General features: G+C 41.8%; 55 protein-coding genes and 1 tRNA gene (2 of these 56 running past the window's edge). 47 read left to right on the top strand and 9 right to left on the bottom strand.

Features of this window, described 5'->3' with window-relative positions:
• The 10 genes from nth to sepF all read left to right on the top strand — a co-directional run.
• On the top strand, window positions 1–611 hold the 3' portion of the coding sequence (gene nth, locus C8D73_RS02180; RefSeq protein ID WP_113077168.1) for an endonuclease III. The gene continues 22 nt to the left of window position 1, outside the view; the window shows 611 of its 633 coding nt (coding positions 23–633); its start codon lies beyond the left edge, outside the window; its stop codon occupies window positions 609–611.
• A gap of 65 nt (window positions 612–676) precedes the next feature.
• Window positions 677–1900 (top strand): RecQ family ATP-dependent DNA helicase, encoded by a 1224-nt coding sequence (locus C8D73_RS02175; protein WP_021717568.1) that lies wholly within the window; start codon window positions 677–679, stop codon window positions 1898–1900.
• Window positions 1901–2002: 102 nt separating this feature from the next.
• On the top strand, window positions 2003–3610 hold the full coding sequence (locus C8D73_RS02170) for an MBL fold metallo-hydrolase RNA specificity domain-containing protein (RefSeq protein ID WP_113077167.1): 1608 nt from the start codon (window positions 2003–2005) through the stop codon (window positions 3608–3610).
• A gap of 29 nt (window positions 3611–3639) precedes the next feature.
• Entirely contained in the window at window positions 3640–4137 is a 498-nt protein-coding gene (locus C8D73_RS02165; protein ID WP_113077166.1) for a C40 family peptidase, read from the top strand.
• Window positions 4138–4593: 456 nt separating this feature from the next.
• A complete protein-coding gene (locus C8D73_RS02160) occupies window positions 4594–5460 on the top strand; it encodes an isocitrate lyase/PEP mutase family protein (RefSeq protein WP_021717571.1) in 867 nt (288 codons plus the stop codon).
• Window positions 5461–5480: 20 nt separating this feature from the next.
• Window positions 5481–6506: a TRAP transporter substrate-binding protein gene (locus C8D73_RS02155; RefSeq protein WP_021717572.1), complete on the top strand. Its 1026-nt coding sequence runs from the start codon at window positions 5481–5483 to the stop codon at window positions 6504–6506.
• Between the two features lie 72 nt (window positions 6507–6578).
• Complete coding sequence (locus C8D73_RS02150) at window positions 6579–7103, top strand: TRAP transporter small permease subunit (RefSeq protein ID WP_021717573.1); 525 nt, start codon at window positions 6579–6581, stop codon at window positions 7101–7103.
• A 1-nt stretch (window position 7104) separates the two neighbouring features.
• A complete protein-coding gene (locus C8D73_RS02145; protein WP_021717574.1) occupies window positions 7105–8382 on the top strand; it encodes a TRAP transporter large permease in 1278 nt (425 codons plus the stop codon).
• Window positions 8383–8574: 192 nt separating this feature from the next.
• A complete protein-coding gene (gene typA / locus C8D73_RS02140; RefSeq protein WP_021717575.1) occupies window positions 8575–10392 on the top strand; it encodes a translational GTPase TypA in 1818 nt (605 codons plus the stop codon).
• A 105-nt stretch (window positions 10393–10497) separates the two neighbouring features.
• Window positions 10498–10860 (top strand): cell division protein SepF, encoded by a 363-nt coding sequence (sepF, locus tag C8D73_RS02135; protein ID WP_021717576.1) that lies wholly within the window; start codon window positions 10498–10500, stop codon window positions 10858–10860.
• A gap of 60 nt (window positions 10861–10920) precedes the next feature.
• On the opposite strand, the gene C8D73_RS02130 is transcribed toward sepF, so the two are convergent.
• The 3 genes from C8D73_RS02130 to C8D73_RS02120 all read right to left on the bottom strand — a co-directional run bounded on the left by C8D73_RS02130 (window position 10921) and on the right by C8D73_RS02120 (window position 13808).
• Complete coding sequence (locus C8D73_RS02130) at window positions 10921–12726, bottom strand: diguanylate cyclase domain-containing protein (protein WP_170123152.1); 1806 nt, start codon at window positions 12724–12726, stop codon at window positions 10921–10923.
• A gap of 180 nt (window positions 12727–12906) precedes the next feature.
• On the bottom strand, window positions 12907–13170 hold the full coding sequence (rpsT, locus tag C8D73_RS02125) for a 30S ribosomal protein S20 (RefSeq protein WP_021717578.1): 264 nt from the start codon (window positions 13168–13170) through the stop codon (window positions 12907–12909).
• A gap of 98 nt (window positions 13171–13268) precedes the next feature.
• Window positions 13269–13808, bottom strand: a complete 540-nt coding sequence (locus tag C8D73_RS02120; protein ID WP_021717579.1) for a nitroreductase family protein — start codon at window positions 13806–13808, stop codon at window positions 13269–13271.
• Window positions 13809–14093: 285 nt separating this feature from the next.
• Here C8D73_RS02120 and lepA point away from each other — a divergent pair, with 285 nt between their 5' ends.
• The 9 genes from lepA (at window position 14094) to mtaB (ending at window position 25023) form a co-directional block, all read left to right on the top strand.
• Complete coding sequence (lepA, locus tag C8D73_RS02115; RefSeq protein ID WP_021717580.1) at window positions 14094–15890, top strand: translation elongation factor 4; 1797 nt, start codon at window positions 14094–14096, stop codon at window positions 15888–15890.
• Between the two features lies 1 nt (window position 15891).
• Window positions 15892–17046, top strand: a complete 1155-nt coding sequence (hemW, locus tag C8D73_RS02110) for a radical SAM family heme chaperone HemW (protein ID WP_113077164.1) — start codon at window positions 15892–15894, stop codon at window positions 17044–17046.
• A gap of 100 nt (window positions 17047–17146) precedes the next feature.
• Complete coding sequence (hrcA, locus tag C8D73_RS02105; RefSeq protein ID WP_046430085.1) at window positions 17147–18166, top strand: heat-inducible transcriptional repressor HrcA; 1020 nt, start codon at window positions 17147–17149, stop codon at window positions 18164–18166.
• 23 nt (window positions 18167–18189) lie between these two features.
• The gene (gene grpE / locus C8D73_RS02100) at window positions 18190–18792 is read left to right on the top strand and encodes a nucleotide exchange factor GrpE (RefSeq protein ID WP_021717583.1); all 603 of its coding nucleotides are present in this window, start codon (window positions 18190–18192) and stop codon (window positions 18790–18792) included.
• Between the two features lie 48 nt (window positions 18793–18840).
• The gene (gene dnaK / locus C8D73_RS02095) at window positions 18841–20673 is read left to right on the top strand and encodes a molecular chaperone DnaK (protein ID WP_021717584.1); all 1833 of its coding nucleotides are present in this window, start codon (window positions 18841–18843) and stop codon (window positions 20671–20673) included.
• A 22-nt stretch (window positions 20674–20695) separates the two neighbouring features.
• A complete protein-coding gene (gene dnaJ, locus C8D73_RS02090; protein WP_021717585.1) occupies window positions 20696–21844 on the top strand; it encodes a molecular chaperone DnaJ in 1149 nt (382 codons plus the stop codon).
• A gap of 186 nt (window positions 21845–22030) precedes the next feature.
• Window positions 22031–22972, top strand: coding sequence for a 50S ribosomal protein L11 methyltransferase (gene prmA / locus C8D73_RS02085; protein ID WP_021717586.1), 942 nt, complete (start codon window positions 22031–22033; stop codon window positions 22970–22972).
• A gap of 2 nt (window positions 22973–22974) precedes the next feature.
• Window positions 22975–23709 carry a 16S rRNA (uracil(1498)-N(3))-methyltransferase gene (locus C8D73_RS02080; protein WP_021717587.1) on the top strand — a complete coding sequence of 245 codons (735 nt, stop codon included), beginning with the start codon at window positions 22975–22977 and terminating at the stop codon, window positions 23707–23709.
• A 3-nt stretch (window positions 23710–23712) separates the two neighbouring features.
• Complete coding sequence (gene mtaB / locus C8D73_RS02075) at window positions 23713–25023, top strand: tRNA (N(6)-L-threonylcarbamoyladenosine(37)-C(2))-methylthiotransferase MtaB (protein WP_170123151.1); 1311 nt, start codon at window positions 23713–23715, stop codon at window positions 25021–25023.
• A 33-nt stretch (window positions 25024–25056) separates the two neighbouring features.
• Here mtaB and C8D73_RS02070 read toward each other — a convergent pair whose 3' ends face one another.
• A complete protein-coding gene (locus C8D73_RS02070; RefSeq protein ID WP_249033569.1) occupies window positions 25057–26058 on the bottom strand; it encodes a DUF362 domain-containing protein in 1002 nt (333 codons plus the stop codon).
• 211 nt (window positions 26059–26269) lie between these two features.
• Here C8D73_RS02070 and C8D73_RS02065 point away from each other — a divergent pair, with 211 nt between their 5' ends.
• The 10 genes from C8D73_RS02065 to C8D73_RS02020 all read left to right on the top strand — a co-directional run bounded on the left by C8D73_RS02065 (window position 26270) and on the right by C8D73_RS02020 (window position 34857).
• A complete protein-coding gene (locus C8D73_RS02065) occupies window positions 26270–26605 on the top strand; it encodes a histidine triad nucleotide-binding protein (RefSeq protein ID WP_021717590.1) in 336 nt (111 codons plus the stop codon).
• Window positions 26606–26750: 145 nt separating this feature from the next.
• Window positions 26751–26927, top strand: a complete 177-nt coding sequence (rpsU, locus tag C8D73_RS02060) for a 30S ribosomal protein S21 (RefSeq protein WP_021717591.1) — start codon at window positions 26751–26753, stop codon at window positions 26925–26927.
• Window positions 26928–26941: 14 nt separating this feature from the next.
• On the top strand, window positions 26942–27391 hold the full coding sequence (locus tag C8D73_RS02055; RefSeq protein ID WP_021717592.1) for a GatB/YqeY domain-containing protein: 450 nt from the start codon (window positions 26942–26944) through the stop codon (window positions 27389–27391).
• Window positions 27392–27490: 99 nt separating this feature from the next.
• Window positions 27491–28255 (top strand): CoA transferase subunit A, encoded by a 765-nt coding sequence (locus C8D73_RS02050; protein ID WP_211305764.1) that lies wholly within the window; start codon window positions 27491–27493, stop codon window positions 28253–28255.
• Window positions 28252–28926 (top strand): 3-oxoacid CoA-transferase subunit B, encoded by a 675-nt coding sequence (locus C8D73_RS02045; RefSeq protein WP_197714917.1) that lies wholly within the window; start codon window positions 28252–28254, stop codon window positions 28924–28926. The genes C8D73_RS02050 and C8D73_RS02045 overlap by 4 nt, the downstream gene beginning before the upstream one ends.
• Window positions 28927–28928: 2 nt before the next feature.
• Complete coding sequence (locus C8D73_RS02040; protein ID WP_113077161.1) at window positions 28929–30116, top strand: thiolase family protein; 1188 nt, start codon at window positions 28929–28931, stop codon at window positions 30114–30116.
• A 35-nt stretch (window positions 30117–30151) separates the two neighbouring features.
• Entirely contained in the window at window positions 30152–31471 is a 1320-nt protein-coding gene (locus tag C8D73_RS02035; RefSeq protein ID WP_113077160.1) for a short-chain fatty acid transporter, read from the top strand.
• A gap of 246 nt (window positions 31472–31717) precedes the next feature.
• Window positions 31718–33238 (top strand): PucR family transcriptional regulator ligand-binding domain-containing protein, encoded by a 1521-nt coding sequence (locus C8D73_RS02030; RefSeq protein ID WP_113077159.1) that lies wholly within the window; start codon window positions 31718–31720, stop codon window positions 33236–33238.
• Between the two features lie 145 nt (window positions 33239–33383).
• Window positions 33384–34046: a transcriptional regulator CcpN gene (ccpN, locus tag C8D73_RS02025; RefSeq protein ID WP_021717598.1), complete on the top strand. Its 663-nt coding sequence runs from the start codon at window positions 33384–33386 to the stop codon at window positions 34044–34046.
• Window positions 34039–34857 (top strand): pyruvate, phosphate dikinase/phosphoenolpyruvate synthase regulator, encoded by an 819-nt coding sequence (locus tag C8D73_RS02020; RefSeq protein ID WP_170123164.1) that lies wholly within the window; start codon window positions 34039–34041, stop codon window positions 34855–34857. The genes ccpN and C8D73_RS02020 overlap by 8 nt, the downstream gene beginning before the upstream one ends.
• A gap of 45 nt (window positions 34858–34902) precedes the next feature.
• On the opposite strand, the gene C8D73_RS02015 is transcribed toward C8D73_RS02020, so the two are convergent.
• Window positions 34903–35364 carry a hypothetical protein gene (locus C8D73_RS02015; protein ID WP_021717600.1) on the bottom strand — a complete coding sequence of 154 codons (462 nt, stop codon included), beginning with the start codon at window positions 35362–35364 and terminating at the stop codon, window positions 34903–34905.
• A gap of 80 nt (window positions 35365–35444) precedes the next feature.
• Between C8D73_RS02015 and C8D73_RS02010 the strand changes: the two genes are divergently transcribed.
• The 4 genes from C8D73_RS02010 to C8D73_RS01995 all read left to right on the top strand — a co-directional run bounded on the left by C8D73_RS02010 (window position 35445) and on the right by C8D73_RS01995 (window position 40092).
• On the top strand, window positions 35445–36431 hold the full coding sequence (locus C8D73_RS02010; RefSeq protein ID WP_113077157.1) for a deoxyguanosinetriphosphate triphosphohydrolase: 987 nt from the start codon (window positions 35445–35447) through the stop codon (window positions 36429–36431).
• A gap of 104 nt (window positions 36432–36535) precedes the next feature.
• Window positions 36536–38317 (top strand): DNA primase, encoded by a 1782-nt coding sequence (gene dnaG / locus C8D73_RS02005; protein ID WP_021717602.1) that lies wholly within the window; start codon window positions 36536–36538, stop codon window positions 38315–38317.
• A gap of 41 nt (window positions 38318–38358) precedes the next feature.
• A complete protein-coding gene (gene rpoD, locus C8D73_RS11320; protein WP_113077155.1) occupies window positions 38359–39942 on the top strand; it encodes an RNA polymerase sigma factor RpoD in 1584 nt (527 codons plus the stop codon).
• 75 nt (window positions 39943–40017) lie between these two features.
• Window positions 40018–40092, top strand: a tRNA-Ile gene (locus C8D73_RS01995).
• 82 nt (window positions 40093–40174) lie between these two features.
• Here C8D73_RS01995 and C8D73_RS01990 read toward each other — a convergent pair.
• A complete protein-coding gene (locus C8D73_RS01990; RefSeq protein ID WP_113077366.1) occupies window positions 40175–41026 on the bottom strand; it encodes a pirin family protein in 852 nt (283 codons plus the stop codon).
• Window positions 41027–41387: 361 nt separating this feature from the next.
• Between C8D73_RS01990 and trhA the strand changes: the two genes are divergently transcribed.
• Window positions 41388–42026, top strand: a complete 639-nt coding sequence (trhA, locus tag C8D73_RS01985; protein ID WP_021717605.1) for a PAQR family membrane homeostasis protein TrhA — start codon at window positions 41388–41390, stop codon at window positions 42024–42026.
• Between the two features lie 762 nt (window positions 42027–42788).
• Here trhA and ilvD read toward each other — a convergent pair.
• Window positions 42789–44465, bottom strand: a complete 1677-nt coding sequence (ilvD, locus tag C8D73_RS01975) for a dihydroxy-acid dehydratase (protein WP_113077154.1) — start codon at window positions 44463–44465, stop codon at window positions 42789–42791.
• 246 nt (window positions 44466–44711) lie between these two features.
• On the opposite strand from ilvD, the gene C8D73_RS01970 reads away from it, so the two are divergent.
• The 13 genes from C8D73_RS01970 (at window position 44712) to secF (ending at window position 55890) form a co-directional block, all read left to right on the top strand.
• Window positions 44712–45656: a nitronate monooxygenase gene (locus C8D73_RS01970; protein ID WP_021717607.1), complete on the top strand. Its 945-nt coding sequence runs from the start codon at window positions 44712–44714 to the stop codon at window positions 45654–45656.
• 174 nt (window positions 45657–45830) lie between these two features.
• Complete coding sequence (locus C8D73_RS01965; RefSeq protein ID WP_021717608.1) at window positions 45831–46571, top strand: YebC/PmpR family DNA-binding transcriptional regulator; 741 nt, start codon at window positions 45831–45833, stop codon at window positions 46569–46571.
• A 68-nt stretch (window positions 46572–46639) separates the two neighbouring features.
• A complete protein-coding gene (gene ruvC / locus C8D73_RS01960; RefSeq protein ID WP_113077153.1) occupies window positions 46640–47134 on the top strand; it encodes a crossover junction endodeoxyribonuclease RuvC in 495 nt (164 codons plus the stop codon).
• Complete coding sequence (ruvA, locus tag C8D73_RS01955; RefSeq protein ID WP_113077152.1) at window positions 47135–47743, top strand: Holliday junction branch migration protein RuvA; 609 nt, start codon at window positions 47135–47137, stop codon at window positions 47741–47743.
• On the top strand, window positions 47743–48750 hold the full coding sequence (ruvB, locus tag C8D73_RS01950) for a Holliday junction branch migration DNA helicase RuvB (protein WP_021717611.1): 1008 nt from the start codon (window positions 47743–47745) through the stop codon (window positions 48748–48750). The genes ruvA and ruvB overlap by 1 nt, the downstream gene beginning before the upstream one ends.
• A gap of 4 nt (window positions 48751–48754) precedes the next feature.
• Window positions 48755–49303, top strand: a complete 549-nt coding sequence (locus C8D73_RS01945; protein ID WP_113077151.1) for an epoxyqueuosine reductase QueH — start codon at window positions 48755–48757, stop codon at window positions 49301–49303.
• 22 nt (window positions 49304–49325) lie between these two features.
• Entirely contained in the window at window positions 49326–50636 is a 1311-nt protein-coding gene (locus C8D73_RS01940) for a SpoIID/LytB domain-containing protein (protein WP_046430066.1), read from the top strand.
• A 14-nt stretch (window positions 50637–50650) separates the two neighbouring features.
• Window positions 50651–51679 carry a tRNA preQ1(34) S-adenosylmethionine ribosyltransferase-isomerase QueA gene (queA, locus tag C8D73_RS01935; RefSeq protein WP_113077150.1) on the top strand — a complete coding sequence of 343 codons (1029 nt, stop codon included), beginning with the start codon at window positions 50651–50653 and terminating at the stop codon, window positions 51677–51679.
• 15 nt (window positions 51680–51694) lie between these two features.
• Entirely contained in the window at window positions 51695–52807 is a 1113-nt protein-coding gene (gene tgt / locus C8D73_RS01930; RefSeq protein WP_021717615.1) for a tRNA guanosine(34) transglycosylase Tgt, read from the top strand.
• A gap of 68 nt (window positions 52808–52875) precedes the next feature.
• Window positions 52876–53178 (top strand): preprotein translocase subunit YajC, encoded by a 303-nt coding sequence (gene yajC / locus C8D73_RS01925; protein ID WP_021717616.1) that lies wholly within the window; start codon window positions 52876–52878, stop codon window positions 53176–53178.
• Window positions 53178–53738 carry a 5-formyltetrahydrofolate cyclo-ligase gene (locus tag C8D73_RS01920; RefSeq protein ID WP_113077149.1) on the top strand — a complete coding sequence of 187 codons (561 nt, stop codon included), beginning with the start codon at window positions 53178–53180 and terminating at the stop codon, window positions 53736–53738. Before yajC ends, C8D73_RS01920 begins: the two co-directional genes overlap by 1 nt.
• 47 nt (window positions 53739–53785) lie before the next feature.
• Complete coding sequence (secD, locus tag C8D73_RS01915) at window positions 53786–55015, top strand: protein translocase subunit SecD (RefSeq protein WP_113077148.1); 1230 nt, start codon at window positions 53786–53788, stop codon at window positions 55013–55015.
• Entirely contained in the window at window positions 55015–55890 is an 876-nt protein-coding gene (gene secF / locus C8D73_RS01910; protein WP_021717619.1) for a protein translocase subunit SecF, read from the top strand. Before secD ends, secF begins: the two co-directional genes overlap by 1 nt.
• Window positions 55891–56030: 140 nt before the next feature.
• Here secF and C8D73_RS01905 read toward each other — a convergent pair whose 3' ends face one another.
• Complete coding sequence (locus C8D73_RS01905; protein WP_113077147.1) at window positions 56031–57398, bottom strand: sodium-dependent transporter; 1368 nt, start codon at window positions 57396–57398, stop codon at window positions 56031–56033.
• 142 nt (window positions 57399–57540) lie between these two features.
• A protein-coding gene (locus C8D73_RS01900; RefSeq protein WP_113077146.1) for an acyltransferase crosses the window boundary here: on the bottom strand, window positions 57541–57671 show its 3' end. 1009 nt of this gene lie beyond the right edge of the window; 131 of the gene's 1140 nt are visible here — the last part of the coding sequence; the start codon falls outside the window, past its right edge — the gene reads right to left on this strand; its stop codon occupies window positions 57541–57543.

Below are 57671 nucleotides of genomic sequence, written 5' to 3'. Positions count from 1 at the left end.
CAATTTTAGCGCTGCTGGAAGAAACTTATATGGGTACGGAAACAGCGCTGAACTATTCGACGCCTTTTGAATTGTTAGTAGCGGTAATTATGTCAGCGCAATGTACGGACGAACGTGTCAATAAGATTACAGCACGTATTTTCCCGAAATATAATACTCCTGAAAAAATGGGCGCACTTTCTCAGGAACAGCTGGAAGAAGAGATTCGTGACTGTGGACTGTTCCGATCGAAGGCTAAAAATCTGCTGGCAACCTGTAAAATGCTGACGGAAGAATATAACAGCGTTATTCCTGACACTGTCGAGGAGCTGATGAAGCTGCCGGGTGTGGGTAAAAAAACGGCTAATGTTGTCGCCAGTATTGTTTATAAGGTTCCGGCGATTGCGGTTGATACCCATGTTTTCAGAGTTTCGCACCGGTTGGGTTTAGCTAAGGGCGATGATCCGCTGGCAGTGGAGAAAGAGCTGCAGAAAGCCATTCCGAAGAATAAGTGGAGCGATGCTCATCATTGGTTGATCTGGCATGGCCGTAAGATTTGCAAGGCAAGGAAACCTTTATGCAGTGAATGCGTATTGGTAGAATTGTGTCCATACAAGGAAAAGAATTTATAAAATAAAATTGCAGACAAGCCTGTAGTGCGACTGGCACACAGGCTTGTTGTGTTTAAGGAGCAGCCGTGCAGACAAAAGAAATGATTTTGCAAAAATATTTTGGTTACAGTGAGTTCAGAAGCGGGCAGTCAGAGCTGATAGAGCAAATTTTGAACGGACGTCCTGTTGTAGCTGTTATGCCGACCGGAGCTGGAAAAAGCTTATGTTATCAGTTACCGGCGTTGATGCTGGAGGGATTGACACTGGTTGTTTCACCGTTGATTTCCTTGATGAAGGATCAGGTACGCAGTTTAGCGGAACATGGTGTAGAAGCGGCTTATTTGAGTAGCGGGATGAGTAAGCAGGAGTACGGTGCCGCCGTTTATGCTGCCCGTAATAATAAATGTAAATTGCTGTACGTTTCACCTGAACGCCTGCAGAATGAGCAGTTTAAGGCTTTTGCAAGTGAGCTGCAAATAGCGTTGGTCGTTGTTGATGAAGCACACTGCGTAGTACGATGGGGTGAATCCTTCCGACCGGCTTATCTGGCAATAAAGCCGTTTTTAGACGGCCTGCCGAAGGCTCCTGTTGTTGCGGCTTTTACAGCTACTGCCACGCCGGTTGTAAGACGTGAGATAAGTAAATGCCTGGGATTAGAGCAGCCGTTAGAACTTGTGACCGGTTTTGACAGAAGCAATCTTACATTTATTGTGGAAAAACCAATGGTGAAAAGACGTTTTTTGCGTAGCTGGCTGCCGGAGCAAAACGGTTGCGGTATTATTTATTGTGCAACGCAGAAGCAGACGGAAGAAGTATGTAATGACCTCAATGCCTGGGGCTATCCAGCAGGACGTTATCATGCTGGTTTAACAATGGAAGAACGGCAGCGGAACCAGAACGCTTTCATTAAAAATGAATTGCAGGTGATGGTGGCGACTAATGCGTTTGGGATGGGTATAGATAAACCTGATGTAAGGTTTGTCTTGCATTATACTTTGCCGCTTGATGTAGAAGGCTATTATCAGGAAGCAGGAAGGGCTGGACGTGACGGCTTGCCGGCAAAATGCGTACTGCTTTTTGAACGGCGTGACATAATGCAGCAGCGGCAGCTGCTGGAATATAGCTGTGAGCAGAGAGAAAGCAGTGCGGAAGACAAAAAGCTGTGGCTGACAAATGCTTACCAAAGGCTGCGTGATATAGAAAGCTATTGTTTTACCAGAGGTTGCCTGCGTAAATATCTGCTGACATATTTTGGACAGGAAACAAATGACAGATGTGGGAATTGCAGTAATTGCAGCGGCAGTAATTGAAGGTGCTTTGTGACAAGGCAGTGAACTTATTCGTTAATGGGCAGGGAATATTTTTTGAATGCAGAATATATTAATTAAGAATTTAAGCAGGGAGGGACCGTTATGAAAATCACCTTTTTAGGTGCCACAAGAATGGTTACAGGCTCTTGTTATTTACTTGAAATAGGCAGTAAAAAAATGCTGTTGGACTGCGGTATGTTTCAAGGTTCTAAAATGATTACTGCTTTTAATGAAAAGGATTTTGTTTTTGCGCCTAATGATATTGACACAGTTGTACTGACCCATGCTCATATCGACCACAGCGGGTTGATACCAAAGCTGATAAAACAAGGATATAAGGGTTCTGTACATTGTACGAAAACCACTTTAGAGCTGTGCACGATTCTGTTGCCTGACAGTGCTCATATTCAGGAATCTGATGCAGAGTTTGCCAACCGGAAAGGTTTGCGTGCAGGTAAATCTGTAGTAGAACCTTTGTATACTGTTGATGATGCGTATAAAGCTTTGCAGCATTTTCATACGCACGAGTTTGGTGAAATGCTTGAGGTTCTTCCGGGGGTGCAGGTTAAATTTAAAGTTGCCGGGCATATTTTAGGTTCGGCGATTGTTGAAGTTTTTGTTAATGAAGATGGCAAAACAACTAAGCTCGTTTTTACCGGAGATATTGGACAGCCTAATCAGCCGATTATCGAGGATCCGGAAGAAATTTCCGGAGCAGACTTTATAATCACCGAATCTACTTATGGCAATCGTGTGCATAAAGCCTATGACAAAGAAGCGGAGCTGTCTGAGATCATTAATGACACTGTGGCTAAAGGTGGTAATGTAGTTATTCCTGCCTTTGCTGTAGGACGTACACAGGTACTTCTTTATTATTTCCAGAAGCTTCTGCAGGAAGGTCGTATCCCGCAGGTACCAATCATTATCGACAGTCCGATGGCGAGCAAAGCTACTGCTATCACGCTTACTAATCCTCAGGAATATGACGAAGAAGCGCGGGCTTTGTATGAAATGCACGGTAACAGGCTTTTAGCGATTCCAAATCTGCGTTTCACGGCAACTGCGCAGGAATCACGGATGATTAACGAGATGCCAGGGCCTAAAATTATCGTTTCTGCCAGTGGTATGGCAGACGCAGGACGTATACTGCATCATTTGAAGCATAATCTCTGGCAGGAAAACTGCTCTGTCATTATTGCCGGTTATCAGGCTGAGGGAACAATGGGACGTCGGTTGATAGAAGGTTCCAAGCAGGTTAAGATTATGGGCGAAGATATTAAGGTAAATGCCAAGATCTACAATATGAAAGGGTTTTCGGCACATGCGGACAAGGAACAGCTGCTTGAATGGTACGGTAAGATGAAACAGCCGCCGAAAGCATTTTTCGTTACACATGGTGAGTTTGATGCTGCCAGCAATTTCGCTGATGAGCTGCAGCGCCGTTTGGGTACAGCTGCTTATATCCCGCAATATGGGGATAGTGTCACGATAAATGGTACTGAATGGAATGTTACGACGTCGAATATCGTGACGACAGTTCCGGAAGTGGCGGCACTTAGAGAGTATTTGCGGCAGTTTGAGAGTTCTTATTTGCAGTATCGTACTAAAATTGAGCAGATCGTTGCTCGTGACGGTGATAAAGCAGCTGGTATACGCAAAAAGATGGAAAAAATCAGAAAATATGTGGATGACATGCTGTCATCGCTGTAGGGTTTTCAGTAAAGGAGTTTTTGAAAAATATGAATTATGTTAGTTTGTGTAAAAGATTGGCTGTTTGTACTGCTTTAGGTATAGCGTTATCCTTGCCGGTTGGAGCAGTTTGGAATACAATGCAGCCTCAGTTGGCTTATGCTGAAGAATACAGCAGCCTGCGTGGAAATATTATTGAAAATGCGTATCTTTTAGTTGGAACCCCTTTTAAAATGGGCGGCAGTTTTCCGTCAGAAGGATTTGATGGTTCCGGTTATGTGCAGTATGTTTTTGGTGAAAGTGGTATCGCATTGCCGCGAACTGTTGATGAGCAATATGATGTAGGCAGGAGAATCGGAAAAGATGATCTGCTTCCGGGAGATCTGGTATTTTATAGCACTGATGGCCCAGGAGCGACCTTCTGCGGTATTTACAGCGGAGATGGTAAATTCATTTATGCCGGTACTAAAAATGGCGTAATTGAAGGTGAAGCGTTTGGTCCTTATTGGGATGAACGTTTTTATGGGGCCAGAAGGATCATTGATTGAGATGGTAGTTTTTATTTAGAATGATCAATAAAAAATACAGCCGCTTTTTGAAAGCGGCTGTATTTTTTTGTATTATGCCAAAGTGGTATAAAAACAATACATTTGTACAAGAAAAAACAGAAAGATAAAATAATTTTAAAAATATATTGACATAGTGTTAAGGTGTTGTTATACTTATTTCAATGTTTCGACAAATCATCAGGTTACAGGTTATGACTGGGAATGGACAGTGGAAGGCTTTCAGAAAGCCGGCGGTAGATGCGAGCCGGTAAGCGTGGAAATAAGTCCTCTCACCCAGGAACTCTTTTTCTGAGGGCGAATGTAGGGAAAAGCGCAGGGCTGCGTTAAAGGCCTCAGAGTATAATTTAGGGTGGTACCGCGTACTTAACGCCCCTATCGGCTATGCCGGTAGGGGCTTTTTTGTTGAATTTGTTGGGCAGCAAGGGAGGGGAATTTATGAACAAGCAGCGTAAAATGTTGCGTGAACGTCTGCTGAGGTCAGAGATTTTGGTTTTGCCGGGTGTTTATGATGCTTTGACGGCAAAAATTGCAGCAGAAGTAGGGTTTGATGCACTGGTTATGGGAGGTTATAGTATCGCTGCCTCTAGATTAGGGCAGCCGGATGTAGGTTACCTTTCGATGACTGAAATGGTGCAGGCTGTGAAATGTATTGTGGATGCCACAGAATTACCGGTATTTGCCGATGGTGATACTGGTTACGGAAATGCGTTAAGCGTACGGAGGACGATGCAGGAATATGAAAAAGCCGGAGCAGCTGCAGTGCTTTTTGAAGATCAGGTATGGCCTAAACGTTGTGGACATATGGTCGGTAAGCAGGTCATAGATGCATCTGAGCATGCGAAAAAACTGCGGGCAGCTGCTGATGCCAGAACTGACGAGGATTTTTTACTGATTGCCAGAACTGATGCGAGGGCTGTGAATGGACTGGAGGATGCTGTTGAACGCGGCAAATTGTATTTAGATAACGGCGCTGAAGCTTTGTTTATAGAAGCGCCGCAGGATATAAGAGAATTAGAAGCTGTTACGAAAGCTTTTCCAGATACCATACTGATAGCTAATATGATCGAAGGCGGCAGGACACCGAACCTGACTGCAAAAGATTTGGAAAATATAGGATTTAAAATAGTGTTCTGGCCCTGCAGTGCCTTATACGTCATTACGCAGGCTTTTAAAGAAGCAATGACAGTGCTGCATCAAACGGGGACGACTAAGGCCTATGAAGATAAAATGATGCATTTTACTGATTTTAACAGGTTTATCGGTCTTGATGATTATATGAAGCTGGAGAAACTCTATAAATAAAAAATTATGAGGTGAGAGTAATGAAAATGTCCCAAATGTTTAAAACTACTTTGGCTGCCGCTATGATTATGGCATTGGCAGTAACGGCCGGCTGCGGTGGGGGCGGAGATAAAAAATCTGCCGGCAGCGAAAAGGTGACTTTGAAACTGGCTCACAATTTGCCAACGGCGCATCCGCTGGCCCAGGGAATGGAGGCTTTTAATAAAAAGCTTACTGAAAAATCCAACGGCACTATTACACTGAACATCTATCCTTCCGGACAGCTGTTCAACGATAAAAGTATGAATGACGCAATTATGTCTGGTGGCATTGATATGGGGCTTAATTCCACAGCAATGTGGTCAACTGTTATTCCGGCAATGGAAGTTTTTGACGTACCGTTTCTGTTCCCAAGTTATGAAAAAGTCGATCATGCCATCGACGGAGGCTTGGGTGATAAATTAGCAGGCGAATTGAAGAAGAAGGGTGTGCGTCCTGTGATCTGGGCTGATTATGGCTTTGTGCAGTTCGCTAACAGCAAAAAGGAAATTACTAAACCTGAGGATTTTGCAGGACTGAAGCTGCGTGGTTATGGTGAGCTGCCTTCAGAAACGATTAAAGCACTTGGTGCTTCTCCTGTAACTATGGGATCAGGTGAAGTTTATATGGCCATTCAGCGCGGTGTTGTTGATGGACAAACTTCTGGAACTACAGCTATGTATGACCGTAAAATGTTTGAAGTTACCAAATATCTGACTATTACTAATCATGCTTATCCTGAGTTTATTCTGGCGATGAATGAAAAATCTTTTCAAAAACTGACTCCGGAACAGCAAAAAATAGTAACCGACGCTGCAAATGAAGTGCGTGACGAACTGCGTAAAAATGCTAAAGCAGAGGATATGGCTGCTTTAGAGAAATTAAAAGAAAAAGGTATGCAGGTTTACGTTGTTCCTGAGGCTGAGCTGCCGGCATGGCAGTCTGCTACTAAACCAGTTTGGGATATTTTTGTTAAACATACTGGGGATCTTGGTAAGGAATTGATCGAAATATGCAGTAAACAATAGATAAATTCTTAATTGACCGCTGCCATAAGCGGCAGCGGTTTTTATTTTGGAAAAGAATGAGAGGAAAAAGACTTGAAAAGCGCGCTCGAGGTCTATGAAAAATTTTTGAACGCTATTACTAAAGCAGTTGGCGTCATTGCCGGCATTCTATTGCTGCTGCCGGCGTTGATGGTCTTTTATGAAGTTGTGATGCGAGGTTTGTTCAATGCGCCGACAGAATGGTCAATAGAACTTTCTGTATATTGTGTTTTAGTAGCAGGTTTTTTAGGGATGTCCGTTACTTATGCTGCTGGCAAGCACATCCATGTCGATATTGTTTTAAGCCATTTATCAGCACGTACCCGTTGTTATATCGAACTTTTTACAACTATTGTTGGTATTTTTTTCTGTGCCGTATTTGTAATGCAGTCTTTGGATATGGCATTGCTTTCATATGAGATGGATAATACTTCACCAAGTACTCTGCGAACTCCTATGTGGATTCCTCAGATGTCGCTGCCGATCGGTATGGGGCTGTTGCTACTACAGTTTGTACGTACCCTGCTTATAGATATTCAAAAAATCAGCAGCGGTGAATTCAGTAAGGAGGCGGAATAAGATGCTTGTTATTTTTACCGTTATCTTACTGGGACTTTTGGTTTTGGGACTGCCGGTAGCCTTCTCACTGGGAACGGCGGGACTTTTCGGTATGTTTGCTTTTATGGGCGGAGGATCTTCTTTGGCCCAGATACCGATTTTGGCTTACAAATCTTTGGATGATTTCGTGTTAACGGCTGTCCCGTTATATATTTTAATGAGCCAGATTCTTTTAACAGGCAAAGTAGGCAACGATTTATTTGAGCTGGGCAATAAATGGCTGCGTCATTTGCCTGGGGGGTTAGGTGTAGCTACAGTTTTTGCCTGTGCAATTTTTGCTGCGATTACAGGCTCGTCTGTTGCCTGCGCCGTTACTATTGGTGCTATTGCCATTCCTGAGATGCTGTCCCGTGGTTATGAAAGAACGTTAGTTCTAGGAGCTGTTGCAGCAGGTGGTACCTTAGGCATTCTGATCCCGCCATCGATACCAATGATTTTGTATGGCGCTATTACTGGTGAATCGGTAGGTCAGTTGTTTATGTCCGGCGTTGTACCGGGGGTTATTTTGACACTGCTGTTTATTGCTGTGGTTGTTTACAGCTCAAGAAAGCTGCCTTTGCAGGAAGCGGCCAGCTGGGAGGAACGTTTTCAGGCGCTAAGAAGTTCTTTTTGGGGACTGCTGCTGCCGGTGCTTGTCGTTGGTGGTATTTATACGGGAGCGTTTACTCCTACTGAAGCTGCTGCTATAGGTACGGTTTACAGTTTGTTTATTACTTTTGTTATTTACCGTACGCTTGGTCTGAAGGATATGCCGGAAATTTTGCTGGATACAGTCAAAACGACTTCGATGATTTTCGCGATTATGATCGGCGCAACTTTATTTGGTTTCGTTTTAACTATTCTGCAGGTTCCGCAGGCTTTGACGAGCCTGGTTGCCGAAATGGAAACCAGCCGGTGGATAGTCTTTATCGCAATTAATATTCTGCTGTTGGTTTTGGGATGTATTTTGGAATCTATCTCCATTATTTTTATCACTTTGCCGATTTTGTATCCTATTATCATGAAATTGGGCTTCGATCCGATCTGGTTCAATGTTGTGATGTTGATCAATCTGGAGCTGGCTCTTATCACGCCGCCGGTTGGAATGAATCTGTTTGTTTTGCAGGGCATCAGCCCAGATAGTAAAATGACACAGATCATCAAAGGTGTTATTCCTTTTGGCATTATTATGGCGCTGGAAATTTTGCTGCTGTGTTTCTTCCCGGAGATAGCTACATGGCTCCCCGGTATAGTAAAATAGCGGTTTTTGTTGACATAGTAAGTTAAAAAGAATATAATTAATTAGTCATAGTGAAGGATGCTTATTGACAAGCATCCTTCATTAATTTTAGAGTAGTTTTATTTGACCGCAGGCTTTTGTTGTATATGGCATAGCTCGGTTTGGATTTACAGGCGGTATGCCGTCTGCTCAAAAGAGAGGAAGATAGGATTTATGTTAAGAAATGATTTACGCAATATTGCCATTATTGCCCACGTTGACCATGGCAAGACTACCCTCGTAGACGCAATGCTCAAACAAAGCGGTATTTTCCGTGCTAACGAGCATGTCGAAGAACGTGTAATGGATTCCAACGCTTTGGAACGTGAACGCGGTATTACTATTTTAGCTAAAAATACAGCTGTTATGCACAAAGATACTAAAATCAATATTCTTGATACCCCCGGCCATGCTGATTTCGGCGGTGAAGTTGAACGCGTGCTTACTATGGTCGATGGCGTATTATTGCTGGTTGATGCTTATGAAGGGCCTATGCCGCAGACTAAGTATGTTTTGCGCAAAGCGCTGGAACAGCATCTGAAACCAATTGTAGTTATCAATAAAATTGACCGTCCTGACCAACGTGTTGAAGAGGTTATTGATGAAGTTTTAGACCTTTTCATTGAGCTTGGTGCTGATGATGATCAACTGGAATTCCCGGTAGTATTGACTTCTGCCCGTAATGGTATTGCTAAATTAACTATGGAAGAAGAAAGCGACAATTTAGAAGCTTTGTTCAAAGTGATTTTGGAAAATATTCCCGCTCCGGATGTTGAAGTAGACGCACCTTTGCAAATGCTGGTCAATACCTTGGATTATGATGATTATGTAGGACGTATCGTTGTCGGTCGTGTGATCCGCGGTACTATCCATAACGGTGAAACTATTACTTTGATGGATGAAGAGGGCGAGCGTAAAGCGAAGATCGGCCGTCTGTATACCTATGAAGGCTTGAAACGTGCTGAGACGCAGGAAGTTGGAGCAGGCGACATCGTTGCTTTGATCGGTTTGGCAGATGCCAATATCGGCGATACTATCGCTGATGCAGAAAGTCCTGAAAAATTAAAAGGCATCAGTATTGATGAGCCTACGCTGTCGATGGTATTCTCTGTTAATAACAGTCCTTTTGCAGGTCGTGAAGGTGAATATGTTACCAGTCGTCATCTTCGTGACCGTTTGTTTAAAGAAATCAAAACTAATGTTTCGATGCGTTTAGAAGAAACCGAAAGTCCAGATGCATTTATTGTTTCCGGACGTGGTGAACTGCATTTGTCTGTATTGATCGAAACTATGCGCCGTGAAGGTTATGAGCTGCAGGTCGGCAAACCTAAAGTAATCATGCATCATGATGAAACCGGTACTTTACAGGAGCCTATGGAAGCTTTAACAATTGACGTTCCGCAGGAATTTATGGGAGCTGTTATGGAAGGGCTGGGACTGCGTAAGGCTGAACTGACTAACATGACAGAGATGGCCGGCTACCTGCGTATGGAATTTGTGATCCCCGCCCGCGGACTTATTGGTTTCCGTAACCAGTTCCTGACAGATACTAAAGGTAACGGTGTTATGAATCATGTGTTCGCAGGTTATGCTGATTATAAAGGCGAGATCCCCGGACGTACAAGAGGCAGCCTGGTTGCTTTTGAAAACGGCGAAACTACATCCTACGGTATAGGCAACGCGCAGGAACGCGGGAATATGTTCATCATTCCTGGCGAACAGGTCTATGAAGGGCAGATCATTGGTGAAAACAGCCGTGATGATGATATGGATGTCAATCCCTGTAAAAAGAAACATGTCAGCAATATGCGTGCCAGCGGCAGCGATGATACTATTCGTCTGATTCCGCCTAAGACTTTCTCTTTAGAGCAGGCTTTGGAGCATATCAACGATGATGAACTGGTTGAAGTTACTCCGAAGAATATTCGGATGCGTAAAAAGATTCTTGATCGTGTTGAGCGTGGTCGTCAGCGTTCCCGTAACAAAGCATAATAATACAAAAATAAAAATTTTTCTAAAAAAAGAAGGATTTTGAGAATTTATGTAGAAGTAGGCAGTTAGCATATCTGACAACAAGGACGTTTGGAGGCGTAAAAGATGGATTTAAAAAATGCTGCACGTAAGCTTTGGCATAGCGATGTAGAAGAAGATCAAGTTTATAGCGGTCCGTACTTAGTTAAAGGCGGTCATATGGATATTTTGGTGCGCTCTCCGCGTCAATTCAGCGACGTACGCGAGTATGCTGATTCTTTAATGAGCGGTGCGACACTGATGGTATCTTTCGATGCTGTTGATTCTGCAATGAAAAACCGTATTTTTGACTATTTGAACGGTGTAAGTTACATTATTGGCGCAACTGTTTCTAAGGTCAGCGAAAATTTGCTGATGTACGCTCCAAATCATGTGGAAGTTGATAAGGAAGCTGTTAAAAAAAGTACTCGTTCTTGGTTAGGCAGATAGCACGCACTCATCTATAAAATATTAAAAGCTCATTCCTTTTTGGAATGAGCTTTTTTTACGTTAAGGCAGCTGCTGTTTATAATTTTCGCCAAGCTTTTTGATAAAACCGGCAAAGAGAATTGCTTCACCCTGCTCGTTATATTGCATCTGTCCGCGGCAGCGCACCCAAATCCATTTACCTTCTTTGTTTTGAGCACGATATTCAACATAGTGAATGTTGGCGCGTCCGTCTAAAATTTCCTGGTTGGATGCTAAAAAAGCGCTTTGATCATCTGGATGAACCTTGGCGCCCCAGATGGCGGCAGCATTTTTGATGTATTCGCCAGGCAGAGCAAATTCTTCAACCATGGTTTTGGGATAATGGAAAACATCACTTTGGACGTCACAGACGTAGAGATAATCGTCGGTGCTGTTAACTAAAGCATCGTAGAGATATTGTGCCTGATAAGAAAAATTGTTTTTTTCAGACGGGTCAGACTGCTTTTGCAGGCCAGCGTCCTGCTGGCGTTTAAGTATATGGTAAGAACGTTTCTGCTCATACATTTTTTCGTCGACACGGTTTAAAATATCAGTAAGAGAGTAATTGCTTGTAGACTGAATTTCTAAAAGCCCATAGGTGAAAGATGGTTCATAGGGCAGAGCATTTTTTTGTGCTGAATTTTTTAGCTCAATTAGGACTTTTTGCAGTATTTCCTTAACATTTTGCAGCGAATGTTCTGTAAAAACGACAATAAATTCATCGCCGCTGAGCCGGAAAAATATATCGCCGCTGCCCAGGTATTTTTTTACAGTCTGGCATATAGTGATAATAAGCTTATCGCCTTCACTGTGTCCATAATTGTCATTTACCTGTTTGAGTGAGTTTATATCAAACATACAGGTTATAAAACCATGGCAATTCTGATGAGCTGCTTTAATCAATTTTTCCAGAAGCTCTTTGCCTGCACGTCTGGTCAGTGTATTGGTCAGTTCATCAAAACAGGCATCATGGAAAGCTTTTTTTGAATCTGTTATATCTATAGATTGCTGCAGATGTACGATTGAGCCATCAAACCAATTAATAAGGCTGTCATGGTTTTCGTAAATACGTCCGGTTTTAGAATTGACTTCTTCCCAGTGAATAGTCTTATTAGAAGACGGATCACGCAGTAATTTGGAAACAGGGCAGAAGTTACAGCGTTGGGACATGTTCTGCTGCAATACCTGCCAGCATATTTTACCTTCAGGTGCTTTTAAGGCAAAACGGTCTTTCATCGTTTGGTTCATGAAGAGAATTTTATTAGTGTGGATATCAGTTACGTAGATGAGGTTATTCATGCCATTGATAATTGAAGTATAGACTTTCTGCTGTAATGCAGTTTGTTCAAAGGCATGCTTTTTTACAAAATATGCGCATAATATATTTACAACAGCAGTTAAACTGTCAGTGCTGAATTGCTGAAAATTGATTGCTTTTTCGTTTAATTCTAAAGCTGCAAAACCATAGAGATAATCGTCAAATCGCAGCGGATAAACTGTGGTTGGTCTTATATTATCGTTGTAACCGCATTCTGTTAATATGTGACTGAAATCTTTGCAGTTGATTTCAGTCTTGAGCTTTAACTTTTTTGCGATAAGGTGAGCTTTATGGCTTAACAAAGACTGCTGTTGGGAAAGGGCTTCATTTGGATAGTGAAAAGCAGCCTGAAAATGTTTTTCGTTGCGCAGTTGAATCACAGAAATATGAGATAAATATTCTGTGAGACCAAGTGTTTTTTCTAAACTGGCAAGAAGATCATAAAAAGTATTTTTAAAAGAATATAACTTATCATATGCCTGTAAGAATTGTTGAGATTGTTTTAAATTATCAGTGCTATAGTCAGCCATATGTATCATTCCTGTCTGTTAGGGTATATTTATAATATTATAGCACTTTTAAGATATGAATGAAATATATAAACTAAAGCAAAAATAAAATAACGAAAGCTTTAATTAAGATGAGATAAAGCGTGTTTTGGAGAAAATAAAAAGCCTGCTCAAAAGAGCAGGCTTTAATCGCTGTAGAGATTAGTCCATAGCATTGACTTTTTTAGCAAGTCTTGATTTTTTGCGGTTTGCAGCATTCTTATGGATAATACCTTTACGAGAAGCTTTATCAATCAAACCGGTTGCAGTTGCAAAAGTTGCTTTTGCTTCTTCTGGAGAGCCGGTCTCGGTTACAGCAACTACTTTACGAGCTGCATTGCGGATAGCAGCCTTGATCGGAGCATTTTTTGCACGACGTTCTGCGTCGGTTTTTACACTACGAATGGAAGATTTAATGTTCGGCAACGAATTCACCTCCTACAATTAAATACGTTTACTAAAGTATTCTACCACGAAGGAGTTAATTCTGCAAGGGATTTCTGCAAATTATTCCACAAAAGACTTTATTTGATAATTTTGGTAGCGATACGCTCGGGTTTAATGTCGGCAAAAGAACGTTTTTCAAGCGGTTTGGCCGGATAACCCAAGGCCAAAGCTGAAACAGGTTTGAAGCCTTCCGGCAGTTCAAGGCTGGCTACAAATTGAGGACTTTGCGGAATACGATTTAAAAGAGCCCAAAGATAAACTGAACCAAGGCCGATATCAGTAGCAGCCAATTGCATATTTTCAAGAATACAGCCAACATCAGCTATGTAAACCATCTGGCCGTCATCTTTAGGCTTAGCTGAAATGACGATTAAAGTAGGGGCGCCGTAAAACGGATTGTATTTGGGGTTTCCGAAAGCTTGACCGCAGTATTCTGCAAAGTTTTCGAGAATTTTGGGATTTTGCACAACAGAAATATATAGTTCGTCATATGCTCCATGACCAACAGGAGAAGCCCAGCCGGCGGCTAAAACTGTTTGCAGCTGGGAATCGCTTATTTGTTCTGGTTTGTAGACTCTGGTAGAGCGGCGGGTTGCAATAGCGGTTAAGGTATCCATAATATAACTTCCTTTCTTGTAATAATTCTTTTATTATTACTTATATTGTAACAGGTTGATGCTTTGATTTGCTGTAAATTATTTGTGAAGTGACTAAAAATACCATTATATATACTTTCATAATTTTTAACATAAATATTTTTTGTTACAGCAGCTTTTATTTATAAGTGCTTTACTAATAAGAGTTAGTATTTGCTTAATTACCGGCAAAAATGATATAATATTTTGCAGTGAATTTACGGCGGATGTTCCGCTTTAGCAAGATTATATATGAAGGAGAATATGATGGACCAGAATAAGATCCGTAATTTTTCTATAATTGCCCATATCGATCACGGTAAATCTACTTTGGCAGACAGATTGATAGAATATACCGGTACTTTAACTAAACGCGAGATGGAAGCACAGATCCTCGATTCAATGGACCTTGAACGTGAACGCGGTATTACAATCAAAGCGCAGGCCGTGCGCAGCAGCTATAAGGCTAAGAATGGCGAAGAGTACATGCTTAATTTCATTGATACTCCAGGGCATGTTGATTTTACATATGAGGTATCGAGAGCTTTAGCTGCATGCGAAGGTGCTTTGCTTGTTATTGATGCTACGCAGGGGATTGAAGCTCAGACTTTGGCTAATGTCTATTTGGCTTTAGATAATGATTTGGAAATTATCCCGGTTATTAATAAAGTCGATCTTCCCAGTGCTGATCCTGACCGAGTCAAGCATGAGATAGAAGAGGTTATCGGGATCGATGCATCAGAGGCCGTTTTGACGAGTGCGAAGACAGGTTTGGGTATTGAAGATGTACTTGAAGCTATTGTTGCTAAGGTACCGGCACCTTCCGGTATAAGTGACAGCCCTTTAAAAGCTTTGGTATTTGATTCTAAATTTGATGCGTATAAGGGTGTCGTTTTATATGTGCGTGTTATTGACGGACGTATAAAACCTGGTATGAAAATTAAAATGATGGCTACCAATGCTGAATTTGAAGTAACAGAGGTTGGTGTTTTTAAACCTAATCTTGTTAATGTTGATTCATTGGAGGTTGGGCAGGTTGGATTTTTTGCTGCAGCAATCAAAAATGTTAAAGACGCACGTGTCGGGGATACAGTTACTGATGCCAATAATCCGGCAGCCGAAGCACTGCCTGGTTATCGTAAAGCTACGCCGATGGTTTTCTGTGGTCTGTATCCGGTAGAAAACTCAGATTATGATAATTTACGGGATGCGCTTGAAAAACTACAGCTCAACGATGCCTCACTGGTTTTTGAACCGGAAACATCAGTAGCGCTTGGATTTGGTTTTCGCTGTGGTTTTTTAGGTCTGCTGCATATGGATGTTATCAAGGAACGTCTGGAGCGTGAATATAATCTAACGCTGATTACAACGGCTCCAAACGTTATTTACCAGGTATTTCGCACCAATGGTGATGTGGAATTGGTTGATAATCCGTCTAATTTCCCTGATCCAACAGTGATCGACCATGTAGAAGAACCTTACGTTAACGCTACAATTATTGTACCTAAAGACTATGTTGGTGCAGTAATGGAGCTTTCTCAGGAAAAACGCGGTGAGTATGAAAATATGACCTATTTAGATGAAACACGTGTTATGATTCACTATGCACTTCCGCTTAGTGAGATAATTTATGATTATTTTGATCGGTTGAAGTCAGTAACCAGAGGTTATGCTTCTTTGGACTATGAGCTGGCCGGTTATCGTGCTTCCAGCTTGGTAAAGGTAGATATTTTGCTGAATGGAGAACCGGTGGATGCCCTGTCAGCTATAGTACACCGTGAAAAAGCTGTTTCCAGGGGACGTCAGCTGGTAGAAAAACTGCGCAGTCTTATTCCGCGTCAGATGTTTGAGATACCTGTACAGGCTGCCATAGGTAATAAAGTTATTGCCCGCGAAAATGTAAGAGCGATGCGCAAAGACGTATTGGCTAAGTGTTATGGCGGTGATATCAGCCGCAAGCGCAAATTGTTGGAAAAACAAAAAGAAGGTAAGAAACGCATGAAGCAGGTCGGCAGTGTAGAGCTGCCGCAAGAAGCTTTTATGGCGATTTTGAAGATGGATTAAAATGCAAAAATGGGAACAAATCCAGGGGGTATATATACATACCCCTTTTTGCTTGCAAAAATGTTTATATTGTGACTTTGCTTCATATGCAGGTGCTGACACAGAAACTATGGAAAAGTATGTTGATGCTGTCTGCAGTGAAATAATGATGCGCAGCAATGAAGTGACTATTGCAGATCAGGCCACGCTGTATTTTGGCGGCGGGACTCCCTCGTTGCTTTCGGAAAAGCTTTTGGCGAAACTGGTAGAAGCTTTGCAAAAAAATGGATGCTGGCTGCAGCCGGCAGAGGCAACGATTGAAGTTAATCCCGGTACTGCCGATTTGGATAAGCTGCGTTTTTTTAAAGATTTGGGATTTGATCGTATAAGCTTTGGTGTTCAAAGTCTTAACGATGCCGAACTTCGGGCTGTTGGCAGGATACATACGGCCAACGAGGCTTTAGACGCTATTACAATGGCAGAGAAGGCTGGTTTTACACGAGTCAGTGCTGACCTTATTTATGGCTTGCCGGAGCAGTCCCTTCAAACGCTGAAGACCAGTCTGCAGAATTTAACAGCGGCAGGGTTGCAGCATTTGTCGGTATATGGTTTGACGATTGAAAAAAATACGCCTTTGGCAGGTATGCTGGACAAAGGAAAAGTTGAGTTGCCGGACGAAGATTGTCAGCTGGCAATGTATGAATTGGTACAGGAGTATCTGGAAGCACAGGGACTGCATAGATATGAGATTTCAAATTATGCAGTGTCAGGTCAGGAGTCAAGGCATAACCTTGTTTACTGGCATTATCTGCCCTATTTGTCTTTTGGCAGTTCCGCCTGCAGCTTTAATGGCAGTCAACGTTTTACAGCAACAGATTCTGTAACTGATTATATTGAAAGTATTCAAAGTGGTAAAAGTTGTGGAGGCTTTGAAGATCTGACAAAAGAAATGCAGCTGTCAGAATATTTATTTATGGGTTTACGGACGACGGTAGGGATAGATTTAATAGAAACTGAACAACGTTTTGGCTGTGATGTAATGTTAGAATTTGGGGTTGAATTAGAAAAATTTATTAGAGGAAATTTAGTATTCTGTGATATTGAGCATAGGCGGATGAGGCTGACGGAGCAAGGGATGCGCTTTAGCAATGAAATTTTTGAAATCTTTGTGAAGTAAGAAAAATTGGTTGACAACTGTTAAGGTCAGTGCTATTCTAATACCAAGATGTTAGCACTCTAATGAGATGAGTGCTAACAATCGAGTTGGAGGTGGGATCGTGTTAAACGAAAGAAAGAAAAAGATCCTGCAAATTATCATAGAAGACTACATTTCATCGGCTGAGCCGGTTGGCTCACGTACTATTGCCCGCAAGTATGACTTAGGGCTCAGCCCGGCAACGATCCGTAATGAGATGTCAGACCTTGAGCTTCTGGGTTATTTGGAACAGCCGCATACTTCAGCGGGACGTATTCCATCTGCTCAGGCTTATCGTTTTTATGTAGATGCCCTGATTGAACCGGGGACATTGACAGATAATGATATGGCATTAATAGATGGCTGGTATAATGAACGTCGTCGTAACATTGATGATATTTTCCAGTCGACAGCCAAGATCTTGTCACGTATGACACAGAATGTTTCCATGGTTTTGACTAACCAGCAGACGATTGCAAATTTCTGTTATTTAAAATTTTTACCGCTTGACAGTCAGCATGCTATTTTATGTATCGTTGCCGATGATGGCAGTATAGATACGAATGTTGTTGATATTCCTTTAGGTATGTCTTCTGAAGAGATGGATTATCTGGCTGGTAAAATGAGCAAATTGCTGGAAGATCGCAATCTTAGCGATATTTCTGTGGAGATTTTGCAGAATGTCCATACAGATGTGGTCGAGGATAAACTCATTTTTTCATCATTACTGCAGGCTGTACGTAAAATGACGGGGCGCAGGCAGGAACAGAAGGTATTTTTAGGCGGAACAAAGCAACTGCTTAATCAACCGGAATTCCGTGATGTGGAAAGAGTCAGAAACCTGCTTGGTATATTAGAAGAAGAAAAGGTCCTGAAGGATCTTTTGCAGGGTGGTGAAGATTCAGGCCTTAAGGTAACGATAGGTTCTGAAAATAAATTTACCGGTATTCAGGATTGCAGTATGGTTCAGGCTACTTATCGTCTGAATGGTCAGATCGTAGGTACGATGGCAGTATTAGGTCCAACCCGTATGGAATACGGTAAGGTCATTTCTGTAATGGATTACCTGCATAAATATCTGAAAACAATTTTAGATAAGTAAAAAGACTATAAGGAGGAAGTGTTTTGCAAACAGAAGATTTGAAGGAAAGCTCAAAGCAAACAACTGCCGAAGAAACACCTCAGCAGGAAGCTCAAACGAATACAGCCGATGCTGCTAATGGAGTCGATGAGACTGCCGGGAAAAAGAGTGAGGGAGCTGCTGAAGAAAAAACTCCTGAACAGGATGAAAAGGATGTTAAGATCGAAGAACTGCAGAACCGTATTTTAAGGCTGCAGGCAGATTTTGATAATTTCCGCCGACGCAATACGTCCGAACGTGAACAGCTGGCAACTTTTGTTACCGCTGATGTTGTCGGAAAATTTTTAAAGGTGTTGGATAATTTTGAACGTGCTGAAGACGCCGCCAGAAAATCTGATGATGCCGCCGGAATTTATTCAGGTATTGAAATGATTAGGCGTCAGTTCGAGCAGACTTTTAAAGATTTGGGCGTAGAAGAAATAAAAGCACAGGGCGAAAAATTCGATCCTGAGATGCATGAGGCTGTGATGAGGGGGCAAAATCCCGATATGGATGATGACACTGTAGAGATGGTTCTGGAAAAGGGCTATAAATTACGTGATAAAGTTATCCGGCACAGCAAAGTTAAAGTTATCAGCAACGAATAGTTGCCATATAAATTAAAATTAACATATAAACCCGAGGAGGAATAAATCATGTCTAAAGTAATTGGTATTGACTTAGGTACTACTAACTCTGTAGTAGCAGTAATGGAAGGCGGCGAACCTACCGTTATCACTAATCAGGAAGGCAGCCGTTTAACTCCGTCCGTAGTTGGTTTTTCCAAAAACGGCGAACGTTTAGTTGGTCAGCTGGCAAAACGTCAGGCAGTATCCAACACTGACAGAACTATTAGTTCTATTAAACGTCATATGGGTACTGACTATAAAGTAGAAATCGACGATAAAAAATATTCTCCGGAAGAAATTTCCGCGATGATTCTGCAAAAGTTGAAAGAAGATGCTGAAAAATATTTAGGTGAAAAAGTAACTCAGGCAGTTATTACTGTTCCTGCTTACTTCTCTGACAGTCAACGTCAGGCAACTAAGGATGCCGGCCGTATCGCAGGCTTGGAAGTTCTCCGTATCATCAACGAGCCTACTGCTGCATCTTTGGCGTATGGTATTGATAAAAGCGACGACCATACCGTTATGGTTTATGACCTTGGCGGCGGTACTTTCGACGTATCTATCCTTGATGTAGGTGACGGTGTTTTTGAAGTAAAAGCTACTAACGGTGATACTCATTTAGGCGGCGATGATTTTGACCAGAAAATCGTTGACTGGATGGTTGCTGAATTTAAGAAAAATGAAGGCATTGATCTGAGTAATGACCGTATGGCTATGCAGCGTTTGCGTGAAGCCGCTGAAAAAGCAAAAATCGAATTATCCGGTGTTTTGACTACTAATATCAACCTGCCGTTTATTACTGCCGGTGCTGAAGGTCCGAAGCATTTGGATATGGATCTGACTCGTGCAAAATTTGACGAATTGACTGCTGATCTCGTTGAACGCACAATGGAGCCGACCCGCAAGGCTATGGCTGACGCCGGCCTGTCTGCTTCTGATATCAATAAAGTTATCTTGGTAGGCGGTTCTTCCCGTATTCCTGCTGTACAGGAAGCTTTGAAAAAATTTATCGGTAAAGAGCCTTACCGTGGTGTAAACCCTGACGAATGTGTTGCCGTTGGTGCTGCCATTCAGGCCGGCGTTTTGGCAGGTGAAGTAAAAGACGTGCTTTTACTTGACGTAACTCCGTTGTCTTTGGGTATAGAAACTTTGGGTGGTGTGTTCACAAAAATCATTGAACGTAATACTACCATCCCGACTTCCCGTAAGCAGGTCTTCTCTACTGCTGCTGATAATCAGCCTTCAGTTGATATCCATGTACTGCAGGGTGAACGTGAAATGGCTGCCGATAATAAAACTCTGGGACGTTTTGAGCTTTCCGGCATCCCGGCTGCTCCTCGTGGAGTACCGAAGATCGAAGTTGCTTTCGATATCGATGCTAATGGTATCGTAAATGTAAGCGCTAAGGATCTTGGTACCGGTAAAGAACAAAAAATCACTATTACGTCTTCAGGTACTTTGGAAAAAGACGAAATCGACCGTCTGGTAAAAGAAGCAGAGGCTAATGCTGAAGCTGATAAAAAACGTAAAGAAGGCGTTGAAGTACGTAATAATGCTGACTCCCTGTGCTATCAAGCCGAAAAGACCATTAAAGATATGGAAGGCAAAGGCTCTGAAGAATTGATTGGAAAAGTACAGGCAGCGCTTGATACTTTAAAAGAGACTCTGAAAGGCGAAGATATGGAAAAAATCAAAGCAGATACTGAAGCTTTGACCAAACCTCTTTATGAACTTTCCGCAGAGCTGTACAAACAAACTGAAGCTGCTAAAGGTGCTGAAGGTACTGAAACAGCCGAGGGCGCAAAAAAAGCTGATGACGATGTTGTTGACGCCGAAGTGGTTGACGAAGACAAAAAATAATCGGCTTAGGATGGTGTAAACTTTGAGTAAAAAAGATTATTATGACGTGCTAGGCGTGTCTAAAACCGCTACAGCAGATGAAATTAAAAAAGCATACCGCAAACTGGCACGTCAGTATCATCCTGATGTGAATAAAGATAATCCGGAAGCGGCTGAGAAATTTAAAGAAGCGTCCGAGGCTTACAGTGTACTCAGCGATGAGCAGAAACGTGCCCAATATGACCAGTTTGGACATGCTGCTTTTGAAAACGGCGGTGCCGGCGGTGCTGGTGGATTTGGGGGCTTTGAAGGTTTCGGCGGTTTTGGCGGCGGAGGCATGGAAGATATTTTTGATATGTTCTTCGGCGGGCAGGGCCGCGGCTCGCGTGGTTCTAATGCCGGTCCTCAGCGCGGTGCTGATTTACGCTTTGACCTGGAAATCACTTTTGAAGAAGCTGCGTTTGGTTTAGAACGTGAGATCAGTTTATATCGTGACGAACAATGTCCGCATTGTCATGGGAATGGTGCGGAACCTGGTTCTAAAGTTGAAACTTGCCCTGAATGTCACGGAAGTGGCGAGATCCGTTTTACTCAAAACACTATGTTCGGACAGATGACCAATGTACGGCCATGTCCTAAATGTCATGGTGAAGGCAAGATCATCAGCGAACCATGTAAGGAATGTCGCGGACAGGGCACTGTTAAAAAGAATAAAAAACTTAAAGTCAAGATCCCTGCAGGTGTTGACAACGGTTCCCGCCTGCGGGTAGCCGGAGAAGGCGAAGCAGGGGTTAAAGGCGGACCAAGCGGTGATTTGTATGTATATTTGTATGTTAAACCGCATAAGTTTTTTGAGCGCGATGGTACTACTGTTTACTGCGAAGTGCCGATCAATATTGTACAGGCAACTTTGGGTGATGAGATTAAGGTTCCTACGCTGGATGGACAGGTTGTGATGAAGGTTCCGGAAGGAACTCAGCCTGGAAAGGTACTGCGTTTGAAGGGCAAAGGCATTCCCAGTTTGCGTAACAGTACACGCGGCGACCAGTTAGTCAGGATCAAAGTTGTTGTGCCGCAGAAGCTGAATGAAAAACAGAAAGATGCTTTGCGTAAATTTGCCGAGATCAGTAAAGATAACATTAATCCTGAAGAAAAAGGCTTTTTGAATAAGATTAAAGATTTATTTAAATAATGACTTGTATAAACTGCGGTTTGAACACCGCAGTTTATTTTTTTATGCCAAAAAATATGATATAATGTGAGCACTTGGCATTGAAATATCTTCTCAAACTGGTAGAAAAACACTTTCATATGGTAAAATATTTTAGAATAAGCTTTGTGTTTAATATATATGATAGTTATTTAAGGAGTGAGCGCTTTGTCACAATGGATAGAGGTAAGCATACAAACTACACATGAGGCAGCTGATCTGGTTGCCGAAATTATGCGTGCTGCAGGTGCAAACAATGGTGTTGTTATTGAGGACCCGGTTTTGATAAACACTTTGCGTAATTCAGGCACTTGGGAATTATGCGATATTCCTGAGCAGGAAAACACAGAAGTGGTTACGATAACTGCTTATTATCCGGAGGATGAAGAGCTGCAGCCACGTCTTACACAGATTGATGAGGACTTAACAAATTTGGAAACGCGTATTGGTAAATGTCGCTTTGGTAATACGCGTTTTCGTACTGTTTCCGAGCAGGATTGGGCTAACGAATGGAAACAGTATTTCCATGTTACGCATATTGGCAGAACATTGGTGATTAAGCCTACCTGGGAAAAATATACATCTAAAGCTGGTGAACATATTATTGAAATCGATCCAGGGATGGCGTTTGGTACAGGAACACATCATACGACCTGTATGTGTATGGAACGTTTGGAAAAAGTTCTGCGTACTGATATGGAAGTATTTGATGTTGGTACTGGCTCTGGAATTCTGGCTATTGCTGCTGCTAAACTTGGTGCTAAAACAGTTAAAGCGGTGGATATTGATGCTACTGCGGTACGAGTAGCTATTGAAAATATTGCCGGCAATGAACTAACAGAAAAAATCAGTGTGCAACAGGGTGATTTGCTGCATGGTACAGAAGGTAAGGCTGATATTATCATTGCTAATATCATTGCCGATATTATTATTATGCTTCTGCAGGATATTCCCGGTAAGTTAAAATCCGGAGGAATATTCCTTGCCAGCGGTATTATTGAAGAACGGCAGAATGATGTATCAGCAGCTGCCTCCAAAGTCGGTTTGTGTGTCGAAGCTGTTGATGCCAAAGGCGGCTGGGTTGTTATGCAGATGCGTAAGGAGGACTGACGGTGCATAGATTTTTTATACCGCAGCCATACAGTGATACGATGACAATAATGGGTGTTGATGCCAGGCATATTTATACTGTACTGCGGATGCAATGCGGGTCCAGAGTACAGATTGTAAGTGATGATGGTGTCACGGCTCTTGCTGAAATTGCTGATGCTAATGAAAGTGTTGTGACAGTCAAATGTCTGGAGGTACTGGCGGAAAGTCATGAGCCTTCAGTGCGAATCGTACTGGCACAAGGGTTGGCTAAAGGTGAAAAAATGGATTTTATTATCCAGAAGGCTGTAGAACTGGGAGTCAGTGAGATTATACCAGTAGCTATGGAGCATTCGGTCGTACGCCTGGAAGGTGATAAAGCTGTTAAGAAAGCTGAGCGCTGGCAGAAAATTGCTGAAGCGGCTGCGAAACAGAGCAAGCGTGATATTATACCAATGGTGCAGCCAGTACAGACGATGGAACAGATGCTTGCTGATAATCCCTGTGACTGTAAACTGATAGCTTATGAATGTGAGGATAAGCTTGGTTTGAAGGCTGCGCTGCAAAAGGAGCAGGCTTTGAAGGATCTGCTGCTGATCATAGGCCCGGAGGGCGGTATTTCCGAGACGGAATTACAGCAGGCCCGTACAGCTGGGGCATTGGTAGTAAGTTTAGGCAAGCGCATATTACGTGCGGAAACAGCTGCATTAGTAGCTGCGGCCGCAATATTTTATGAAACTGGTGATTTAGGAGGCTGATTGATGAAAAGAATAGCATTTTACACTTTAGGCTGTAAAGTCAATCAGGCCGATACTGCCAGCATGGAAGCGATATTTCGCAGTCATGGTTATACTGTAGTTGGTTTTAATTGCGAAGCTGATATTTATGTGATCAATACTTGTGTTGTTACCAATACGGGGCAGCGTAAATCGCGGCAGATGATCAATCGTGCTGTGCGCAGAAACCCAACTGCTTTCGTGGTTGTGACTGGCTGTTATCCACAGACGGCGGCAGAAGAAGTGAAGACAATTCCTGGTGTTGATCTTATTATCGGGAATCAGGATAGAGCAGATATCGTACGGTTGGTAGAAGAAGCTGCTGCTTTTCAGTCTGTTGATACAATAGACAGCGTGCGTAAGCTGAGTGCCAACACTGAGTTTGAAGAACTGAGTGCAGGTGATGTTAGTGATAAAACCAGAGCTTTTTTAAAAATACAGGAAGGCTGCAATCAATTCTGTACTTATTGTATTATTCCTTTTGCCCGCGGACCGTTGCGTTCGCGTAGTCTGACAAGCATCAGGGAAGAAGTTAAAAAGCTTGTAGCTTCTGGTTATAAAGAAATAGTGCTTATCGGTATTCACCTTGGCTGCTATGGTAAAGAACATGATGGAAAACTGACTTTATTTGATGCTGTTGAGGCAGCTTTAAGTGTAGAGGGTCTGCAGAGACTGCGGTTGGGGTCATTGGAATCAGTGGAGGTCGAAGCGAGGCTGCTTAATCTTATGGAAAAAGATAAACGGTTGTGCCGACAGCTGCATTTACCTTTGCAGGCAGGCTGTGATACAACTTTAGCCAGAATGCACAGGCCGTATGATACCCGACGTTTTACCGAACTTTTGGCCGATATCCGTAAACGTATTCCTGATATTGCCATTACTACTGATATTATTGCCGGATTCCCGGGTGAGACGGAAGAGGAGTTTGCATCTACACTAGTTTTTGCAGAAAACTGCGGGTTCAGTAAAATGCATATTTTTCCTTATTCCAAACGGAAGGGAACTCCGGCCGAAAAAATGCCCAATCAAATTCCTGAAACTGTTAAGCAAAGACGTTGTGCACAACTTGCTGAGCTTGATCATAAGCAGCAGCAGAAATTTTTAGAACGTTTTGTTGGCAGTGCTGTGGAGGTATTGTTTGAGCAGACTGTTGAGGATGGCTATATAGAAGGTTTGACCAGTAATTATTTACGGGTCTATGTTCGGTCGGAAGCTGAACTATGTGGCAAGATAAAAAAAGTGAGATTACTGAAGGCTGAGACGAGTTTTTTAATCGGAGAATTGCTGAAGGAATAAAAGAAAAGCTGCCGTTTAACGGCAGCTTTTCTTTTATTCAATGGTAATTAATTCATATTGATCATTACCCATGGAAAGTTCTTTCATGTAACTGAGCTGCCGCAGACCGCGACGTGATTCGATCCGTTCCTGCAGATCATGCTTAGCAGCATCTGGTAAAGCAAAAACAAGGTCGATAGAAGCCTGATCGACGGCAAGAATATCTGTAGAAGCAAGTATGCCGATATCAGGGGTTGTTGGCGGTGCCGCAGCAAGCCCGGCACAGTCGCAGTCAACAGACATATTGCGCAATACATTGATATAAATGATTTGTTTACCAAAAAAATCTGTTGTAGCCTTTGCTGATTCAGCCATATTTTCCATAAAACGCTCTTGGCTATATTCCCAGGGGTTGGATGGGTCAGAGGTATGCAGCATGGCTTTGCCGATCCTGCCGTCTGCGTTGCCAATTGCTATATTTTTCATTGAACCGCCAAATCCTCCCATAGTGTGTCCTTTAAAATGCGTCAAAACGATCATGGAATCATAATTAAGCATATTTTTAGCGATCGACATTTCCTGAAAATGTTTGCCTCCTTTTACTGGCAGCATTACTGCTCCTTCCTCGTCCATAATGTCTACAGTACAAAAATCCCAGCCGTTAACTTTTAATGTTTCGCGGTGGCCGGCGGTGGTATAGCGGTCACCTTTATAGAAAGTGTTGGTTTCGACTAAATTACTGTCAGGTACATGCTGCTGCAAAGCCATCACCATTTCCCGTGGGAGTATATTGGGACCGTTCTTTTCTCCTGTATGGATTTTGATAGCTACTTTACCATGTATATCCTGGTTGATTTTATCATATAGTTTGATCAGACTTACAGGGCTGATATCCTTGCTGAAATAAACGAGAGCTTTATTATTTACTGCTGTTTTTTCATTACTTTTAACAGTTGGTTCAACAGGAGAAGAAACTGTATTGGCAGTCATTCCACAAGCGCTGAATAATAAAGTTGCGGCAGCGGTATAAAGTAATGTTGATAAAAATTTTTTCACTGTAAACTCTCCTTTCTTAGATAAATGATTAAAAATACTTTAAGTTCAGTATAATGGCTGGAGTTGACTATAAGTCAAGCGTTTTATTAAAGATTTTTTTACTTTGTTAGTTACAGTTTGAAAATAAATTGTGAACAGAATAAATAGAAAAAGGACTTTTAAATTTTCTGACGAATATTATAAGAATTAGGATCACTAAGGGGGGAAAGAAATGAACGACTGTATCTTTTGCCGAATTATTGCCGGAGAGATCCCGTCTGAAAGAGTTTATGAAGATGACAAAATGATCGTAATCCGTGATGTGGCTCCTGCTGCTCCGGTACACGTTTTAATGATACCGAAAGCTCATACTGAAAATATTATTACTGCAGAACCGGAGCTGCTCCTGTATATGTTTGGGAAAGTTAAGGAACTGGCTGAGAAACTTGGTGTTAATGAAAAAGGGTTTCGCATCGTTGCCAATACCGGTGATGATGGAGGGCAGACCGTTAAGCATTTGCATATCCATCTTTTAGGCGGTAAAGCATTGGGGTGGCCACCCTGCTGATACCTTGACAAAAGGCCTATCATAAGATATAATTTACTGGTAATATTGTGCGGTAATTGCGGTCTGACGATAGTCAGCAATAGTGCAAAAAACGCATGAAATGCATATATACACTTCCCTAAGTGTGTGGAGGGAGGGAGATCAGATGGCAGAAATTAAAGTTGGCAAAAACGAAACATTGGACAGTGCGCTGCGCAGATTTAAAAGAGCAACCCAAAAGGCCGGAATTCTTTCTGAAGTTAGAAAGCGCGAACATTATGAAAAACCGAGCGTTCAACGTAAGAAAAAATCCGAAGCAGCCAGAAAACGTAAAACCAGATAATGGGGGCGTGCTGTATGTCTATTAAAGACCAATTGACAGAAGATATGAAACAGGCCATGAAGGACCGTGAAGCAGGTAAGCTGCGTTTATCGGTTATTCGTATGGTGCGTGCTAATATTAAAAATGTCGAAATCAATGAGAAGAAGGAACTGAATGATGATGAGGTTCTGGCTATCTTGCTGAAAGAGGTCAAGATGCGGCAGGATTCTTTGGTAGAATTCGAAAAAGCCGAACGCAGTGAATTAGCCGAGCAGGCTAAAGCAGAAATTGAGATTCTCAAAAAATATCTGCCTGAACCGCTTAGCGATGAAGAATTGCGTGTTATGGTTGCTGAAGCTATCTCCGAGACTGGTGCCGAAGGACCGAAAGCGATTGGTAAAGTAATGCCTGCTGTTATGGCGAAGGCTAAGGGCCGAGCCGACGGTAAACGTATCAATCAAATGGTACGCGAACTGCTTCAATAATGAATAATTAACTTAACAGGACCGAATATTCGGTCCTGTTATTTTTTATAGCCCTTATAACAGTTATCTAACTGTTATAAGGGCTATTTTTGTGCAAAAATGCAAAAAAATCAGATTATTTTTGTAGGTTTCTACATATTAGGCTCGTCTTTAGCTTTGTATACTGAAATCAAAGAACTAAATATGGAGGTGATTATCATAGCAAAGATTGTAGAAGCTGTGGAAGCTGTTAAGCTTGTCAGGTCAGGTGATGTTGTTATGATCGGAGGTTTTGGAAATGTCGGTAATCCAAAGAGGCTGATTGATTTACTGGCAGATACAGACATACATGATTTGACTGTTATTGCCAATGATCTTGGTACTCCTAATGTAGGCTTGGGAAGGTGGGTAAGGAATAGGATGCTGAAAAAAGCTATAGGTACCTATTTTACCTATAATACTGAAGCTGCAGAATTATATTTTGATGGAAAGTTAAATTTAGAGATGATGCCACAGGGCACATTTGCAGAAAGTATCCGTGCAGGAGGCTGCGGAATTGGCGGGTTTTATACAAAGGTTGGAGCTGGCACAGAGCTGACTGCGCATTGTGAAACAAAAGTTATTGACGGCGAAGCCTATGTTTTGGCGTATCCTTTGAAAGCAGACGTAGCCTTGTTACATGCCAGAAAAGCGGATGCTATGGGGAATTTAGTTTATGAAAAAACAGCAAGAAATTTTAATCCGCTTATGGCAACAGCAGCCGCTTTGACGATTGTGGAGGTTGATGAGATTGTAGAAACCGGTATGCTTTCGCCGGAAGAGATTGTAACACCTTATATTTATGTGGATGTTTTGGTACCGCAGAATCGGGGTGCAGTTAAATGAGAAACATGTCAGAAGCGGAAACAAAAGTAAGAATTGCTAAAAGAGTTGCGGAAATGCTGCCTGACGGTGGTTTTGTCAATTTAGGTGTAGGTATTCCCACAATGGCGGTTGATTATTTACCAGCAGATAAACATATTTACATTCAGACGGAAAATGGAATGCTGGGTGTTGGGCCTAAACAACTTAGCGGGGAGGCAATAATTCCTAATCTCATTAATGCCAGTCGTACACCGGTTACTGAAACGCCCGGATGCTGTTATTTTGATAGTGCTACATCTTTTGCAATGATCAGAAGTGGGCGTATGGATGCTACAGTTATCGGAGCCATACAGATAAATGAAGCGGGAGACCTGGCAAATTGGGCTTTGCCGGGCAAAGGTGTTTTAGGACCAGGGGGAGCAATGGATCTGGTCGTTGGAGTAAAAGAGGTGATCGTTGCGACATCTCATACGGCAAAAAATGGCAGGCATAAACTGGTAAAGGATTGTACTGTGCCGCTGACTGGGCGGAAAGTAGTTAATACTTTAGTCACAGAATATGCTGTATTTAAGTTTAAGGACGGAATGATGTTTTTACTGGAACATACTTCTGATGTTACATTGGAAGAAATTGCAGCAATGACATCTGCTCATTATGAGCTGGCTGAAAAAATTAGTATAAGGGAGGTATAGATATGCTGCAGCCGGTAGTCATAGATGGAATCAGGACGCCTATAGGAAAACTGAACGGAGCAATGAAGGACATACAGCCGGAGGAAATTGCTGCCTTTTTGTTGCAGAAAATATGTGAACGTAGTCATTTTGATATCAGACTTCTGGATGCAGTAATTTTAGGGCAGGCAAAGCAGAGCAGCGACCAGCCTAATATTGCAAGATTAGCTGCATTGATGACAAAATTTCCGCTTGAAGTACAGGCTTATACAGTACACAGACAATGTGGTTCTGGTATGCAGGCTGTCCAGAATGCGGCACAGGAGATTATGTGCGGCTATGCTGACTTCGTTTTAGCTGGTGGTATCGAAAGTATGAGTAATGCCCAATATTATCTCAGAGAGGCACGGAGGGGTTATGCAGTAGGTAACGGGATTTTGCTGGATCCTAATACCGAAAGTCAGCCACGGTCACAGCCTGCTGACCAGTATGGAGTCCTGACAATGGGTATGACTGCAGAGAATATTGCTGAAAAATATGTTATCAGCAGAACGGCACAAGATTATTTTGCCTGCGAAAGTCAGGAAAAAGCTCAGGCTGCAATAAAAAGCGGACGCTTTGATGATGAGATTGAACCTTTGCCAGTAAAAAAGAAAAAAGAGATTTTGATGTTTGCTGCTGATGAGCATCCACGTTTGTCAACGATAGAAAAACTTGCAGAATTGAAGCCTGCTTTTAAAAAGGACGGCAGCGTAACGGCAGGCAATGCATCAGGACGAAATGACGGTGGAGCCATGTTGCTGATTGCTGAAGAAAGTGCGGCTGCAAAGGCAGGGTTAAAGCCTATGGCTAAAATAATCAGCCAGGCTTCAATAGGTGTTTCGCCGGCATATATGGGAATGGGGCCTGTGCCTGCAACAAGGTTGGCACTGAAAAGGGCAGGGCTAAGGATCGAAGATATTGGACTGATAGAAATCAATGAAGCATTTGCAGCACAATCATTAGCGGTCATACAGGAGCTGGAAATTGATCTGACCAGGGTCAATGTAAATGGCGGTGCAATTGCTCTGGGGCATCCGATTGGTTGCTCTGGAGCAAGGATTTTAGTAACTTTATTGCATGAAATGCAGAAAAGACAGGTAAGATATGGCTTGGCTACTTTATGTATTGCTGGAGGGCTAGGATCAGCTACGGTTTTAGAGCTGGTGTGAATGAAAAAGAAAATGGGAAAAGGAGGCGGATTTTTATGAAGACTGTAACAAAGTTCTGTCTGAAGATGGTGCAGAATTATCTTCCGGATGCTTTTATTTTGGCTATTCTCTTAACATTTGTTGTATTTTGCGGCGGAATGTTTTTAATGAACAAGAGTGCTCTGCAAATGATAGAATATTGGGGCAGAGGGTACTCATCGATGTTTGTTTTTGGGATGCAGATGGTTTTAGTTTTATTGACAGGTTATGTACTGGCATTGACACCTTTGGCTAAAAAGATTTTGAACAAGGTAACAGGTATTCCTAAAACTCCACAGCAGGCTCTTGGGTTGACTGCATTAGTATCTATTGCGTCTTGCTATATAAACTGGGGATTTGGGCTTGTTATAGGTGCAGTTCTTGCGAAAGAGGTAGGCAAAAAGGTTAAAGGCCTGCATTTTCCGCTGTTGGTAGCTGCGGCTTATGGCGGTGAGATTATTCGCGGGCCGTCTTCTTCGATTCCGCTTGTTTCAGCAACACCAGGCAATTTTATGGAGAAGCTCGGACTGCCACTGACACCGGTTGGTGATACGCTGTATTCTTACTGGAATCTGGTAATGACGGCTATCATCGTAATTATGCTGTTTATCGTGTATTTTAATATGAAACCTCCTGCTAATGAAATAGTGGAATACAGTGAAAAAGAACAAGAAAAACCAGATATAAGAATTGCTAAAAAAGATATGACATTTGCCGAAAGATTGGAAAATGCTTATTGGCTCAACGCTTTGTTTGGTTTGTTCCCATTGATTTATCTGGGAGCTAATTTTTCTAAGATTGGTTTTGACCTGAATTTGAATTTGGTCATTTTGATTTTTTTAACATTGGGTTTATATCTGCACAGCAGTCCTAACGGCTTTTTAAAGGCTGTGGCACAGGGAATCGGTGCCAGCCGCGGTATTATTTTGCAATTTCCGCTTTATGCTGGTATGTCGGGGATGATGACTGCTTCTGGTCTGGTTGATATGATTTCCATGTGGTTTGTGGAAATTTCTACAGCACATACCTTCCCTCTTTATACATTTTTATCGGCAGGGCTGGTAAATATTTTTATTCCTTCCGGAGGCGGGCAATGGGCTATCCAGGGACCAATCATGATGAAGGCTGCTGAGGCATTGGGGGCGAACATTCCGCAGACAATTATGGCTTTTGCTTGGGGAGATGGCTGGACTAATCAGATTCAACCGTTTTGGGCATTGCCGCTTTTAGGAGTTGCGGGATTATCGGCGCGTGATATTATGGGATATTGCGTTATTTGGACAATTGTTTCCGGCGTTATCATCAGTGGAACTTTTGTAATACTTAGTTTTATGTGAATGATTAATGGAAGATTTGATAATCTTGAGGCTGCTTTTATAGTTGCCTCAAGATTTTTTTACCGGAATGAAAAATAAGGCGCTGGTTTAAAATCAAGAAGGTTTTACGATGGGTAAAGTTCAGCTTTTTAGTATAACAGTTTTTGAAATCTTTGGATTTGCTAAAAAAATAACTAAATAGTAAAATCGTAATCAGGATATTCTGGAGAAAAAGAAATATATGGCATTAGAAAAGAAGGTGAGATAATGTCCAAGAAAATGGTGACCTTAAATGAATTATTGGAAATCAAAGATTTTGCCGAACGTGTGACATTGGTTAATAAGCATGGGAACTTAAACAATCAGATAACACATGTAACAATTATGGAAGGGCCTGATTTGCACGAATGGGTAACAGGAGGTGAGTTTGTTTTAACTACCTGGTATGCCTTCAGTAAAAGTCCTGACCTGCAGGAAGATGGTTTTAAAAAGCTTGCTCCGCGAATATCAGCGATAGGTATCAAAACAGGCCGTTTTATCAATAAGATCCCGCTGAAAATACTGCAGTTGGCAGATCAGTACCGGCTGCCGGTATTTGAAGTGAAAACTGCAGTCAAGTTTAGAGAACTGGTGCAGACAATCACTTCTGAAATCCAGAATTATCAAACCAATATGTTGATTGAAGTAGAAAAAAACTATCAAAAACTTATTCATACTTCACTGAATTCAGATGATCTGGCTTCGCTGGTGAATGTTTTGGGAAATCAGCTTCACAAGAATTGTTTTTGCCTGAATCATGAAGGGAAGATACTTGCTTCCTGGAGCAGACGAGGTACTCGTAAACAGGATTTTCTTGATTGGACAGAAAAAATTAAAACTGGTTTTAATGAAAGAATATATACTGATGCGGGCTTTTTTATCAATGAGCTGCATATTTTCGAATGCTATGCCCGTAGTCAGCTTATTGGGAGGTTTATTATTGTTGCTGAGGGGCAGTTAACGGAAAAAGAACGGTTGATTGGGCAACAGGGAGCTTCTTTTTTAGCCATCAAGCTGTGGGACCATTATGAAACGCTGCAGAAAACAGTGGAACGTTTTTGGAAAGAAATAAAAAATGGTGAAATCAAAAGTGGAGAAGTTATTGCTGAAAAGCTTGCTAATCTGGGATTTGTGCAGCAAAAAGCATATAATTTGATTTTATTTTCTAAAGGAAGCCATAATATAAGCAATTATTTGATTGATAGATTTTTAATTGAAGAGGAAAAATTTTATATCTTGTTATGCAGCAGTAAAGAAGCTCTTACGAGCATTAATATATTCAAAAAATATAATAAGGAACAGAATAAAATAGCTGCAGCTGTAATATCTCCTGAATTTACAGAACTGGAGCGAATTAAAGAGCATTATGAGATGTCGGTAAACGTTATCAGACTTTTATATAAATTGCATATTTCAGGAGTACGTAAGGCTGAAGAATGGCTGCCGTTCAGTTTGCTGATGCACTGCCGCAATACTTCGGAGTATAATTTTATTAAGACGACGGTGCTTGATAAACTGCAGGAATATGACAGACGCTATCAATCGAGCCTTTTGGATACACTTTCAGCGGCTTTGCGGGAAAACAGTTTAGAGGATGCAGCTGAAAGACAGCATATACATATTAATACTCTACGTTATCGGTTGGGGAAAATCAAAGAAATAACACAAAAAAATTATTTTAAAATGACAGACCGTTATTTTTTGCTGCTGTGTATTATGATCCAGAGAATGGAACATGAGCAGTTATGAAAATATATGAAAATAACAGGGCCGAAATTTTGGCCCTGTTATTTTTGTATACTTTTAAAAATATTTATGACCGGAAGCAGGGATTTTGCATAAAATAGCGTACACTATATAAATATAGGAAAAATTAATGTAAGTTCGGAAGGGTGTGAGGACAATTTCTTTAAGTAACAGACAAAAACGTATTGCCGAGATCGTGCGCCAGGATGGGCCGATCACGGGCGAACATATTGCTGAACGTCTGAATGTAACTCGTGCGGCTTTACGATCAGATCTGGCGATTTTAGTTATGGGCGGTATTTTAGATGCGCGTCCTAAAGTTGGTTATTATTTTACCGGCAAGAATACGCTGGGAATGTTGATGGAAGAAATTTCCGGCATCCTTGTACGTGATCTGCAGTCTGTGCCTGTAGCAGTCAATCAGGATAAAAGCGCCTATGAAGCTGTTGTAACTATGTTCCTGGAGGATGTAGGGACAGTATTTGTTCTTGATGAGGCTGGTCTTTTGGTAGGGGTGGTATCGCGTAAAGACTTGCTTAAAGCTGCTATCAATAATGGCAGCGATCTGCGTGAAATTCCTGTTGTAATGGTGATGACACCACTGTCTAAACTTATTGTAGTCAAACAGGAAGATTCTGTAGCTTCGGCAGCACGTAAAATTATTGATAATGAGATTGATTGTCTGCCTGTTATTAGATGTGTGGGCGAGGATAAGCGCAGTTACGAAGTAGTGGGACGTATCACTAAAACGAATTTTACCCGTCTGTTAGTGGATCTGGCAGAGGGCAAAGGAGGCAATTATCATAGCTAAATTACCGATTATCTATGCAGTTTCTGATTCTATTGGTGAAACCGCTGAGTCTGTTGTAAAGGCTACTACCAGCCAATTTGTACAGGAAAAATTTGATGTGATCCGTGTTCCTTATGTTAAAGATAAGGCGCAGGTTGAAAAGGTTATTGAAGAGGCTAAGGAAAATAATGGTATTATCTGTTATACCGTAGTTTCACCTGAATTGCGTGAACATATTGCGCATAAAGCAATGGAGCATGATGTAGAGGTTGTTGATGTTTTAGGACCGATGCTTAAGGCTATTAAAAAAACTTCCGGACTGCTGCCTAAAAACCAGGCCGGATTGATCCATGCTTTAGATCATGAATACTTTAAACGTATCGAAGCCGTAGAATTTGCTGTTAAATATGATGATGGCAAAAATCCTTTGGGACTGGCCAAAGCAGATGTTGTTATCATAGGTGTTTCAAGAACTTCTAAAACTCCGCTCAGCATGTACTTGGCACACAAACAAATAAAAGTTGCCAATGTACCGCTGGTACCGGAAATCATGCCTCCTGAAGAATTATTTAAAGTTCCTCCGCATAAAATCATTGGCCTGCTTATTGATCCGTTTAAACTTAATGAGATCCGCAGCGAACGTTTGAAAACTATGGGACTGACAGATGGTGCCGCTTATGCTGATGTTAAACGGATTAATGAAGAGCTTGAATATGCAAAAGGTATTATGCGTCGTCTGCATTGTACTATTATCAATGTATCTAACCGTGCGATCGAAGAAACAGCAGGTATGATCTTAGAGTATGTGCAGAAAAATAAAGACCGCCGCTAAATAAAAATAACCCTCGCTTAAGCGAGGGTTATTTAAACTGTAAAACTAATTTACAAAAACTTTTTCACGGACATTGTAAATGACTTCGCCATTTTTAGGTTCACCGTTGACGATTACATTACCGTTAAAAACAGCATTTTTTGTGCTCCAGTTAAAGCTGCCGGTATCGGCGCTGATGATCATATCACCTTGAGTAAAGTTCATATTACCTGCTACGTAGGCAGTTTTTTCTTTACCGTATACATCGACTGTATCACAATCGAAGGTGATATCTCCTTCGCGCAGGGTAATATTACCTTGTCCATGTACCTCAAGTTTATACATACTTACCTGTGCGGCATCGCCGGTGATGATTCTGTCACCAATTTCAACATGGACGTTGCCCTGCAGATCATAAACTCCTGTAAAAGGGTTAAAAGTTTGTTTATCACTGGTTACCTGCGGCTCTGCCAGACAAATTGCAGGAACTAAGAGCAACAGTAAAACAAAGATAAAAATTTTTTTCATTCAGTTCACCTCACATGAGTAATTATATTACTTAATGTGCCTGGTGACAATGCTTGAAAGTGAAATAAAGGTGAAGAATAATGTTATCAGTTAGAGAAATAAGCGAGAATATAGAACAGGAAACACTGGCACCCTGGGCGGCTAAAAGTTCGCAGGCAGTACGTGATAGTGAGGAGGCTGCCGATGATCTGCGCACGGCTTTCCAGCGTGATCGGGACCGGATCATCCACAGTACTCCTTTTCGTAAGTTAAAACATAAAACACAGGTATATTTATGTCCGGGTGATCATTACCGTACGCGTCTTACTCATAGCATGGAAGTGTCGCAGATTGCCAGGACTATTGCCAGAGCATTGAGATTAAACGAGGATCTTACAGAAGCTGCTGCTTTAGGGCATGATCTTGGGCACACTCCTTTTGGACATGCAGGGGAGCGGGCAATTAATTCTTATACTGGACATTTTAAACATAATGAACAGAGCCTTCGTCTCGTAGAATTGTATGGGCGGAAGGGGAAAGGGCTGAATCTGACCCGTGAAGTTCGTGATGCTATTGTTAACCATACAGGCAGTACGATGCCAAAGACGCTTGAAGGGCAAGTGGTGCGGCGTTGTGATCGTATCGCTTATCTGTGCCATGATTTCGATGATGGATGCAAAGTTGGCATCATCGGTCCTGAAAAATTGCCAGGTATCGTCGCTATGCGCTTAGGAACAGAACCAAGCCAGATATTGGATGTGCTTGTTCATAATATTGTGGAGTTATCACTGAATCAGCCGCAAATTATTATTGATAAATATTATGAAGAAGCTGTTGAAGAATTTCGCAATTTTATGTTTGATTATATTTACTGTTCGCCCCAGCTGACGGTTGAACATAACAAGGCAGAACATGTTGTTAGGACTCTTATGGATTTATATATGGAGTATCCGCAGCTGTTGCCAAGAGAATATGGGGAACTGGCAGATCGTTTCGGATTGCAGCAGACTGTAGTCGATTTTGTGGGTGGACTGACAGATGCAGGAGCTGTGCAGCTATTTAATAAACATTACATTCCCATAATATAAACTTGTCGTAATGCTAAAATTATCTACCGTTAAAAAGAGGATTTTTTTGTTAAATATTGAATATAATAAATCAGATGGTATTCGAGGTGACAGGAGCAATAATTATGAGTGGTATGTTTGATGATTTTAAAGAGCAGGTTCGCTCCCAAGCTAATATCGTCGAGATAATTTCTGAATATGTACCGCTAAAAAAGCGCGGCGGCAGTTTTTGGGGCTGCTGCCCTTTCCACGGAGAAAAAACACCGTCCTTTTCCGTAACGCCGGACAAGAACTTTTTTTATTGTTATGGCTGTCATGTTGGCGGTGATGTTTTTACCTTTGTGATGAAAATGGAAAATTGCACGTTCCCAGAGGCTTTAAAGCTTCTGGCAAATAAATTGGGTATTGCTGTTCCTGAAAAGGAAAAGACTAAAGCTGAACTGGAACGTGAGAAACAGGCAAAACAGGTTATTGCCGCTAATGAACTGGCGACGCGTTTTTTTCAGGCCTGTTTGACGAAGACTGATTATGGAATTAAAGCACAGGAGTATCTCACAGGACGCGGCATTACACCTGAGATTATCGAGCGGTTTTCAATCGGGGTGGCACTGCCGAACTATAACGCATTGCTTTCAGCACTTGGAAAACGTGGATGTAGTGCTGGACTGTTGGTGCAGGCCGGGCTGGCGGTAAACTATGACCGTGGGCCGATGGATAAGTTCCGTGGCAGAGTGATGATACCTATTCAGGATCCACGTGGTCATGTAGTTGGTTTCGGCGGTCGTATTTTAGAGCAAAATTCTCAACAGATGGCAAAATACATGAATACTGGTGAAACAGAGTGGTTTAACAAAAGAACTCTTCTGTTCGGGATGAATGTGGCTTTAAAGGAAATAAAGAAACGCAGGCAGGCCGTGATTGTTGAAGGTTATATGGATGCAATCAGTTTACATGCTGCTGGTATCGATTGGGCTGTTGCTTCAATGGGGACGGCTTTTGCGCAGGAGCAGGCTAAACTTTTAGCTCGTGCCGCTGATGAAGTAGTTTTTTCGTATGACAGCGACGCAGCTGGACAACGGGCCACTGTAAGGGCAGTAAGCATTGCTAAAGAAGCCGGGCTTAAAGTCAGAGTGCTCATAGTGCCTGATGGGAAAGATCCTGATGAATTTGTGCGTAAGCACGGTAAAGATGCTTATCTACGGCTGATTGAAACAGCTGTTTCAGGTATAGAATTTCAGATGCAGTATGTCATTTCTCAAAATAATGTTTCAAATTTAGCAGGAAAAGTTGAAGCTGTGTCGAATATACTACCATTCCTACTAGAGTGCAAAAATGAAATTGAGGTTGCACAGCATATCAAAACGCTGGCCCAACGTTTGACAATTGACGAAGGGCTCATCATGAGTGAATATCGTAAGCTAAGCCGTAAAAATGATCGTAGGGAAGCCGTGTCTAAATGGCAGGTACAGCCCAACGTACTTTCAGCTGAAGATTTAGCAGAGCAGCTTTTGCTTTACGTTATTTTAAAAAATACCGATTTGGCGCTTGTTTACAGAGATAAAATTGATAGTGTCGGTTTTATGTCAAAATTTCGCGGAGAAATCTATGAAGGATTGCTGAAGCAGCTTGATGCTGGCAATCAGAGTGCTGCTGATAAGCTTTTTACAGAACTGTCAAATGAAGCGGCCACGGAGCTGGCGCAGATTATGACAAAAGATCTTGCGGAAGAAAACGGTGAAAAACTAGTAGATGATTGCCTGCGGCAGATGCGCAGGGGCGCTTTGGAACGTAGCTATGAAGAGCACCGTCTGCGCGCCGACGAATATGAACGTTTGGGGGATGACCGCTTTTTGCAGGAACTTGCGGAAAGCCAGAAAATTAAAGATGAAATCAAAAAATTATATTAAAAAACAACAGCAGATATTAAGCAACGAAAGGAGGGAACACCATGGCTAATACTAAAATTTCTGCCGACCAGGTAGAGGAATTATTACTTAAAGGCAAATCTCACGGCGGTGTTCTCACTTATCGTGAAATTATGGATTCTATGCAAAACGTAGAAGATATGACTCCGGACGATATGGACAGTATGTATGAGTTGATTGCCCAAAAAGGCATCGACGTAGTCGACGAAAACAGCGATGATGATGTACTGCCGGTCAACGATGATGATACGGAAGAAATCAATGAAGCAGAGCTGGCTAATCTCAGTGTGCCTGAAGGGGTAAGCATTGATGATCCGGTCAGGATGTATCTTAAGGAGATCGGCCGTGTACCGCTTTTGATCGGCGAAGATGAAATCAAGCTTGCTAAACGTATGGATAAGGGAAAACAGGCCGAAAGGCTGATGAATTCGTCATTGCCTGCAGCTTTGGTTCCTGCTTACAGCGGTAAAGAAAAAACTGCTACTCTGATCAAAAAAATCAAGAAGCATTTGGAACAGGAACATAAAAGCTGTGAACTGCGCAATGTTGAAAAAGTGCTTGGAATTATTGCGAGGGCGGCTGCAGCGGGTACTCCCTGTACATTGTCTGAATATCAGGATCTTATTGTTGAGTTTACTAAAGATGAGCGTTTGCATTTACAACGTATGATGCAGGAACACAATGTGATGATCCCAGACTGTGATAAAATGGTAGTCGATCGTCAGACCAGTGATAAAGAAGTACATGCGCTGTTTGAGATCAAGACTTTACTTGACGAGATCAAGCGCCGCTTACCAGAAGAAAATGATGCTGCTGTTTTTGATAGCTATATGACGTTGGAAGAAGATTACGGAAAACTTTTGGAAGAAGTTTTTGAAGAAGGAGAAGCCGCAAAACGATGTTTATCGGAAGCTAATCTTCGTTTGGTTGTCAGCATTGCAAAACGTTATGTTGGCCGGGGAATGCTCTTTTTAGACCTTATTCAGGAAGGTAACCTTGGTCTTATCAAAGCAGTAGAAAAATTTGATTATAATAAAGGCTTTAAATTCAGTACTTATGCCACTTGGTGGATTCGTCAGGCTATTACACGCGCTATTGCTGACCAGGCCCGCACCATTCGTATACCTGTGCATATGGTTGAAACAATCAATAAACTGATTCGCGTATCACGTCAACTGCTGCAGGAACTTGGGCGGGAACCTATGCCGGAAGAGATTGCAAAGGAAATGGATACTACTGTTGATCGTGTTCGTGAGATTATGAAAATCGCACAGGAACCGGTATCATTGGAAACTCCTATCGGTGAAGAAGAAGATTCGCATTTGGGGGATTTTATTGAAGATCATGATGCACCGGCACCAGCTGATGCTGCTTCGTTCACTTTATTGCGTGAGCAGTTGGAAGAAGTCTTGGAAACACTGACTGTGCGTGAAAAGAAGGTTTTAGAACTGCGTTTTGGTTTGGAAGACGGGCGTTCACGTACCCTGGAAGAAGTAGGGCAGCATTTTGGTGTAACCAGAGAACGTATTCGTCAAATCGAGGCCAAAGCTTTACATAAGCTGCGTCATCCAAGCCGCAGTAAACGGTTAAAAGACTTCTTGGAATAATCGGTTTAGCTTGACAACTCGACCAAATTTGTTTAGAATATTACTGTTGACCATTGAGACAACGCATGGTACTATGGGCCTATAGCTCAGTGGTAGAGCCACCGGCTCATAACCGGTTGGTCGCTGGTTCGAACCCAGCTGGGCCCACCAAATAAAAAGCAAGCCGCAACCTTTGGTTGCGGCTTTTTTGTGTATTTTTTAATATTTAACAGCTCTTGGATAGTATTACTGATTAATCAAGATGGGCTGCATTATGTTTGATAAAAGTTCCTTTGTCAAGTTCTTTAAAAGCCTCATTTAGCTCTTCGCGCGTATTCATCACAATTGGTCCACCCCAAGATACAGGTTCTTTTAAAGGCTTAGCAGAACAGAACATAAAACGTAATTGTTTATCTGATTCAGAACTGACAGATATTTCATCGCCCTCACTAAAGAGCACTGCAGTTTTTTCTGGAATATTGGTGCCGTCTATTATAGCATTGCCTTCAATCAAAAAGATAAAAACATTATCCTCAGTTTTAGTTGGCAGTGTGATTGACTTGCCTGCCTGTAGTTCTACATCATAGATAGTTGCCTTGATATGAGGTGGTTCAACACCTTTTATAGAGTCATATTCACCTGCAAGCACATGTATTATAGCATTATCTGTTTTTTTACTGCCTATCATATTTCCGGTAATGTCAAAATAGGTTGGATCAGTCATTTTTTCTTTTTGGGGCAGGTTCAGCCAAAGCTGTACGCCAAGCATATGTTTGCTGGCCTGGGGCATTTCCTGGTGCATGATACCACTGCCGGCAGTCATCCATTGGCTTTCGCCGCTGCTGATTGTTCCTTTATTGCCTAAACTATCCTGGTGTGTCATTTCGCCTTGAACAAGATAAGAAATAGTTTCAATACCTCTATGAGGATGGATTGGAAAACCCTTAATGTAGTCGGTAGGATTATGTGAGTCAAAAGAATCCAGCATTAAAAACGGGTCATAGTCCATTACTGTATCGTGGCCAAGTACACGGACCAGATGTACGCCTGCGCCATCAATTGTACGTTGTCCTGTAGTTAATTTTTTTATTTTTCTTGTAGTCATAAAAATCAGTCCTTTCTTGTAAAAAAATAGCTTCATAAGAATTCCAATGATTTTCTTGAAGTTTAATTTTACTTTCTGAATTAATCATATTAAAGAAATATGAATTAAGCAATGCTAAAAAACTTGAAAAAAAGTTTAAAATAATTGTTTTTAGAGGGAATGGCTTGTTTAGAAGCGTTATTACTCCTTATATCGAATCTAAAATGCTTTTTACTAATTGTTTCGATTATATTTTGGAAAATGTTGATAATAGTTACTTTTAGAAAATATTTTGAAAATAAAGTAAGAGGTTAACTTTATTGTCACACTTTTTTTAACGGATAGTGCTATAATTTACTACGTAAGACTGGAGGTTGATTATATGAGCAGTTTAAACAGGCAGTCTTTAGGTGAGGAAATAGCTAATGCCGTTTCACATGGCATCGGCGCACTGTTGGCTGTTCTTGGTACTGTTGTTTTGATCGTTTATGCATCCTATAACAGCAGTGTCAGCGGTATTGTCAGTGCGGCGATATATGGTTTTTGCCTGATTTTTCTTTATCTGATGTCTACAATATATCATGCTATAACAAACAGTACCGCGAAAAAGATTTTTCAGGTGCTTGATCATTGTTCGATTTTTCTTTTGATTTTAGGTAGTTATGTACCTATTTGTATTGTTTTATTACCGCCTGAGTTAGGTTGGAAGTTATTGGGGATAAATTTACTGCTGACAGTTGTAGGGATCACTCTCAATGCGATAAGTCTCAGCAGGTGGGAAAAACTGTCGTTGCTGATGTATGTGCTTATGGGATGGTCTGTTATTATTGCTTTGCCGTATTTGTGGAAAATGTTGCCTGCAGATGGTCTAATGTTGTTAGTAAGTGGTGGATTAGCTTATACAATAGGAATTTTTTTCTATGCTGATAAAAAACATAAATTTATGCATTCAGTATGGCATTTATTTGTGATGACTGGCAGTGTTTTGCATTATTTTTTTGTGCTGTATTTTATTTTGTAAATAATAAAATACAGCACTAATATCAGGAGATGGTATAATAAAATCAGCGGGGTATAATATATTGGGGTGAAGATAATGAAGCAGCAGGATTATACTATAATTTTTGTAATTTTTCTTTATATTTTCGTGTTACGGCGTTTAAATTTCAATATCTCTGACAGCGGGGATATAGTAACGCTTTTATTATGTTTCTTTCTGGTATTTCGTAGTGCCTTTAGAATTTATAGTGATAAAAATAATTCGGATGAGAATCAAAAGTAAAATAAAAAGAATACCATATGGTATTCTTTTTATTTTATAATACAGAGGAATTTAGGCAAGGGTTACAATGTACTGGTTGTTGTTTGCGCTATCTTGAATATAAACATTTCGATTATTTATTCTAGCTAACGTCAAATTGTCGCCTACAGTAGGCGACAGTGTTCCAACCACCACCGTAAATGTGCATGGAACTCCGTTATTACCAGTAGTGTAGGTACCGCTATAAGTGTTGCTATTAAAGGTTAAAGTGTCCATAACTATCATCTTCTTTCTGTTATTATTGTAGAATAGGGAGATTTTACGATGGTGGAAGTAATAGAGTTAATGATATATGAAATGTTTGAATTGCCAGATAGTTATTAAATAACTGAGCATATGTAATAAGAAAGCACTGTATAATTTTAAGAAGAAATGTCGGTTTAGGAATAACTAAAAAAATATCAATAAACCCCTGTCGTTTTAAAACGACAGGGGTTTATTGATATTTTTACTATATAAATTTTATTTTTGATCAGGGACTTTAAGTACAGCGCCTGTTGCTGCTGAAGAAACCAAGGCTGCATAGCGAGCTAAGTAACCGCTGGTTACTTTAGGAGGCGGGCATATCCACGCTTCACGACGTCTGGACAGTTCTTCGTTAGAAACTTTAACATTAAGTGTGCGGTTGGGAATATCGATTTCGATGATATCACCGTTTTGTATAAGTGCAATATTACCGCCTTCACGTGCTTCAGGGGAAATATGACCGATGCAGGCCCCGCGGGTTGCACCGGAAAAACGCCCATCCGTAAGGAGCGCCACATCTTTATCAAGTCCCATACCGGCCAGTACTGATGTGGGATTGAGCATTTCGCGCATACCTGGTCCGCCTTTGGGTCCCTCATAACGAATGACTACGACATCTCCTTTTTCTATTTGTTTACCGCAGATTGCCGCAATAGCTTCATCTTCTGAATCGTAGACTTTAGCAGGGCCAGAATGTACAAGCATTTCTTCGGCGACGGCACTTTCTTTGACTACGCTGCAGTCGGGGGCGATATTGCCTTTGAGTACAGCAATGCCGCCTGTTTTGCGATAAGGATTCTCAACGCTGTGAATAACATCAGGACGGGTGATAACAGCATCAATAAAATTTTCGCCCATAGTCTGACCTGTTACTGATTTTGCTTCCTTATGAATCAGGTTGAGTTTACTGAGTTCATGCATCACGGCATTGATTCCGCCAGCTTCATTAAGGTCAATGATATGATGGCTGCCACCAGGGCTAAGTTTAGTCAGATAAGGAGTTTTTTTGCTTATTTCATCAAATAATTCTAATGGTAATTCTAAGTCTGCTTCGTGGGCAATCGCGGGTAAATGTAAGGCAGTATTGGAAGAACCTCCGATTGCCATATCAACAGTTATGGCATTTTCGAAAGCGTCCATTGTCATAATATCACGCGGACACAGGTTTTGAGCAACAAGGTCCATGATTTTAGCACCTGCATGTTTGGCAAGAGCGATACGGGCACCCTGGTAAGCTGCTGGTATAGTACCGTTACCGGGTAAGCCCATACCAAGTACTTCAGTAAGGCAGTTCATAGTGTTAGCAGTGAACAGACCAGAACAGCTGCCGCAGCCTGGGCATGCGGCATGTTCGATGATGCTGAGTTCTGTTTTGTCGATTTTTCCTGCTTCAAAACGACCGGCGGCTTCAAAAACAGTGGAAACACTGATGTCGGTTCCGTTAAGACGTCCGGGAAGCATAGGCCCGCCGCTGACAACGATTGCGGGAATATTAAGACGTGCGGCTGCCATAAGCATACCCGGCACGATTTTATCACAGTTAGGAATGAGTACAAGACCGTCGAACGCGTGACCGTTAGCTACAGCTTCAATACTGTCGGCTACAAGTTCGCGGCTGGCGAGAGGATATTTCATACCGTTATGGCCCATGGCAATGCCATCGCAGATACCGATTGCAGGGAATTCGATCGGAGTTCCGCCAGCAGCTAAAATACCATGTTTAACAGCTTTGGCAATCTGGTCGAGGTGCATATGTCCGGGGATTATTTCGTTTTGGGCGTTAACTACGCCGATAAGCGGTTTTTTTAAGTCTTCTTCGGTGTAACCCATCGCATAAAATAAAGAGCGGTGAGCTGCTCTGGTTGAACCAAGCTTTACTTCTTCACTACGCATAATTTTAATAACCTCTTTCCCTTAAATGTCTCTTTTATCTGTCTGTCTATCCAAGTATAAGGATATTAAAAAAATTTTACGGTATTTTACGAAAAATGTCAATTTAACAGATAATTGTGTAAGCTATGATTTCACCGTTTTTTTACAGGATAAGGGACTTTTTAGGTAGCCAAGGAACAGAAGATTATTATATAATATAAAAGCAACAGGTTTACATAATAAAATTTAAGTTAAGAGGTGTGATATATGAAAACAAAGATCACTGAGCTTTTAGGAATCAAGTATCCTATCATTCAGGGTGGCATGGCCTGGACTTCAGATGCAAATCTGGCAGCTGCTGTTTCCAATGCCGGCGGCGCTGGTATTATTGCTACAGGTGGCCGCACTGTAGAGTGGACCCGCGATGAAATCCGAAAAGCCAAAGATTTGACCGCTAAACCTTTCGGCGTCAATATCATGCTGATGGCTCCTAATATTGCAGAGATTATTGATGTGGTTTGTGAAGAAAAAGTTGCCTTTGTAACTTTGGGCGCTGGCAATCCTGTTCCTCATATCGAAAAATTTCATGCTGCAGAAATTAAAGTTATTCCTGTAGTTCCAAGTGTCAAATTGGCAAAGCGTGTTGAAGAAGCAGGTGTTGATGCCATGGTCATCGAAGGTATGGAGGGTGGCGGGCATATAGGTCAGCAAACTACTATGGCTTTAATGACAAACGTACTGCCGCTAATCAAAAAAGTACCGGTTTTGGTAGCAGGTGGTATTTCAGATGGACGTGGAATTGCGGCAGCGCTTATGATGGGGGCTGACGGTGTACAGATGGGATCACGTTTTATTCTGACGGACGAATGTCCTACCCATCCTAAAGCTAAAGAAGCCATTATTAAGGCTACTGATACTGATTCTGCTGTAACTGGTTTTTCGCGCAATAATGCTGTGCGTTGCCTGAAAAATGAGTTTACCAAAGAATATTTAGAAAAAGAATGCAGCGGTGCGCCGCAGCAGGAATTAAACGATTTTGCTACGGGAACTAACCGTTTAGGTGCGGTGGAAGGCGATATTGTCCACGGAGCTGTTTTAGTAGGGCAAAGTCTGAACGTTTTAAACGACATTCTGCCTTGTGCTGAAGTGATGGAAAGATTGATAGCTGAAGCAAGAGATACTTTAGCTAATGCGAAAAATATTGTGCTGTAAGCATAGTGATTAATTGAAAACGCAGCCGGGGATGACTTCGGCTGCGTTTTATATATCTTAATGTTAAATAGTGGCATCGAAAATAGTTTGAATAAATAATGGCTCTATAGTATAATATTATGGTAAAAATATCTTGCGATTTGTAAGGTTTAAAGATTTAGGGGGAATATGACAATGTCCGGACATTCGAAATGGGCAAACATCAAACACAAAAAGGGTAAAGCTGACGCAGCACGCGGTCAGATTACTACCAAAATCGGCCGCGAGATTACGATTGCGGTAAGAATGGGTGGCCCTGACCCTACCGGCAATATGAAATTGAAATTGGCTTTATCAAAAGCTAAGGCCAATAATGTTCCTAAAGATAACATTCAGCGCGCTATCCAAAAAGGGCAGGGTGCTGCAGATGCTTCTAATTATGAGGAAATTACTTACGAAGGTTATGGTCCTGCTGGTGTTGCTGTAATGGTAAGCACTTTGACTGATAACCGTAACCGTACTGCTGCCGATGTTCGTCACGTATTTTCTAAATACGGTGGGAACATGGGCGAGACTGGTTGTGTAAATTGGATGTTCAAACGCAAAGGCGTTTTTAGTATCGACAGTGAAGCCGGCTATACGGAAGATGATTTGATGTTGATAGCGTTAGAGGCAGGTGCTGAAGATGTTAAAGCTGAGGAAGAAGGTTTTGAGATAGTTACCGAGCCTGAGGATTTTGATGCTGTTGAAAAAGCTCTTGCTGATAATAATATCGAAGTCATGATGTCTGAGATCGCAATGCTCCCTGACACAATGGCAGAACTGTCTGACGAAGACGTTGTTAAAGTCAGGAAAATGCTTGAGGCATTGGAGGACTTAGACGATGTGCAGGATGTTTATACAAACGCAGACCTGCCGGAAGAAGACGAAGAATAAATTGTGCGACAGGCAGGCTCACCAAGGCCTGCCTGCTTTCTATCATAATCAGGAGGGAGCACGAAGAGATGCTGGCAATTGGAATTGACCCTGGTACTGCTATCTGCGGCTTTGGCCTGGTGGAAATGGTAGGGAATAAACTGACTCCTATCCATTATGGAGCTGTGTTTACGGATAAGGATATGCTGCCTGAACTCAGGTTGAAAAAAATCTACGATGAACTGAGCGTCTTATTGGATGAATATCGTCCGGATGTGATGAGTGTGGAACAATTGTTTTTTAACCGCAATGTAACGACAGCAATAAGCGTTGGTCAGGCTCGCGGTGTGGCACTTTTGACAGCAGCTAACCGCGGTATCCAGATCACGGAATTTACACCGATGCAGATCAAGCAGGCTGTTGTAGGTTATGGCGGCGCTAACAAAGAGCAGGTGACTTTTATGGTGCAGAAGCTCTTGAATATTCGTACAAAACCTAAACCAGACGATGTCGCTGATGCTTTGGCAGTGGCGATTTGCGGATTGCATACGGCAGCGACAAGACGATGGCAGGAGTTGAAGTAAATGATTGGATCAATTAAAGGAAAGGTGGCCTATCTGGCAAATGAATATTGTTTGTTGGAAACTAACAGCGGTGTTGGCTACAGGGTCTTTATGCCTGCGGCTCATTTGGGACAACTTGCTGTAGGAATGGAAGCTAGAGTGCACACTTATATGGCTGTGCGCGAGGATGCTATTTTACTGTTTGGCTTTCTGAATCAGGAATACTATAATTTATTTTTACTTCTTCTTGGGGTCAGCGGTGTTGGTCCTAAGGTTGCATTAGGCATTTTGTCTGCCGTTAAGCCGGATGATTTTTATCTGGCAGTGCAAAGCCGTGACCTTAAGGTTTTAACAAAGTTGCCAGGGATTGGTAAAAAGACCGCTGAACGGTTACTTTTAGAATTAAAAGATAAAGTAGGCGGTATAGGCGGTGACAGCGACAGCGGTTTTGCCGATACTGCATTTGGCGGCGGTAGTGCTGCTGTGGATGAAGCTATTGAAGCATTGTGTGCTTTAGGATACTCTAATTCGGAAATCATGCCTGCTTTAAAACAGATTCCGAATTATGCAGAACTTAGCAGTGAGGTAATTATTAAGCAGGCTCTCAAATTGTTTGCCGGGAGGAAATAATGCAGCCGGAAGAAAGAATTATTACCGGACAGGAGCAGGACGCCGATGTATGGCAATACAGCCTGCGTCCTCGCCGCCTGGCCGAATATATCGGGCAGAATCAGGTAAAACAGAATATGGAAGTATTCATCAAGGCTGCTGCCGACAGGAAAGAAGCGCTAGATCATGTGCTTTTATTTGGGCCGCCTGGTCTGGGGAAAACCACATTAGCAAATATTATTGCCAATGAATTGAATGTTAATATTCGTGTTACGTCAGGACCTGCTATTGAACGACAGGGTGATCTGGCAGCGATTTTGACTAATTTAGGTGATAATGACGTGCTTTTTATTGACGAGATTCACCGCTTATCCAAAACAGTGGAAGAAATCTTGTACTCAGCAATGGAAGATTATGCTTTGGATATCATTATCGGTAAAGGCCCGAGTGCGCGCAGCGTGCGGTTAGATTTGCCAAAATTTACGCTTATTGGTGCTACGACACGTTTAGGAGCCATTGCGGCTCCTTTACGTGATCGGTTTGGTGTACAGTGCCGGTTGGAATTTTATAAGCCTGATGAATTACAGTTTATTATTACACGTGCTGCTGAGATTTTAGGTGTTGAGATCGCTGCTGACGGAGCAGAGGAAATTGCACGTCGCAGTCGCGGAACTCCGCGTGTAGCGAATCGTTTGTTAAAGCGCGTGCGCGATTTTGCACAGGTGTCAGGTGCTGCGGTTATTACTGGACAAATGGCAGATGAAGCTTTAGCACGCTTAGAGGTTGATCGTTATGGCCTTGACCGCAATGATCGACGCATTCTTCAAACGATTGTTAAAACATTTTGCGGTGGACCTGTTGGTATTGAAACCATTGCGGCTGCAGTAAGTGAGGAAACAGATACTATTGAGGATGTAATTGAGCCATATCTTATGCAATTGGGGCTGCTTCAGCGTACACCGCGGGGGCGGATTGCCACACGTGAAACGTATCGTTATTTGGGAGTGCCTTTCCCGGAAAAGGGATGATGTGATGAAACTGCTATTGCACGCCTGCTGCGGACCTTGTGCATGCTATCCTGCAGAGAAGCTGTTGGTTGACGGCAAGGCTTTTGATATTTTGTATTTTAATCCAAATATCCATCCATATAAGGAATTTAAACGGCGATTAAATGCTTTACGAGAGTTATGCGAGAAAAAACGTTATAAGCTGATTGTAGATAAAAGCTACCCTCTGGAAACTTGTGTGCAAGGGATGCTGGATGAACCTGTAATACGCTGCGCTTACTGCTACAGAGTGCGGATGCGTTATGCAGCTCAGTATGCCAAAGAAAATGGTTATGATGCTTTCTCAACGACTTTATTAGTCAGTCCGTATCAGAAGCATGAACTGATCATACAAATGGCTGAAGAAGCTGGGAAGGAATTTGATATCCCGTTTTACTATGAGGATTTTCGCAAAGGTTATCAGCGTGGTGTTGATATAAGCCTAGAGCTGGAGTTATATCGTCAGCCATACTGTGGCTGCGTATTCAGTGAAAGGGACCGTTATGAGAAGAAGCCTAAGGTAAAGTTAGACTAGTTTTAGAGAAGGGGGCGTCCTCATGAAAAAACTGCTGCTGCTTGTCGCGTGGGTATTCTGTATCAATTGTGGCATAGTAATGGCTTCATCGCCTGATATTGCTGTTGCTGTCGTACATGGTCAGTTTGCAGCTGAGCTTAGCTGTGAGGATGAACTGATGGTAAGAGTACCGGATACCGGAGAGGAAATGGTTTTGAAACCGGATAGGTATTTTGTAAATGCTGAGGGTGGTACTGTCAATTTGGGTGCGCAGAAGTTTGGCGCCAAAACGTTACGTTTTGTGGTAAAAGAAAATGGCAAGCCCATTGAAGTAAATAAAAAAGCTTACCGTGGCAGCTTTGAGGTACGTATTTCCGCTGACGGAAAGACTTTAGATGTGGTCAATGTACTGCCGTTAGAGCAGTATTTATATAGTGTTGTGGGCGAAGAAATACCTGTGATTTTCCCTGATGAGGCAATTAAGGCCCAGGCTGTAGCAGCAAGGTCGCTGGCTTATAACAGGCTTGGAAACCGCAGTCGTTTAGGTTATGATCTGAAAGCCAGTGAAGAAGGGCAGGATTATTATGGACTGACAACAGAAAAGCAGGCTATTAATAAACTGGTCGATGTCACAGCGGGAATGGTAGTCACTTATAACGGGCAGCCAATTGAAGCTGTTTATCACCAAAGTGGTGGCGGGCAGACGGAAAACAGCCGCGATGTGTGGGGTAGATATGTACCTTATCTGCGCAGTGTGAAGGATTACGACTGGGATGCACCTATGTATAACTGGGAAAAAGCTTTGCCTGCAAGTGAGATCGAACGACGTTTATCGACGCGTGGATATGCTGTCGGCAAACTTGAAAGCATACGTTTATCACCGCTGGAAGGCAGTAGCAAAATGTTTGGAAATGATCGCACTGCCAGCGGACGGGTGCAGGAAATGCTATTCAGCGGCAGCGGCGGGACATTTCTTTTTACAGGACAGCAGGTGCAGGAAATATTAGGGCTCAACAGTACTTTTTTTGAAGTGGAAGTCAACCGTCCTGTACCAAATTCTATTGAGATTCCTATTGAAAATCCTTATGGAATAGAAATTGGCAGGAAGGAAGTCCCGATAAAAGTCAGCGAACGTAGTATTAGTTTTAAAGATATTTTAAAGGATCTGCATTTTGTCAGCGGTGAAAAAGGTGAGATGGTAACTTTTAAAGGCCGTGGGCAGGGGTCCGGACTGGGGCTTTCCCAGTGGGGAGCACGTGGGATGGCAAATAGTGCGCCGCCACGCAGCAGGGACTATTATAAAGAAATTTTAACTCATTATTATACAGATACCAGGGTTGAAAAAATTTACTGAAACCGGAGATTAAGATGCAGGTAAAAGATTTTACTTATGAATTGCCGCAGGAATTGATTGCGCAGTATCCGTTGGAACCGCGCGATCACTCAAGATTGCTTGTTTTAGATAAAAATACGGGAGCAATAGAACACAGATATTTTTATGATTTATGTGAATATTTGCGGCATGATGATTTACTGGTTTTTAATGATACACGTGTTATTCCGGCACGTCTGCATGGCGTGAAGGATACTGGTGCAAGAGTTGAGGTATTTTTGCTGACTCGTTTAAACAGTACGGATTGGGAAGTTTTGGTTAAACCTGGTCGCAAACTGCGCGTTGGGGCAAAAATAAAATTTAGTGATGAGTTGTCCTGTGATATTATTGCTGATACGGATTTTGGCGGAAGAATAGCGCGTTTTTATTATAATGGCGTATTCGAAGAGATTTTGGATCGTTTGGGTGAAACGCCGCTGCCTCCGTATATTACGGCACCACTGGAAGATAAGGAACGTTATCAAACAGTCTATTCAAGAGAGAATGGCAGTGCTGCAGCACCAACTGCCGGATTGCATTTTACCAAAGAACTTTTGCAAAAGATTAGGGATATTGGCTGCGAAGAGGTTTTTGTAACACTGCATGTTGGTCTTGGCACTTTTCGCCCTGTCAGTGTTGATGACATCAAAGATCATGTGATGCACAGAGAGTTTTACTCTGTTTCACCTGAAGCGGCTGAAGCTATTAATAAGGCTAAAGCTGAAGGTCGGCGTATCGTTGCTGTAGGAACTACTGCGGTACGTACTTTAGAAGCTGCGGGTGAAAGTGGTGTGATTAAAGCTGGCGGGAACTGGACAAATATCTTTATTTATCCTGGATATCGCTTTCGACTGGTAAATTCATTGATAACTAATTTTCATTTGCCGCAGAGCACGCTTTTGATGTTGGTATCAGCCCTGTCAACACGTGAGATTATGCTGTCGACTTATGCTGAAGCTGTACGCGAACATTATCGTTTCTTTTCTTTTGGTGATGCTATGTTTATTACTGATTTGAATAAATAATTTTTAGGAGAATTTATGCACGCAGTTACATATGAATTAATAAAAGAGTGCAGTCGGAGCGGCGCGCGATTAGGTAAATTACATACTCCGCACGGAACTTTTGATACGCCGATGTTTATGCCTGTTGGAACACAGGCGACCGTAAAAACATTAGCGCCAGAAGAATTATATGCTATGGGCAGTCAGGTTATTTTGTCTAACACTTATCATTTGTTTTTACGGCCTGGCCACGAATTGGTCAAGAAAGCCGGAGGTTTGCATAATTTTATGCGTTATGACCGGGGGATGCTGACAGACAGCGGTGGATTTCAGGTTTTCAGTTTGGGAGCCATGAGAAAAATCAAAGAAGAAGGTGTGACATTCAGGTCGCATATTGACGGTTCAAAAAAATTTCTGTCGCCAGAGATAGCCACAGAAGTACAGGAAGCATTAGGCGCCGATATCGCAATGGCTTTTGATGAATGCATTCCTTATCCGGCTGATTTTGATTATGCAAAAGAATCAACTCTGAGAACTACGCGTTGGGCCAAACGCTGTTTAGATATACATACCCGTGAAGACCAATCTATGTTTGGCATTGTTCAGGGTGGAATGTATCCGGAACTTCGAAAAATGAGTGCTGATCAGCTGACGGAAATGGATTTTGCTGGTTATGGAATCGGTGGACTGAGTGTTGGTGAACCTAAGCCGCTGATGTATGACATTTTAAACCAAACAACTGAGCATATGCCAAAGAATAAAGCCCGTTATCTAATGGGAGTTGGAACCCCAGACTGTATAGTAGAGGCAGTAAACCTGGGTGTCGATATGTTTGACTGTGTATTTCCAACAAGGGTAGCGCGTAACGGTACAGCAATGATCCCAGAAGGACGGCTGGTTGTACGGAATGCAGCATATGCTGAGGATTTTCGTCCTATTGATGAACGCTGCGGCTGTTATACTTGCCGTAATTTTTCACGGGCCTATATCAGGCATCTGTTTAAGGCAGAAGAGTTGTTTGCTCTGAGGCTGCTTACGATTCACAATCTACATTTTCTGCTTGATTTTACAAAGCAGATTCGTTCTGCTATTGCCAGTGATACTTTCCCTGAGCTGCGCGAAAGATTTTTAGAAAATTATCGAGGCTAAAACAGGATTTTTCGTTTTTATGGCGAATATAATCCCAGATAGGGGAGAATTATGAAGGAGGTGTTCCCATGCAAGGTGGAGATACTATGGCGATGATCAATGCGATCTGGCCGTTTATCTTAATGGGCGGTATCTTTTATTTTATGCTGTATCGTCCTCAGAAACAAGAACAACAAAAACGTCAGAGAATGCTTGATTCTTTGAAAAAAGGCGATAAAGTAGTGACTATTGGCGGTATGTTTGGTGTGATTACCGCTATCAGTGAAAAAAAGGTTACCTTAAAGCTGGCTGAAGACGTGGAAGTTGATTTTGCACGTTCCGCTATCAGTGCTTTTCAAGATCCCGTTAAGCAGGAAATGGCAGAAAAATAATGAAGAAACAACAATTGCGCAAGGAGTTAAAATCTTTGCGCAATCAGCTTTCTAGGGATCAGGTTGACCGCTGGAGCAAAAAAATCTGTGCAAATATTATGCTTTCGCCACAATATCGTCATGCTGACGTCATTTTTGGTTATCTGGCATTCGGAAACGAACCGAATATAGACATTGTTTTAGAGCAGGCTAGACTCGCTGGTAAAACGGTTTGTGTTCCGCAGATAATTTCAGAAACAGAGATTTGTGCGGTGCGGTTTGAAGGTTTTGGTCAGTTATCACTTGACCGTTACGGAATCCGCAGTGTTAGTGGTACAGATGTTGTGATAAATCCACATGAAATAGCTTTGGTATTGGTGCCTGGAGTTGGGTTTGCTAAAAATGGCAACCGAATAGGCATGGGTGCAGGTTATTATGACCGCTTCTTGGCACAGGTTGATAAAGCTGTGCTGATGGGTGTGACTTATAATGCCCTGTTATGCAGTAAAATACCAGTAGATTATTATGATAAACCGGTGCAGTATCTGGTTACTGAAACAAACGTTACTCTTTGTGAGTAGCTTGTTTATAAAAGTTTTGATGAACTTACTAAAGGGGGCAGCTAATTTTGAGATGGAATGAATTAGGCAAATTCTTGATTATCTCGTTGGCGATAATCGGGGGTTTCTGTGTTTATATTTCGCCTTTGTCAAATTCCATTAAACAGGGACTTGATCTGCAGGGTGGTACACATGTTGTGCTTCAGGCTGTTGATACACCTGAGTTAAAGGTTGATGATGATGCAGTTAATCGTTCAGTGAAAATTATTGAACGCCGTGTCAATGAACTTGGATTGACTGAACCGGTTATACAGCGTCAGGGTAAGGATCGTATTATTGTTGAGCTTCCTGGAGTTAAAGATCCTGATAAAGCGATTGCGATGCTCGGACGTACCGCACTTTTGGAATTTAAAGATGTCAGCGGGAAAACTGTTCTGACAGGTAAAGACTTAAAGGATGCTAAAGCGCAAATTTCTCAGGGCAACCAGTCTGTTGTCGGTTTGGAGTTCAGTGATGAAGGCGGCAAAAAGCTTGCTGATCTTACCGCACGTAACATAGGTAAACCGATTGCTATTGTGTTAGATGGTGAAGTGCTTACCAATCCTGTAGTACAGGAAGCTATAACTGGCGGCAGAGCTCAAATCTCAGGATCACGTACTATGGAAGAGGCTGAGCATTTGGCTATTTTACTGCGTAGTGGTTCTTTGCCTGTGAAAATTGAGGTTATGGAAAACCGGACTGTTGGACCTACATTAGGTCAGGATTCTAAAGAAAAAAGTATTAAAGCTTTTGGAATCGGTGTTATCGGTGTTTTTGTATTTATGATTCTGTTTTACCGTTTGTCAGGTATTGTAGCTTGTATTGCATTACTGCTTTATGTAATGATGCTGCTTTTAGTGATGCGGTATCTGAATGCGACGCTGACTCTGCCTGGTATAGCTGGTATCATCCTGTCTATTGGCATGGCAGTAGATGCTAATGTCTTGATTTTTGAACGATTTAAAGAAGAAATTCGCAATGGTAAAACTTTACGTTCAGCAATGGATGCAGGATTTAATCGTGCGTTTGTAACTATTTTTGACTCTAACGTAACGACTTTAATGGCTGCCGTTATTCTTTTCTATCTTGGTACTGGACCGATTAAAGGCTTTGCAGTAACATTGGCTATTGGTGTTATTTTGAGTATGTTCTCGGCTATTACTGTGACTAAATTTTTGCTGCGCTTTTTGATTTCAAGCAATTTCACTAAAAATCCCGCTTTCTTTGGCGTTTCTGCTCCGAAGGAGGTGAATAAATAATGTTTTCGATCGTAAAGAATTATAAAATTTTCTTTTCCATCACCATTATTTTTCTGTTGATCGGCTTTGGTTCTATTGTTACCCGTGGTTTCAATCTTGGAATTGATTTTACAGGCGGCAGTATTGTTGATTTGACTTTTGAAAATCCAGTCAATGTGGCACAGGTTCGGGATGTCCTGAAAGAACATGATATGGGCAATAGTATCATCCAACTGGAAAACAGTGATGGCAAAACTGAAGCCAACAGTGTATTGATTCGTACTGGTGTTGTGGAGGATACTGAATTAAGAGCTACGATGAATGATCTGCAAAGCAAGCTTGGCAATTATCAGATACAGCGTGTTGAGCAGGTTGGCGCTACAATCGGTTCAGAACTGGTACAGCAGGCGGCTATGGCAATAGTTCTTTCCTGGGTATTGATGATTGCTTATATTACCTTTAGGTTTGAGTTTAAATTTGCAATAGCGGCAATTATAGCACTTATTATTGATGTTTTGGTAGTATTGAGTTATTTCTCATTGTTCCAAATGGAAATGGATTCTTCGTTTGTTGCAGCACTGCTGACGGTAGTCGGTTATTCTGTTAACGGTACGATCGTTATTTTTGACCGTATTCGTGAAAATCTGAAAATACATCGACGCAGTGAAAGCCTGGGCGAGATGGTCGATAACAGCATTTGGCAGTGTATGACGAGGACAATTTATACTGTGGCAACATCATTGTTTGCTATAGTGTCAATCTTCCTTTTTGGCGGAGAGACTATACATAATTTTTCTTTCGCTATGCTGGTAGGTTTTGCCAGTGGTGCCTATACTTCGATTTTTCTGGCTGGTCCGATGTGGATGTTCTTGAAAAATAAGAAAATTGGCATTTGATGAGTAAATAAAATCCCCTGTGCAAAGCACAGGGGATTTTTCATTTATCTGTGAATAGTATTGTACTGATACAAAAATGAGATCTTTTTTCATAAAAATGCTTGATAGTACTCAGAAATAGATTTCGTTTTTTGAAGCGGCTATTTAAATAGAGCGAAATAACCGTTGATAAAAATTCCAAGAACGATCAGAGGCAAAATATAAGTGACATAAAACCGCATCCATTTAGGAAATTTAAGACCGTTGCCGGTATCAGCTTCTTTGATAAAATTGTTCCAGCCCCAGCCATAACGCTGTGTGCAAAATAGCAGATAAACGAGGCTGCCTAATGGCAGTAGATTGTTGCTGATAAAGAAATCTTCTAAATCAAGGATACAGCTTCCAGGACCTAACGGCTGGATATGGCTCCAGACATTGAAACCAAGTATACAGGGCATAGAAAGCATTGTTATCAGCACTATATTGATATAAATAGTTTTACTGCGGCTCCAGCCAGTAAGATCGCGGATGCAGGCAGTTATATTTTCAAAGACTGCAATAACAGTAGAATAAGAGGCAAATATCATGAAGAGGAAGAATAATGCTCCCCAAAATTGACCCCATGGCATTGCGTTAAAAACGTTAGGTAAAGTTACAAAAAGGAGGTTAGGTCCGCTGTCCGGATTAACACCAAAACTAAAGCAGGCTGGAAAAATGATCAAGCCTGAAATAAGTGCTACGGCTGTATCCAAAATAGTGATAAATACTGCCTCGCCTGTTAGAGAACGTTCTTTGGCAATATAGCTTCCGAAGATAGCCAGAGCACCTATACCAAGGCTGAGTGTAAAGAAAGCCTGTCCCATAGCGGCGAAAATAACTTCGGAAACACCTTTTTCAAAGACTTTATTGAAATCAGGATAGAGGTAATATTTAAGACCAGCTTCCGCTCCTGGTAAGAACATGGAGTTTGCAGCTAAGGCTAACATGAGGATGAGCAGGCATAACATCATTGTTTTTGTGATTTTTTCTACACCGGCCTGTAAACCTAAAAGACAAACACCAAAACAAACCAGGACTGTCAGGACCATATTGAAAGTCATAGTCAGCGGATCACCAAGCAGGCTACCAAAAAGAGCGCCTACACCATTAGCATCAAGCCCTGCGAAGTCACCAACAGCCATTTTATAAAAATAATACAGCATCCAACCAGCAACTGTTGTGTAGAACATCATCAGGATATAGTTGCCGGCAATAGCTCCGTATTTATAAAGGTGCCATTTAGTTCCTTTGGGTTCTAAAACATCAAATGAAAGTGCAGCGCTACGGCAGCTGGCACGGCCTACTGAAAATTCTGCTACCATGATAGGCAATCCTAGAATGAGCAGGAAAAATAGATAGATAAGTACGAAAGAGGCGCCTCCGTACATGCCTGTAATAAATGGAAAACGCCATACGTTACCAAGGCCGATAGCACAGCCTGCAGAAATAAGGATAAAGCCAAGTCGGGATGAGAAATTTTCACGTTCCATAGTAATAAAAGTCCTTTCACTCTGCATACACAGCATATGATAAAATAATAATTATAGTAAAAACAATTATACAAAAGAATCTGATTTTTGTAAATTGTTTGTGAACTTAGAATGAAATGAAAGTAAAAAGCATCTTGAATTTTCAAGATGCTTTTTTTGTAGAGGTAGTTCGTTTTCCTGTTAATAATAAACCTAACCAAGGAAGTTTACCTCCTAATTTAGTTATGATAATACTTGAGAGTACAGATAAAGTGACAAGAAGACAGTAGATCA

This window comes from Phascolarctobacterium faecium DSM 14760 (assembly GCF_003269275.1).
GTDB lineage: Bacteria > Bacillota > Negativicutes > Acidaminococcales > Acidaminococcaceae > Phascolarctobacterium > Phascolarctobacterium faecium.
This window is presented reverse-complemented; position numbering and strand designations above follow the sequence as displayed.

Excerpts from the sequence above, each read along its gene's own strand:
- C8D73_RS02170 (WP_113077167.1), top strand. The coding sequence starts at position 2,003 with ATGAAAATCACCTTTTTAGGTGCCACAAGAATGGTTACAGGCTCTTGT.
- C8D73_RS02165 (WP_113077166.1), top strand. The coding sequence starts at position 3,640 with ATGAATTATGTTAGTTTGTGTAAAAGATTGGCTGTTTGTACTGCTTTA.
- C8D73_RS02160 (WP_021717571.1), top strand. The coding sequence starts at position 4,594 with ATGAACAAGCAGCGTAAAATGTTGCGTGAACGTCTGCTGAGGTCAGAG.
- C8D73_RS02155 (WP_021717572.1), top strand. The coding sequence starts at position 5,481 with ATGAAAATGTCCCAAATGTTTAAAACTACTTTGGCTGCCGCTATGATT.
- C8D73_RS02145 (WP_021717574.1), top strand. The coding sequence starts at position 7,105 with ATGCTTGTTATTTTTACCGTTATCTTACTGGGACTTTTGGTTTTGGGA.
- typA (WP_021717575.1), top strand. The coding sequence starts at position 8,575 with ATGTTAAGAAATGATTTACGCAATATTGCCATTATTGCCCACGTTGAC.
- sepF (WP_021717576.1), top strand. The coding sequence starts at position 10,498 with ATGGATTTAAAAAATGCTGCACGTAAGCTTTGGCATAGCGATGTAGAA.
- C8D73_RS02130 (WP_170123152.1), bottom strand. The coding sequence starts at position 12,726 with ATGGCTGACTATAGCACTGATAATTTAAAACAATCTCAACAATTCTTA.
- C8D73_RS02120 (WP_021717579.1), bottom strand. The coding sequence starts at position 13,808 with ATGGATACCTTAACCGCTATTGCAACCCGCCGCTCTACCAGAGTCTAC.
- lepA (WP_021717580.1), top strand. The coding sequence starts at position 14,094 with ATGGACCAGAATAAGATCCGTAATTTTTCTATAATTGCCCATATCGAT.
- hemW (WP_113077164.1), top strand. The coding sequence starts at position 15,892 with ATGCAAAAATGGGAACAAATCCAGGGGGTATATATACATACCCCTTTT.
- dnaK (WP_021717584.1), top strand. The coding sequence starts at position 18,841 with ATGTCTAAAGTAATTGGTATTGACTTAGGTACTACTAACTCTGTAGTA.
- mtaB (WP_170123151.1), top strand. The coding sequence starts at position 23,713 with ATGAAAAGAATAGCATTTTACACTTTAGGCTGTAAAGTCAATCAGGCC.
- C8D73_RS02065 (WP_021717590.1), top strand. The coding sequence starts at position 26,270 with ATGAACGACTGTATCTTTTGCCGAATTATTGCCGGAGAGATCCCGTCT.
- rpsU (WP_021717591.1), top strand. The coding sequence starts at position 26,751 with ATGGCAGAAATTAAAGTTGGCAAAAACGAAACATTGGACAGTGCGCTG.
- C8D73_RS02055 (WP_021717592.1), top strand. The coding sequence starts at position 26,942 with ATGTCTATTAAAGACCAATTGACAGAAGATATGAAACAGGCCATGAAG.
- C8D73_RS02050 (WP_211305764.1), top strand. The coding sequence starts at position 27,491 with ATGCAAAAAAATCAGATTATTTTTGTAGGTTTCTACATATTAGGCTCG.
- C8D73_RS02045 (WP_197714917.1), top strand. The coding sequence starts at position 28,252 with ATGAGAAACATGTCAGAAGCGGAAACAAAAGTAAGAATTGCTAAAAGA.
- C8D73_RS02040 (WP_113077161.1), top strand. The coding sequence starts at position 28,929 with ATGCTGCAGCCGGTAGTCATAGATGGAATCAGGACGCCTATAGGAAAA.
- C8D73_RS02035 (WP_113077160.1), top strand. The coding sequence starts at position 30,152 with ATGAAGACTGTAACAAAGTTCTGTCTGAAGATGGTGCAGAATTATCTT.
- C8D73_RS02030 (WP_113077159.1), top strand. The coding sequence starts at position 31,718 with ATGTCCAAGAAAATGGTGACCTTAAATGAATTATTGGAAATCAAAGAT.
- C8D73_RS02015 (WP_021717600.1), bottom strand. The coding sequence starts at position 35,364 with ATGAAAAAAATTTTTATCTTTGTTTTACTGTTGCTCTTAGTTCCTGCA.
- C8D73_RS02010 (WP_113077157.1), top strand. The coding sequence starts at position 35,445 with ATGTTATCAGTTAGAGAAATAAGCGAGAATATAGAACAGGAAACACTG.
- dnaG (WP_021717602.1), top strand. The coding sequence starts at position 36,536 with ATGAGTGGTATGTTTGATGATTTTAAAGAGCAGGTTCGCTCCCAAGCT.
- rpoD (WP_113077155.1), top strand. The coding sequence starts at position 38,359 with ATGGCTAATACTAAAATTTCTGCCGACCAGGTAGAGGAATTATTACTT.
- C8D73_RS01990 (WP_113077366.1), bottom strand. The coding sequence starts at position 41,026 with ATGACTACAAGAAAAATAAAAAAATTAACTACAGGACAACGTACAATT.
- trhA (WP_021717605.1), top strand. The coding sequence starts at position 41,388 with ATGAGCAGTTTAAACAGGCAGTCTTTAGGTGAGGAAATAGCTAATGCC.
- ilvD (WP_113077154.1), bottom strand. The coding sequence starts at position 44,465 with ATGCGTAGTGAAGAAGTAAAGCTTGGTTCAACCAGAGCAGCTCACCGC.
- C8D73_RS01970 (WP_021717607.1), top strand. The coding sequence starts at position 44,712 with ATGAAAACAAAGATCACTGAGCTTTTAGGAATCAAGTATCCTATCATT.
- C8D73_RS01965 (WP_021717608.1), top strand. The coding sequence starts at position 45,831 with ATGTCCGGACATTCGAAATGGGCAAACATCAAACACAAAAAGGGTAAA.
- ruvC (WP_113077153.1), top strand. The coding sequence starts at position 46,640 with ATGCTGGCAATTGGAATTGACCCTGGTACTGCTATCTGCGGCTTTGGC.
- ruvA (WP_113077152.1), top strand. The coding sequence starts at position 47,135 with ATGATTGGATCAATTAAAGGAAAGGTGGCCTATCTGGCAAATGAATAT.
- ruvB (WP_021717611.1), top strand. The coding sequence starts at position 47,743 with ATGCAGCCGGAAGAAAGAATTATTACCGGACAGGAGCAGGACGCCGAT.
- C8D73_RS01945 (WP_113077151.1), top strand. The coding sequence starts at position 48,755 with ATGAAACTGCTATTGCACGCCTGCTGCGGACCTTGTGCATGCTATCCT.
- C8D73_RS01940 (WP_046430066.1), top strand. The coding sequence starts at position 49,326 with ATGAAAAAACTGCTGCTGCTTGTCGCGTGGGTATTCTGTATCAATTGT.
- queA (WP_113077150.1), top strand. The coding sequence starts at position 50,651 with ATGCAGGTAAAAGATTTTACTTATGAATTGCCGCAGGAATTGATTGCG.
- tgt (WP_021717615.1), top strand. The coding sequence starts at position 51,695 with ATGCACGCAGTTACATATGAATTAATAAAAGAGTGCAGTCGGAGCGGC.
- yajC (WP_021717616.1), top strand. The coding sequence starts at position 52,876 with ATGCAAGGTGGAGATACTATGGCGATGATCAATGCGATCTGGCCGTTT.
- C8D73_RS01920 (WP_113077149.1), top strand. The coding sequence starts at position 53,178 with ATGAAGAAACAACAATTGCGCAAGGAGTTAAAATCTTTGCGCAATCAG.
- secF (WP_021717619.1), top strand. The coding sequence starts at position 55,015 with ATGTTTTCGATCGTAAAGAATTATAAAATTTTCTTTTCCATCACCATT.
- C8D73_RS01905 (WP_113077147.1), bottom strand. The coding sequence starts at position 57,398 with ATGGAACGTGAAAATTTCTCATCCCGACTTGGCTTTATCCTTATTTCT.